Annotated in this window: 48 protein-coding genes, 1 tRNA gene and 2 pseudogenes (1 of these 51 only partly in view); 40 read left to right on the top strand and 11 right to left on the bottom strand. The window is 68.0% G+C overall.

Going from position 1 to position 56,992, the window contains the following annotated elements; translation table 11 throughout:
• The 3 genes from EZH22_RS24005 to EZH22_RS23995 all read right to left on the bottom strand — a co-directional run.
• Positions 1 to 1,111 carry the 5' portion of an acyl-CoA synthetase gene (locus EZH22_RS24005; RefSeq protein ID WP_203192896.1) on the bottom strand. 497 nt of this gene lie to the left of the window's left edge, so 1,111 of the gene's 1,608 nt are visible here — the first part of the coding sequence; it begins with the start codon at positions 1,109 to 1,111; its stop codon lies beyond the left edge, outside the window.
• Positions 1,112 to 1,317: 206 nt separating this feature from the next.
• Complete coding sequence (locus EZH22_RS24000) at positions 1,318 to 4,848, bottom strand: autotransporter outer membrane beta-barrel domain-containing protein (RefSeq protein ID WP_203192895.1); 3,531 nt, start codon at positions 4,846 to 4,848, stop codon at positions 1,318 to 1,320.
• 135 nt (positions 4,849 to 4,983) lie between these two features.
• Positions 4,984 to 5,649, bottom strand: coding sequence for a HisA/HisF-related TIM barrel protein (locus EZH22_RS23995; protein ID WP_333473624.1), 666 nt, complete (start codon positions 5,647 to 5,649; stop codon positions 4,984 to 4,986).
• A gap of 77 nt (positions 5,650 to 5,726) precedes the next feature.
• Between EZH22_RS23995 and EZH22_RS23990 the strand changes: the two genes are divergently transcribed.
• The 3 genes from EZH22_RS23990 to EZH22_RS23980 all read left to right on the top strand — a co-directional run bounded on the left by EZH22_RS23990 (position 5,727) and on the right by EZH22_RS23980 (position 8,300).
• The gene (locus EZH22_RS23990; RefSeq protein ID WP_203192893.1) at positions 5,727 to 6,692 is read left to right on the top strand and encodes an ATP-grasp domain-containing protein; all 966 of its coding nucleotides are present in this window, start codon (positions 5,727 to 5,729) and stop codon (positions 6,690 to 6,692) included.
• A gap of 81 nt (positions 6,693 to 6,773) precedes the next feature.
• Positions 6,774 to 7,211, top strand: coding sequence for a dihydroneopterin aldolase (gene folB / locus EZH22_RS23985; protein WP_203192892.1), 438 nt, complete (start codon positions 6,774 to 6,776; stop codon positions 7,209 to 7,211).
• Between the two features lie 99 nt (positions 7,212 to 7,310).
• Positions 7,311 to 8,300, top strand: a complete 990-nt coding sequence (locus EZH22_RS23980) for a class 1 fructose-bisphosphatase (protein ID WP_203192891.1) — start codon at positions 7,311 to 7,313, stop codon at positions 8,298 to 8,300.
• 17 nt (positions 8,301 to 8,317) lie between these two features.
• On the opposite strand, the gene EZH22_RS23975 is transcribed toward EZH22_RS23980, so the two are convergent.
• Positions 8,318 to 9,199, bottom strand: a complete 882-nt coding sequence (locus EZH22_RS23975) for a LysR substrate-binding domain-containing protein (protein WP_203192890.1) — start codon at positions 9,197 to 9,199, stop codon at positions 8,318 to 8,320.
• Positions 9,200 to 9,385: 186 nt separating this feature from the next.
• Here EZH22_RS23975 and EZH22_RS23970 point away from each other — a divergent pair, with 186 nt between their 5' ends.
• Positions 9,386 to 9,718: a DUF1127 domain-containing protein gene (locus EZH22_RS23970; RefSeq protein WP_231711124.1), complete on the top strand. Its 333-nt coding sequence runs from the start codon at positions 9,386 to 9,388 to the stop codon at positions 9,716 to 9,718.
• A gap of 228 nt (positions 9,719 to 9,946) precedes the next feature.
• Here EZH22_RS23970 and EZH22_RS23965 read toward each other — a convergent pair whose 3' ends face one another.
• From EZH22_RS23965 to EZH22_RS23955, 3 genes are all read right to left on the bottom strand, one after another.
• Positions 9,947 to 10,975 carry a DUF937 domain-containing protein gene (locus tag EZH22_RS23965; protein ID WP_203192889.1) on the bottom strand — a complete coding sequence of 343 codons (1,029 nt, stop codon included), beginning with the start codon at positions 10,973 to 10,975 and terminating at the stop codon, positions 9,947 to 9,949.
• 280 nt (positions 10,976 to 11,255) lie between these two features.
• Positions 11,256 to 13,106 carry a monovalent cation:proton antiporter-2 (CPA2) family protein gene (locus EZH22_RS23960; RefSeq protein WP_203192888.1) on the bottom strand — a complete coding sequence of 617 codons (1,851 nt, stop codon included), beginning with the start codon at positions 13,104 to 13,106 and terminating at the stop codon, positions 11,256 to 11,258.
• A gap of 85 nt (positions 13,107 to 13,191) precedes the next feature.
• A complete protein-coding gene (locus EZH22_RS23955; protein ID WP_203192887.1) occupies positions 13,192 to 13,791 on the bottom strand; it encodes an invasion associated locus B family protein in 600 nt (199 codons plus the stop codon).
• 578 nt (positions 13,792 to 14,369) lie between these two features.
• Here EZH22_RS23955 and coxB point away from each other — a divergent pair.
• The 9 genes and pseudogenes from coxB (at position 14,370) to EZH22_RS23910 (ending at position 22,294) form a co-directional block, all read left to right on the top strand.
• Positions 14,370 to 15,218 carry a cytochrome c oxidase subunit II gene (coxB, locus tag EZH22_RS23950; protein WP_203192886.1) on the top strand — a complete coding sequence of 283 codons (849 nt, stop codon included), beginning with the start codon at positions 14,370 to 14,372 and terminating at the stop codon, positions 15,216 to 15,218.
• 143 nt (positions 15,219 to 15,361) lie between these two features.
• Positions 15,362 to 16,975 carry a cytochrome c oxidase subunit I gene (gene ctaD, locus EZH22_RS23945; RefSeq protein ID WP_203192885.1) on the top strand — a complete coding sequence of 538 codons (1,614 nt, stop codon included), beginning with the start codon at positions 15,362 to 15,364 and terminating at the stop codon, positions 16,973 to 16,975.
• Between the two features lie 223 nt (positions 16,976 to 17,198).
• Positions 17,199 to 18,149 (top strand): heme o synthase, encoded by a 951-nt coding sequence (gene cyoE / locus EZH22_RS23940; protein WP_203192884.1) that lies wholly within the window; start codon positions 17,199 to 17,201, stop codon positions 18,147 to 18,149.
• Positions 18,146 to 18,331, top strand: a complete 186-nt coding sequence (locus EZH22_RS23935; RefSeq protein ID WP_203192883.1) for a hypothetical protein — start codon at positions 18,146 to 18,148, stop codon at positions 18,329 to 18,331. The genes cyoE and EZH22_RS23935 overlap by 4 nt, the downstream gene beginning before the upstream one ends.
• Positions 18,332 to 18,401: 70 nt before the next feature.
• Complete coding sequence (locus EZH22_RS23930) at positions 18,402 to 19,022, top strand: cytochrome c oxidase assembly protein (RefSeq protein WP_203192882.1); 621 nt, start codon at positions 18,402 to 18,404, stop codon at positions 19,020 to 19,022.
• 134 nt (positions 19,023 to 19,156) lie between these two features.
• Positions 19,157 to 19,993, top strand: a complete 837-nt coding sequence (locus EZH22_RS23925) for a cytochrome c oxidase subunit 3 (RefSeq protein ID WP_203192881.1) — start codon at positions 19,157 to 19,159, stop codon at positions 19,991 to 19,993.
• A gap of 104 nt (positions 19,994 to 20,097) precedes the next feature.
• Positions 20,098 to 20,478: a DUF983 domain-containing protein gene (locus EZH22_RS23920; protein ID WP_203192880.1), complete on the top strand. Its 381-nt coding sequence runs from the start codon at positions 20,098 to 20,100 to the stop codon at positions 20,476 to 20,478.
• Between the two features lie 47 nt (positions 20,479 to 20,525).
• Positions 20,526 to 21,274, top strand: a pseudogene (locus EZH22_RS23915) (SURF1 family protein).
• Between the two features lie 165 nt (positions 21,275 to 21,439).
• Entirely contained in the window at positions 21,440 to 22,294 is an 855-nt protein-coding gene (locus EZH22_RS23910) for a MipA/OmpV family protein (RefSeq protein WP_203192879.1), read from the top strand.
• Positions 22,295 to 22,490: 196 nt separating this feature from the next.
• On the opposite strand, the gene EZH22_RS23905 is transcribed toward EZH22_RS23910, so the two are convergent.
• Together EZH22_RS23905 and EZH22_RS23900 are read right to left on the bottom strand one after the other, a co-directional pair.
• Positions 22,491 to 22,865, bottom strand: a complete 375-nt coding sequence (locus EZH22_RS23905) for a hypothetical protein (RefSeq protein ID WP_203192878.1) — start codon at positions 22,863 to 22,865, stop codon at positions 22,491 to 22,493.
• A 15-nt stretch (positions 22,866 to 22,880) separates the two neighbouring features.
• Positions 22,881 to 23,726: an AAA family ATPase gene (locus EZH22_RS23900; protein ID WP_203192877.1), complete on the bottom strand. Its 846-nt coding sequence runs from the start codon at positions 23,724 to 23,726 to the stop codon at positions 22,881 to 22,883.
• Positions 23,727 to 24,053: 327 nt separating this feature from the next.
• Between EZH22_RS23900 and dksA the strand changes: the two genes are divergently transcribed.
• Positions 24,054 to 24,470, top strand: coding sequence for an RNA polymerase-binding protein DksA (dksA, locus tag EZH22_RS23895; protein ID WP_203192876.1), 417 nt, complete (start codon positions 24,054 to 24,056; stop codon positions 24,468 to 24,470).
• A gap of 198 nt (positions 24,471 to 24,668) precedes the next feature.
• Here the strand turns inward: dksA and EZH22_RS23890 are convergent, their stop codons facing one another.
• Entirely contained in the window at positions 24,669 to 26,189 is a 1,521-nt protein-coding gene (locus tag EZH22_RS23890) for a flagellar biosynthetic protein FliO (protein WP_203192875.1), read from the bottom strand.
• A gap of 311 nt (positions 26,190 to 26,500) precedes the next feature.
• Here EZH22_RS23890 and EZH22_RS23885 point away from each other — a divergent pair, with 311 nt between their 5' ends.
• The 21 genes and pseudogenes from EZH22_RS23885 (at position 26,501) to EZH22_RS23785 (ending at position 49,963) form a co-directional block, all read left to right on the top strand.
• Positions 26,501 to 29,038, top strand: coding sequence for a hybrid sensor histidine kinase/response regulator (locus EZH22_RS23885; protein ID WP_231711123.1), 2,538 nt, complete (start codon positions 26,501 to 26,503; stop codon positions 29,036 to 29,038).
• 115 nt (positions 29,039 to 29,153) lie between these two features.
• On the top strand, positions 29,154 to 30,779 hold the full coding sequence (locus EZH22_RS23880) for a DUF3300 domain-containing protein (RefSeq protein WP_203192874.1): 1,626 nt from the start codon (positions 29,154 to 29,156) through the stop codon (positions 30,777 to 30,779).
• Between the two features lie 469 nt (positions 30,780 to 31,248).
• Entirely contained in the window at positions 31,249 to 31,614 is a 366-nt protein-coding gene (locus EZH22_RS23875; protein ID WP_203192873.1) for an NADH-quinone oxidoreductase subunit A, read from the top strand.
• On the top strand, positions 31,605 to 32,189 hold the full coding sequence (locus EZH22_RS23870) for a NuoB/complex I 20 kDa subunit family protein (protein ID WP_203192872.1): 585 nt from the start codon (positions 31,605 to 31,607) through the stop codon (positions 32,187 to 32,189). The genes EZH22_RS23875 and EZH22_RS23870 overlap by 10 nt, the downstream gene beginning before the upstream one ends.
• A gap of 14 nt (positions 32,190 to 32,203) precedes the next feature.
• Positions 32,204 to 32,833, top strand: coding sequence for an NADH-quinone oxidoreductase subunit C (locus tag EZH22_RS23865; protein WP_203192871.1), 630 nt, complete (start codon positions 32,204 to 32,206; stop codon positions 32,831 to 32,833).
• 32 nt (positions 32,834 to 32,865) lie between these two features.
• Complete coding sequence (locus EZH22_RS23860) at positions 32,866 to 34,053, top strand: NADH-quinone oxidoreductase subunit D (protein WP_203196728.1); 1,188 nt, start codon at positions 32,866 to 32,868, stop codon at positions 34,051 to 34,053.
• A 74-nt stretch (positions 34,054 to 34,127) separates the two neighbouring features.
• On the top strand, positions 34,128 to 35,000 hold the full coding sequence (gene nuoE, locus EZH22_RS23855) for an NADH-quinone oxidoreductase subunit NuoE (protein WP_231711122.1): 873 nt from the start codon (positions 34,128 to 34,130) through the stop codon (positions 34,998 to 35,000).
• A gap of 5 nt (positions 35,001 to 35,005) precedes the next feature.
• Positions 35,006 to 36,307: an NADH-quinone oxidoreductase subunit NuoF gene (nuoF, locus tag EZH22_RS23850; RefSeq protein ID WP_203192870.1), complete on the top strand. Its 1,302-nt coding sequence runs from the start codon at positions 35,006 to 35,008 to the stop codon at positions 36,305 to 36,307.
• A gap of 3 nt (positions 36,308 to 36,310) precedes the next feature.
• Positions 36,311 to 36,604: a hypothetical protein gene (locus tag EZH22_RS23845; protein WP_203192869.1), complete on the top strand. Its 294-nt coding sequence runs from the start codon at positions 36,311 to 36,313 to the stop codon at positions 36,602 to 36,604.
• Positions 36,605 to 36,608: 4 nt separating this feature from the next.
• Positions 36,609 to 38,686: pseudogene (nuoG, locus tag EZH22_RS23840) on the top strand (NADH-quinone oxidoreductase subunit NuoG).
• Positions 38,687 to 38,737: 51 nt separating this feature from the next.
• Positions 38,738 to 39,757: an NADH-quinone oxidoreductase subunit NuoH gene (gene nuoH / locus EZH22_RS23835; protein WP_203192868.1), complete on the top strand. Its 1,020-nt coding sequence runs from the start codon at positions 38,738 to 38,740 to the stop codon at positions 39,755 to 39,757.
• Positions 39,758 to 39,800: 43 nt separating this feature from the next.
• Complete coding sequence (gene nuoI / locus EZH22_RS23830; RefSeq protein ID WP_203192867.1) at positions 39,801 to 40,289, top strand: NADH-quinone oxidoreductase subunit NuoI; 489 nt, start codon at positions 39,801 to 39,803, stop codon at positions 40,287 to 40,289.
• A 190-nt stretch (positions 40,290 to 40,479) separates the two neighbouring features.
• Positions 40,480 to 41,094 (top strand): NADH-quinone oxidoreductase subunit J, encoded by a 615-nt coding sequence (locus EZH22_RS23825; RefSeq protein WP_203192866.1) that lies wholly within the window; start codon positions 40,480 to 40,482, stop codon positions 41,092 to 41,094.
• Between the two features lie 11 nt (positions 41,095 to 41,105).
• Positions 41,106 to 41,414 carry an NADH-quinone oxidoreductase subunit NuoK gene (nuoK, locus tag EZH22_RS23820; protein WP_203192865.1) on the top strand — a complete coding sequence of 103 codons (309 nt, stop codon included), beginning with the start codon at positions 41,106 to 41,108 and terminating at the stop codon, positions 41,412 to 41,414.
• A gap of 4 nt (positions 41,415 to 41,418) precedes the next feature.
• Positions 41,419 to 43,344: an NADH-quinone oxidoreductase subunit L gene (gene nuoL / locus EZH22_RS23815; protein WP_203192864.1), complete on the top strand. Its 1,926-nt coding sequence runs from the start codon at positions 41,419 to 41,421 to the stop codon at positions 43,342 to 43,344.
• A 2-nt stretch (positions 43,345 to 43,346) separates the two neighbouring features.
• The gene (locus EZH22_RS23810) at positions 43,347 to 44,858 is read left to right on the top strand and encodes an NADH-quinone oxidoreductase subunit M (protein ID WP_203192863.1); all 1,512 of its coding nucleotides are present in this window, start codon (positions 43,347 to 43,349) and stop codon (positions 44,856 to 44,858) included.
• Between the two features lie 16 nt (positions 44,859 to 44,874).
• Entirely contained in the window at positions 44,875 to 46,305 is a 1,431-nt protein-coding gene (nuoN, locus tag EZH22_RS23805) for an NADH-quinone oxidoreductase subunit NuoN (RefSeq protein ID WP_203192862.1), read from the top strand.
• A 3-nt stretch (positions 46,306 to 46,308) separates the two neighbouring features.
• Complete coding sequence (locus tag EZH22_RS23800) at positions 46,309 to 47,076, top strand: biotin--[acetyl-CoA-carboxylase] ligase (RefSeq protein WP_203192861.1); 768 nt, start codon at positions 46,309 to 46,311, stop codon at positions 47,074 to 47,076.
• A gap of 170 nt (positions 47,077 to 47,246) precedes the next feature.
• Positions 47,247 to 48,917: a ribonuclease J gene (locus EZH22_RS23795; protein ID WP_203192860.1), complete on the top strand. Its 1,671-nt coding sequence runs from the start codon at positions 47,247 to 47,249 to the stop codon at positions 48,915 to 48,917.
• Positions 48,918 to 48,991: 74 nt separating this feature from the next.
• Entirely contained in the window at positions 48,992 to 49,396 is a 405-nt protein-coding gene (mce, locus tag EZH22_RS23790) for a methylmalonyl-CoA epimerase (RefSeq protein ID WP_203192859.1), read from the top strand.
• 294 nt (positions 49,397 to 49,690) lie between these two features.
• Positions 49,691 to 49,963, top strand: a complete 273-nt coding sequence (locus EZH22_RS23785) for a DUF1467 family protein (RefSeq protein ID WP_231711121.1) — start codon at positions 49,691 to 49,693, stop codon at positions 49,961 to 49,963.
• On the opposite strand, the gene EZH22_RS23780 is transcribed toward EZH22_RS23785, so the two are convergent.
• Positions 49,899 to 53,702, bottom strand: a complete 3,804-nt coding sequence (locus tag EZH22_RS23780) for a bifunctional diguanylate cyclase/phosphodiesterase (protein ID WP_203192857.1) — start codon at positions 53,700 to 53,702, stop codon at positions 49,899 to 49,901. The genes EZH22_RS23785 and EZH22_RS23780 overlap by 65 nt on opposite strands.
• Before the next feature lie 443 nt (positions 53,703 to 54,145).
• Here EZH22_RS23780 and EZH22_RS23775 point away from each other — a divergent pair, with 443 nt between their 5' ends.
• From EZH22_RS23775 to EZH22_RS23760, 5 genes are all read left to right on the top strand, one after another.
• Positions 54,146 to 54,544 (top strand): HesB/IscA family protein, encoded by a 399-nt coding sequence (locus EZH22_RS23775; protein WP_203192856.1) that lies wholly within the window; start codon positions 54,146 to 54,148, stop codon positions 54,542 to 54,544.
• 160 nt (positions 54,545 to 54,704) lie between these two features.
• Positions 54,705 to 55,130: a DoxX family protein gene (locus EZH22_RS23770; RefSeq protein WP_203192855.1), complete on the top strand. Its 426-nt coding sequence runs from the start codon at positions 54,705 to 54,707 to the stop codon at positions 55,128 to 55,130.
• Between the two features lie 357 nt (positions 55,131 to 55,487).
• On the top strand, positions 55,488 to 56,048 hold the full coding sequence (locus EZH22_RS32020) for a hypothetical protein (RefSeq protein ID WP_231711120.1): 561 nt from the start codon (positions 55,488 to 55,490) through the stop codon (positions 56,046 to 56,048).
• A 30-nt stretch (positions 56,049 to 56,078) separates the two neighbouring features.
• On the top strand, positions 56,079 to 56,666 hold the full coding sequence (locus EZH22_RS32015; RefSeq protein ID WP_231711119.1) for a site-specific integrase: 588 nt from the start codon (positions 56,079 to 56,081) through the stop codon (positions 56,664 to 56,666).
• A 68-nt stretch (positions 56,667 to 56,734) separates the two neighbouring features.
• Positions 56,735 to 56,819: transfer RNA gene (locus EZH22_RS23760), tRNA-Leu, on the top strand.
• The last annotated feature ends 173 nt before the right edge of the window (positions 56,820 to 56,992 follow it).

The raw sequence follows: 56,992 nt of genomic DNA, 5'->3' as shown, positions 1-56,992 counted from the left end.
GCTCGTCCACGATGCGCACGTCATGGCCGGGAATGGCCTTGCCCATGGCACCGGGGCGGATGGGGAAGAAGCTGGAATTGGACCCCACCACCAGGTTGCATTCGGTCTGGCCGTAGATCTCCCGCGCCTCGACCCCCAGCCGCTCTTGCACGAAGGCGCCGAGCTCGGCGCCCAGCGTCTCGCCGCCGGTGAGCAGCGAGCGCAGCTTCAGGCCGGAATGGCGCACGTCCGCCTGCCGCAGCAGCTTGAGCGCCGTGGGCGGCAGGAACACGTTGCGCACCTGGTGATCCGCCATCAGCGCCATGGCGGCGTCGGGATCGAACTTCTTCGCCCGGTGGGCGAGCACCGGCACGCCGAGATAAAGCGAGGGGAACAGCACGTCGAACAGGCCGCCGATCCAGGCCCAGTCGGCCGGCGTCCAGTGCAGGTCGCCCGGCTGCGGCATGTATTGATGGACGAACTGGATGCAGGGCAAATGCCCCGGCAGCACCCGGTGGCCGTGCAGCGCACCTTTCGGATTCCCGGTGGTGCCCGAGGTGAAGATGATGATGCCCGGATCGTCCGGTCCGGTATCCACCGGTGTGAAGCGGTCGGACGCCTTTTCGAGCACCGCGTCGAAGGACGCGGCGCCGCCGCTGTCCGCTCCGATGACGAAGACATGCGCCAGGTCCGGCAGCCGGTCGCGCACCCGTTCCAGCTTGGCGAGGCCGCCAAGGTCAGTGACCAAGGCCCGGGCGCCCGAGGCCTGGAGCCGGAATTCCAGCGCCTCGTCGCCGAACAGGGTGAACAGGGGCACCGAGATCATGCCCGCCTTGAAGGCGGCGATGTGGGCGATGGCGGTTTCCGGCGCCTGCGGCAGGAACACCGCAACCCGGTCGCCGGCACTGAGGCCGCGGGCAACAAGGGCATTGGCGAAGCGGTTGGTGAGCGCCTTCAGGTGGTCGAAGCTGTAGGTGCGGACCGCTCCGCTCTCCTCGACGAAGATGAGGGCGGGCTTGCCGGAGCCGTCCGCATGGGCGTCCGCGCAGGCGACCCCCATGTTGAAGCGCGCGGGGATCACCCAGGAAAAGGCGCGCACGAGCCCCGCATAATCGTCTGCCGGCACCAGCATCCTCGCCTCCCTCGCGGCCGCTCTCGGGCGGCTTCTGCGGCACCGCCACTGCCTGGCGGTCGCGCATTCAGGAAACGATCGAACGTTTTTTTCCTGGGAAGGTCAAGGGAGGGCAGGGGACGCGCGGGACGGCCTCGCTTCCGGCGCTCCGGTGATCCGTGGATGCGCATGGCCTCGGAAGCGCTCGGCGTTAGAAGCAAAGGGCCTCAGAAGCGCATGGCCAGGCTGGCCTTGCCGGCGTTGTAGCTGGTGCCGTCGCCGGTCATGCCCTCGTAGGAGAGGCCGACGGTGACGCCCCGGCCGAAAGCGAGGTCCAGCCCGGCCGCCACCACCAGGCTGTCCTCGGCGACGGCGAGGCCGTCGACGCCGAAGGCGGTGCCGGTATTCACGAAGGTGAGGACCGCTTCGGGCGTCACGTCGCCGAAGGCGTGGCGCCAGCCGGCGGAGGCGTGGGGCGTCGCGGTCACGCCGCCGCCGAGGGCGATGCTGGAGGCGAAGCGCATGCCGAGGGTCGAATAGAGCGTGTCGAACGACGTGCCGGTGGAGGCGAGCCCCGCGACCGGCGCGTTGGTCTCGAAGAAGCTGCCGAGATCGACGCTGGTCCAGCCGATGGCAGCGAACGGCTCCAGCGCGACGGGGCCGAACGTCCATCCGTAGCCTGCCTCGGCGAAGAGATTGCCGGCCGTGCCGCTATAGCTCGCGCGGGGGCTCTCCCCGGTGAGCGCCACGAAGCGGCTGGTGTCGATGCTGCTCCAGCCATAGGTGGCGCCGGCGCGCAGCCTCAGCGCATCGAAGCTCGTCGCGCCATAGGCGGCGATGCGCCAGGTCTCGCTGTTCGCCGAGGCCGGATCCGCGCTGGTGGAGGCGGAGGAATAGCCGGCCGCCAGGCCGAAGCTGTAGTTGGCCAGGGTCACGTCCGTGCCGATGAGCATGCCGGCGACGGTGGTCTCGGCGGGGGTGGCATTGCCGTCGCCGCCGGCATCGAGCCATTGGCCGAAGCTCTGCGCCCAGATCGCATAGACCGGCCCGGCGGCGGGCGCCTTGAGCCCCGTGAAGGCGCCCGAGGCCGGAGCGGCGGGATCTGCATAGGACAGGGCCGCCGGGCCGCCGAAGCCGAGCGCCGCCGAAGCCCCGCTCCTCTGGTAGCCGAGCTGGCGCAGGCGCGAGAGCAGGATGTCGTTCACCAGCATGTTCTCGCCGGCGATGACGCCCGGCAGCGTGGCGTGGACATCGCCCGAGAGCTGCGCGAGGGCCAGGGCGGGGCGATCCGCGACCGTCTGCGTGACGAAGGCGGCGTAGAGCGCGGAGGTGTCGGCCTTGCCGCCCGCGCCGATGCGCTCGAGCGCGCTGGCCACGGAGATCTGGTTGAGCGTGAAAGCGTAGGACGAGAAGGCGACGCCGTTCCGCCCGAGCCCGAGATACACGTTGTTCTCGTCCTGGGTGAGCATGGGCGCGACGAAGAGGAAACCGGCGTACTGGCCGGGATTGTCCACCGCCAGCCGGCTGAAGGAGCCGTCGATCCCGCCATCCGAGGAGAGGATGGTGAAGCGCTGGCCCCATGTGAACGGGCCTCCCCGCGCCTGGACAACGCTGTCCGCCGCGATGGTGGTGGTGCCACCCACGACGATGTGGTCGGACGCGCCGGTGGCGGTGTCGACATCCACCCGGTAGATGCCGCCGATATGGGCGTCGTTGACGACGGTGAATGTGCCGTAGGTGGTGTTCTGGCCGGGCGTCGGAGCATTCACGATGCCCGGGGAGAGGATGGTGCGCCCGGAGGTGTTGAGGGCGCCCATCGTGCCCGCGCCGGTGAGCAGGCCGGCGGTCGTGGCGCTTCCGGAAATGGACAGGGTGGCGTTGGTCAGCACGGCGTTGCGGAGCTCGAGATGCCCCTGGTCCATCACCACCTCGCCGCCGAAGGTCGAGGTGCCGAACAGGCTGAGGGACCGGGCTGCGGTCGTGATGCGCTCGAAGTTGCGGTAGGTGGCGGCGTCTCCGACCAAGCCCATCTCGAAGTTGGCGGGGGACGCATCCAGGGCGATCTGCAGTGTGTCGTATCCCCCCTCCGCATCCACGATGCCCTCGACCCGCCCTGCGGCGACGAATAGATCGCCGCCGTTGCCCATCTGGACGGCATAGGTGGTGCCGGAGATGACGCTACGATTGATGACGGTCAGGTTCTTCGTCGGATCGGCCCCGGAATTGACATAGCGAATGCCGACGCCGTCGAGCCCCCGGATGGCGCCCATGTTGCTGATGGAGAGCGCGGCATAGGCATCGCCACCCATGCCGTCGTCGCCCACGATGCCGTTGTTGGCGCCGCTGATCACCGCGCTTTGGCGGTTGACCACGCTGCCGCCGCCGATGTTGACGCCTTCGCTGGTGTTGCCGGTGGAACCGAGGCCCACTATGGAGCCGTAATTGTCGATCGTTCCCATCTGGAAGATCTTCACGCCGTCACCGTCGCCGGCCGCGGCGCCGGGATCGGTCCTGCCGGTGATGTTCGAGCGATTGGTGATGGTGGCGTTCCGCGCGCTCACGCCGGCATCGTTGTGTCCCTGGATGTTCTCGTAGTTCACCACGACCGCATTGCCGTTCGAGCGGATGCCCGCACCGTTGAGACCCCTGATCAGGCCGCGATTCTCGACGATGACCGTGTCGTCGGCGCCCAGCGCCCTGATGCCGTCATTGGCTCCGGAGATGATTGCGCTAATTTCGGGGATAGTGTCGCCGTCCTCACGGACATTGATGACCGTGATCGTGGCCGGCCTGCCGACGGTGCCGCCGTCGATCTCGATGGCCGCGACATCGTGGGTGTCCGGCGAGCCGGAGTTATAGTTCGCGTAGATCCGGCCATTGTTTGTAATGACCAGCCCGTCCACTCCCACGATCGCATCGTTGTCTCTTGCCCCGATGAGGCCGCTGTAGCCGTTGCGGATTGACGTGGAATAGCGATTGGGCGAGTGGAGTTCCCCGAGATCGATGGCGTTGCCGCCGCCGCTCGCAGAGATCACTCCGCCATTCACGATAGAAATGCCGTACACGGCGGTGCTGGTGGGAGCGTCGATGACCTTGAACGCGTCACCGGATGAATTGATCTGATTCCCGAACCCGTTATACACACTGGAGCCGCGGAAGAGATCGCCGGCGGGTGTGCCATCGATCAAGATGGCGCTCTTGCCATTCGCATACGCCTCGATGGTTCCCCGGTTCTGGATGATCGCGCCCTCGCCTGCGCGGATCGCGTCCGACTGCTGCGATGTTATGAGCCCGTAATTCTCGATAGTGACACCGAGCTCGTGGGCGCCTTCGGCATCGAAAGCCTGGCCGTTCACGGAGCTGATCGTGCCGCGGTTCTCGATGGTCACTCTGTCTTCGGCGCTGTTGAACGTGCCGTTTATGCGAATGGCATCGTCGGGCGAAGTGATGCGCCCGCCGTTTTCCACCCGGAATGTGCCGGTGGCAGCGCTCGTCGAGGCGATCGCGCTCTCATCGGACGTGATCGTCCCGAGATTGGAAATGAGCACGCCCGTCGCAGGACCGTTCCACTCGATGGCGGGGGAGGCGCCGCCATCGAGCGTCGAGCCGGAGGCGATCGTACCTTGGTCGGTGCCCGAAACCTGCTGGGGACCTGCGGCCGGCGGCGTGTTGAAGGATCCCGCCGACGCGGGAAATGCCAGGCCGCAGCAGCATAGGGTGAGGACGAACCGGCCGACCGAGCTGTGCAAGAATGTCATCGTTTCGCCCCCCGCCCAGGTAAGCGCTGTCGCGACTAAATTCCGCGTGTAACGGTAAGGTTCTGCATCCTATTCGTGTCTGTTGCGCTGCGGCAAGGGCTTCGCAGCGAATCGCGAAAATTATTCGGGACCGCGTCACGCCCACTGGCGTGCGGTCACGGCGTCGAGCCGACCGTCATGCAGGGCGCTTGCCACCAGAACCCCGGCGGCCCCCTCCTGCGCCAGCGCGGCAAGGTCCTGCGCCCCGCGGACGCCGCCGGCGGCGAACAGGGCTGGGGGCGTCACAAGGCATCGCGCGCGCTCCGCCACCGCGCGGAAGGTGGCGAGGTCGGGGCCTTCCCCGGACCCCACACGGGCGAGGGTCATGACGATGACGCGCTCCGGCCAGAGCCCGGCAACCTCATGCACGGTGCGCGGGCCACGCCGGCCGGCGGCATCGGAATCGAGGGAGAGGACCACGGGGCGCGCGGCGAGCGCGGCCCGGACGGCCGCGCCGTCCGGCAGCGATTCGGAGCCGATCACGCTGATGCCGCGTCCATCCCGCGCGCGCTGCCGGACCTGCTCGGCGCCGGACTCCCCGGCGTCCACCCAGAGCTCAAGCTGTGGAAATGCCCGGCGCAGCGCGTCCACCTGCATGGCGTGGTCCCCCACGCCGGTGATGGCGTCGAGGTCGGCCACGTAGAGGGTCCGAAACGGTGCGAGCGCAAGGAGCCCGGCCACCACGTCGAGGGGGGCCGAGGAGCCGGCGAGCGGTGTCTCGATGGGGCGGTAGGCCTCGCGCGCGCCGCGACGGGCGTGCACCACACACCCTCCCTTCAGATCGATGACCGGGATAAGCTGCATTTACCGTACCGTCACCGCTGCCCCCGAGGAGCCCCATGCGTGTCTTCATCTGCGAGTACGTGACATCCGGCGGGATGCGCGACAAGCCCCTGCCGGACGGGCCGCTGTCGGAGGGGACCTTGATCCGCGACGCCGTGATCGCCGACCTCGAGGAACTCCCGGGCATCAGCCTTGTCCTGGCCTACGACGACCGCCTGCCCGCTCCGAACCAGGATGCCGTACCGGTGCGCAAGGGCGAGGATCCCTGGATCTGCTGGTCGAGCCTCGCCCAGGACGCGGATGTGGTCTGGCCCATCGCCCCGGAGACGGGCGGCCTGCTCGGCCGCATGGTCCGGCTGATGAACGAGGGCAGCGCCCGGCTCATCGCCAGCACGCCGGCCGCCATCTCGGCGGTGGCGAACAAGCTGACGATGGTGCGTCGCCTCGCCGAGCATGGGATCCCGCATGTGCCGGCCTTTCCCATCGACGCGCTGCCCGCCGGCCTCGACGGCGACCTCGTGACCAAACCGGAGGACGGCTCCGGCTGGGGTGTCGCGCGGGCCTGGCCCGGCCGCGCCGCCCTGCCGCGCACCGCCGGGCTCGTGGTGCAGCCCTACGTTCACGGCACCCAGGCGAGCCTTTCCGTGCTGGCCCGGCCCGATGGCGCGACCCTGCTCTGCGTGAACCGCCTGCAGGTGACCCACATCGTGGGGGTCTTCGGCTTCGAGGGGGTGACGGTCGGCGGCCTTCCGGACGAGGACGGGCGCCTCGCCGCTCTGGCACGTCGCGTGGTGGAGGCGTTTCCCGGCCTCTCCGGCATCGTCTGCATCGACGTGATCCTGACGCCGCAGGGGCCGCTCGTGACCGAGATCAATCCGCGCGTCACGGTGTCCTATGCGGGGCTTCACGCATCCCTGGGCGTCAATCCCGCCGCCTTCATCCCAGAACTCATTCGCGAAGGCGTGCCGCCGAGCGTGCCGCATCTGCCGCGGCCGACGCCGGTGGACGTGAAGATACGTTGAAAGCTGCTGCCGAAACCAATAGGAAGCGGGCCATCCGGAGCGGGCGACCGGCATGCTGACCTGCTGCCGCGAGAGGACGAGATGACAGCCGACGATCCCACAGCCCTCGCCGAAGCGGGGGAGGAGAGCCGCGCCGCCGAGCGCGCACGCCCCCACGAAACCGATCGGCTCTTCCTGCGCGCCTTGCCGTTCTATGCCCGGCATGGCGTCTATGATGCCGAACGCGAGCTCGGCCAGCGCTTCATCGTGGACGTGGACTGCTGGTTCGACACCCGCCCCGCCGCCTGGGCGGACGACGAGGCGCTCACCGTCTCCTACCAGGGGATCTACGAGCAGGTGGCAGCGGTGGTCACCGACGACCCGGTCCATCTCATCGAGACCCTGGCCGAGCGCATCGCCACGCGCCTGCTCGATCATTTTGAGATCGTCGAGCGGGTGCGCGTGGTGGTGCACAAGCCGGGCGCGCCGGTGACCGGCGTGTTCGGCGACGTGGGCATCGAGATCATCCGCAGCCGCTGACCTCCCCTCTGCGACCCCGCGCGGCTTTACCCGGCCGGCCCCATTGCGCCATAAGGGCGGCCGGCGGGGGCGTCCGCCAGACGAGCACGGGAGCGCGCGGTGAGCGAGTTGGTGACCCTTCAGACCTACCTGGGGACCTGGGCCGGCAGCGATGCGGCCCGCAAGGCCGTCGCCGAGACCGTGACCGCCATCGCCGAGGCCGGCATCGGCATCGCCGAACTGGTCGCCCGCGGACCGCTGGAGGAGGGCCTCGCCCGTATCCGCGGCACCGATCCCAATGCCGGCGGCGACGCCCAGAAGGAGCTCGACGTGGTGGCCGAAGAGCGCATCCGCGCCGCCCTTCTGCCCACGCCGGCGGCTTTTCTCGCCTCCGAGGAAAGCGAGGAACTGATCCCGCTGAACCCGCGGGGACGCCTCGTGGTGGCGGTTGACCCGCTCGACGGCTCATCCAACATCGATACCAACGTTTCGGTAGGCACCATCTATTCCATCCTGCCCTACGACCCGGCGGTGCATGCGGATCCGGTTTCGGCGGTGATGCGGCCGGGCGTGAACCAGGTGGCGGCCGGCTTCCTCGCCTATGGGCCGGCGACCATCCTCGTCGCCACCTTCGGCGAGGGCACCCAGGTGTTCGTGCACGACCGGCGGAGCGGTGACTTTGTGCTCGCCCGCGCGGCGGTGGAGATCCCGGTCGAGACCAAGGAATACGGTGTCAACCAGTCCAACGCGCGCCAGTGGCACGCGCCCATGCGCCGCTACGTGGAGGACTGCCTCGCCGGCAAGGAGGGCCCGCGGGGCAAGGACTTCAACATGCGCTGGGTCGGCTCCATGGTGGCCGACGCCTTCCGCATCTTCACACGGGGCGGCGTCTACGTGTACCCGGGCGACAAGCGCAAGGGCTACGAGAACGGGCGCCTGCGGCTGATCTACGAGGCCAACCCCGTCGCCTTCCTGGTGGAGCAGGCGAACGGCGGCGCGACCGACGGCACCACACGCATCCTCGACATCACCCCGCACCACATCCACCAGCGCATCCCGCTGGTGTTCGGCTCGAAGGCCGAGGTGGAGAAGATCGCCTCCTATTACTGAAGGCGGCTCCGGCCGGGTTACTGCGCGGCGTCGAGTTCGGTGAGGTTGTCGAGGCCCTGCACGATGTGTTGGGCCAGCGCGTCGGCAAGCACCGAGGGCTCGTGCCGGTTGCGCAGGAGCCCGATGTCGCAGGGGGGCAAGGGCGGATAGCCATCCGAGGGCCCGAGCACGCGCATGCCGGGCCTGAGCGCCGATTCCGGAAGCACCGAAACCGCCAGGCCGGCGAGCACAGCGGCCGCGACCGCGCCCGAATTGGGGCTGGTATAGAGCACGCGATGGCCCCGGCCCGCCCCGGCGAGGCGCGTGACCGCCAGGTCGCGCCACTGGCAGGTGGGCCGGCCGAGGGCCAGCGGCACCGGTGTTTCCAGATGCACCGCATGGCGCGCCGAGGCCACCCACATCAGGCGTTCGCGCCGGATGACATGGGCGTTGCGCGAGGTGATCTCCGTTGCCGTGATGATGGCGAGGTCGATGGTGCCGGCGGCGATGTGCTGGACCAGTTCCGTCGACGGCTCGCAGATCACGGTGAGCTCCACCGATGGGTGGGTGCGTGAGAAGCGGGCCATGATGTCCGGCAGGTAGCGGTCGGCATAGTCGTCCGGCACGCCGAGGCAGACCCGCCCGGACAGGGCGGCCTCGACGAAGCTCGACACCGCCTCCATGTTCAGCTTCACGATGCGCCGGGCGAAATCCAGCAGCCGCTCGCCATCCTCGGTGAGGCGCGAGGCCCGTCCGTCACGCACGAAGACGGGCCGGCCGACGCGCTCCTCCAGCCGCTTCATCTGCATGGAAACGGCCGACTGTGTCTTGTGCACCACCTCGGCCGCACGGGTGAAACTGCCGGTCTCGGCAATGGCGACAAAGGTTCGCAATTGGTCCGGATCGAGCATGGCTGTCATGCGCAGGCCCCGCCTTATTCATCACACATTATGATACGAGAGATGAAAAACATTCGCTAGCGTGATTTATCCATCGCGCTCAAAAGAAGGACACCGAAGCGACGCACCGCGAAATCGGGTGGCTGGAGAAGCCCCCAGGACTCAGAAAGGAGACCGCGCGGAGCCGACCGGGTGATGGAGATGAACATGAGCGTCCATGGTGAAACCCGCAGGATCGTCGTCGCCCCCGTGGGCGAGATGGTGGCCAGCCTCTGCCTCGCTTTCGTCGGGGTGGTGGGCCGTGGCGTGAAAGCCGCGGGCGCCGTTGGGCGCGCGATCGAGCGTCGAAGCGTGCTGTCGCAACTCGCCTCCTGCGACGACCACATGCTGCGCGACATCGGCCTGACCCGCTCCGACCTGCGCGATGCTGCGGCCACGCCGCTGACCCGCGACCCCACCCGGATGCTGGTGCTGCGCGCCACCGAGCGTCGGACTGCTGCCCGTCTGGCGGCGTGGGACCGCACGCGCATCGGGGCCTGAGCCTCAACGCATTCTGATCCGGCGGAAGCGCCCCTCGACTCCGCCGTGCCTCGACCCGCGCCGTCCGCAACCGGCGCGGGTCGTTTTCCGTTCTGGACCGGTGGATGGCGTTCACGCGTGATCAGGTAGACGCGTGACAGGTGCGCGCGTGACAGGTGTCCGTGGGGAATCGGGTCCGCATCATCTCACCACCCGGACAGGCGGTGAGCCCGCGGTGGGGACCGCGTTCTAGCGCCCCTCGCGCCCGGAAGCGGGCGGCTTGCCGCTGCCGCGCGGGGCATCCTTTGTATCGCCCATGGGCTTGACCAGCCGCGGTTTTTCCGGCGGCAGCGTTTCCGCTTCCTGCACGTCCCGGGGCGTGCCCGCCTTCATCATGTCCATCCAGAATTCGGGCACGGAATAGGTGGGCCGTGCCCCTTCCGTCGCGACGCCGGGAAAGGCGGGCGGGAAGCCTTGCGCGAACAGCTGGGCGAAGAATTGCTGGAATGGCAGCAATGGCGGGGGCGGCGGCTCCGGCGGCGGCGCCTTGGTGGCGGGCATGCCGGCCTGCGTCATGGTGGTGGCCATGGCGTTCACCACATCCTGCCAGGCATTCGTCGGCGTGCGCGCCGGGGCGGGGGCAGGCGGCGGGGCGGCGCGCTGGAACATCATCTGCGCATAGGCGTCGGCCCAGGGATTGCCGGTGGACGGGGCGGGGCGGGGTGCCGTCTCCACCGCCGTGCTGGTGAAGGCGAGGAAGGCGTCGATCCAGGGATTGCCGCTGGAGATCGGCGCGACGCGCTGCTCGGTCTGGCCCGGCATCCGGCTCAGCATGGCGGCGAGCATGGTCTGGATGGCGCCGGAGGCGGCCAGCGACTTGGCGAGGCCGCCGACCACCAGGGTGGCGAGGGTCGGCATGGTCTGCCGCACCATGGCGATGCCGAGGCCGGTGGAGGCGGCGGCCTGGGCGGCTACCGCCCGGCTCACCTCGGACGAGCCGAACACGGTGTCGAGCGCGGCGGTGCCGGCCCGGCTCAGTTCGGCCGGCGCGGCCGCCTGACTGTAGAACGCGCCGTAGGGCCCGCTGGTCATGAGCGCCATGAGGGAGGCGAGGGCCTCGGGCGACTGGGACGCCTGCTTGAACGCCTCGGCAAAGGCGGGCATCACCGCTTCCGTCAGCATCTGGGCCTGCTGGCCGGAAAGGCCGTACATCCGGGCGATGTTCTCGATCGCCTGGCCGCCCTGCGCCGCCCGCAGCATTTCCACGAACTGATCCATCCACGCACCCCATCGGAGTCGCGTTCGATCAGATTACGCAATCTGGCCGCACGCCGCCACGTCCCGACCCCCCTCTCGTCGCGCACATGCGGAGAGCCATGCCGGGAATCTTACGCCATCGTCCCGCCGAAATCACAAAAATGGAAGCGGTTTAGAGCGCATGCCGACCCGTGGGCCCGGCAAACGGCAGGGCGCAGGCCCTGTTTTTGTGGCGGGATGCGGGTTCACCGCCATGGCCAGGGTCAAGTCGGGCAGATGAGGCCCGGACGGGGCGCGGGCGTCAGCCGGAGAATTCGGTCTCGTGCCGCAGGATGTCCTGTGCTTCCGGGTTGAGCGGGCGTGCGGGCTTCTCCGGGGTGGTCAGCGGTTCCGGCTCCACCTTGCGGCCACGCCAGGCGTCTTCGCCGGCGCCGGCGAAAATGCCTTCCTCCAGCTGGCGCTCCAGCCGTGCCCGGTCGCGCTGGCGCACGTCGGCCACCTGTTCGGCGGCGACGGCGGCCGATACGCCGAGCGCGGTCAGCGTCTGCTCGCCGAAAGCAAGGGCCGATTCCAGCGTCTCGCGCAGCTCGTAGTCGACGCCCAGCCGCAGGAGCTCCATGGAATGCACGCGATCGAAGCTGCGCACATAAAGCCGCGCGTGGGGCATGGCGGCGCGCACGATCTCCACGATGCGGTTGGCGTCCTCCTTGTTGTCCACGCAGACGCAGATGACCTCCACCGTCTCCGCCCCCGCCGCGCGGAGCACGTCAAGGCGCGTGCCGTCGCCATAATAGATGTGCACGCCGAAGCGGCCGGCGCTCTGGATCATCTCCACGTCCTTGTCGATGATCGTGACGCTCACATCCTGCGCGAGCAGGCACTGGGAGACGATCTGCCCGAAGCGGCCAAAGCCGATGACGAGCACCGAGCCGTCGGCATCGGTGAAGTCGTCGGCCGGCGGCTCGGCCCTGGCCGGCGTCAGGCGCGGCAGCAGCCGGGTGAGGCCTGCGAACAGCAGGGGGCCGAGAATCATGGTCAGCGCGGCGAGCGCGATGAGAAGGTCGGCCTGCTGGGTCTTGAGGATGCCGGTGTCGAGGCCGAGCGGGAACAGCACGAAGGCGAACTCGCCGGCCGACATCAGCGTCACCGATGCGCGCAGCGAATCGGTGGTTGCGATGTTGTCGGCGCGGAACACGAGATAGACGACCACGCTCTTCACAACCACCACCACCAGCGTGCCCACCAGCAGGCTGGGCACGTGGTCGAGCACCACCTGGATGTTGAGCGACATGCCGATGCTCATGAAGAACACGGCGAGCAGCAGGCCGCGGAAGGCATCCACATTGGCTTCGAGCTCGTGGCGGAAGGTGCTTTCCGACAGCAGCAGGCCGGCGAGGAAGGCGCCGAGCGCCGCCGACATGCCCGCCGCCTCCATGAGGCCGGCCGCCCCCAGCACCACCATGAGGGCCGCGGCCGTCATGGCCTCGCGGGCGCCGGAGCGGGCGAGCACCCGGAACAGGGGGTTGAGCAGATAGCGTCCCGACACCACGATCACCGCGATGGCCGCCACCGCGAGGCCCGCCTGCATCAGCGTCGCCTTGGGGTCGCGCGCCAGCTCCGCCTCGCCGCCGGGGGCGAGCAGCGGCACGAGCGCGAGCAGCGGCACCACCGCGATGTCCTGGAACAGGAGGATGGAGAAGGTACGCTGGCCGTAGGGCGTGGACAGCTCGCCGCGCTCGCCGAGGAGCTGAAGGGCGATCGCCGTGCCCGACACCGAAAGGGCGAGGCCGCTCACCACCGCCGCCGCGGCCCCGAAGCCGAGGCCGAAATAGGCCAAAAGCGCGAAGGCGAGCGCCGTGAGCGCCAGCTGCGCGGTCCCGAGCCCGAAGATGTAGTGGCTCATGGACAGGAGATGCGACGGCTTCAGCTCCAGCCCGATCAGGAACAGCAGCATCACCACGCCGAGTTCGGCGATGGTGGAGACGGTCCCCGGATTGGCGACGTTGAAGCCCACCGGACCGATGGCGATACCGACCAGAAGGTAGCCGACGACGGGTGAGAAGCCGAGGCGCTTGGCGACGGGTACGGAGATCACCGCGGCGCAGAGAAAGGCGAGGGCAGCACCGAAGAGCGCGTGTTCATCCCCGTGCATGCGCCTCTCCCTGCCCCCCTGTCGTGCTCACGCTTCGCCTTGTGCGTGCCAAGCATGTCCAAAGCATGCCGCCGGCGCGGCGGGATCAGCGCAGCGAATCGAAACCTGCGCCGAAGCCCTCGAGGCTGAGGGGCATGCCGATTCCCTCCTCCTCGGTTTCGAAGAAGATGAACACCGCGCTGCGCCCGGTCTTCAGGCGGTTCAGCATGGCGTCGCTGATCTCCTGCTCGGCGATGCAGCCGTTGGGCAGACAGCGCACGAAGGGCGCCGGCGCCGGCGTCACCTCCTGCCCGTCCACCACCAGGCGCACGCCCTTGGGCAGGATCACGCCGAGGGGGGCCAGGACGCGCAGCAGGCGGCTCTTCTGGTCGGCGGTCTTGAGGGCGAGGACGGTGAGGCCCACGTTCGGCCGGTCTTCCGCCTTCACCGACTGGAGCAGCACGCACTGCTCGTTCTGGGCGCCGGGAGGGGTATCGCAGCGGATCTGCCACTCGCCGTGGACCGACTTGACCACCCCCTGCGCGGCGGCAGGGGAGATCGCCGTGAACGCGGCGAGGAGCGCCGCGACGAGCACACCATAGGTGGTCCCGCGGGGGGGAGCGGCAGCTCGCGCCCGGCTGCGGACCAGGGCCGCGAGGGCGCGGCGGCGCAGGGACGAAAAGCCAGCAGGGAACGTCAAGAGCATCGGCAACTCCGGCATCCACCCGGCACGTCGGGTGGCTCCTGCCTTATCTGATTTAGTGAACCAATGCCTTAATGCCCAAGCCTTCCTGTCAACAATGCGGCGGCCGGCAAAAGCCGCGCGCCTTGACCATACGTCGCCCGGCGGGGCGAGTCTTCCACAGCCCCGGTCAGCCCGCCGCGATGCCCGGCACGCACGCGCCATTTTGTCCTGTGTGCCGTAGCGGGATACGCCCGGAGCGGGAGTGCGAGGGCCCCCAAATCCCGCCCGGAATCCAGGTGCGGTGCGGTCTCGCGTGGCATCGCCAAACGCCTGGCCGGGGGCCTCGCATGGGTCTTCGACTTAATGTCGCATCCGGGGCGAATGGCGGGCGATTGCAAGGCGCGACCAATTGTGTTTGATGAATTCTAGGGAAAAAGGCTGCCGGTATTTGCGGCGGACTCGCGTGCGTCAGCGGCACCGTTGCGGCTGCGCGTTCCGGTCCACCGCCGGCATGCCGGCCGGAACAGGCTTCGGCAGACGGTCTTCCGGTAGACGATCATCCGGCGGGCGATCAGCCGGATCAGGGAGAGTCCAAGACGATGAATTCGCTCCTTCGCGCCCTCGCTGTTTTCATCGGGACCGCCTTTGCGGCGGTGTTCGCGAGCGCTGCTTTTGCTGGAACGGGGGAGCCAAGCCCCTGGCAGATCAACCTCCAGGGCGCTGCGACGCCGGTGATGGAGAAGATCCACGATTTCAACTACCTGCTGCTCGGGATCATCACCGCAATCGTGCTGTTCGTGCTGGTGCTGCTTGTCATCGTGGCGGTGCGGTTCAACGAGCGCAGCAATCCGGTGCCCTCCAAGACCAGCCACAACACCATGATCGAGGTGGCGTGGACCGTGGTCCCGGTCATGATCCTGGTGCTCATTGCCATTCCGTCCTTCCGCCTGCTGCATCTCGAGCTGAACATTCCGAAGCCGGATATCACGGTGAAGGTGACGGGCCACCAGTGGTACTGGTCCTACGAGTACCCGGACAATGGTGGCTTCGGCTTCGATTCCTATCTCGTGGCGGAGAAGGACCTGAAGGCCGGCCAGCCGCGCCTCCTCGCCGTCGACAACGAGGTGGTGGTGCCGGTGAACAAGATCGTCCGCATCCAGGTGACTTCGGCGGATGTGATCCACTCGTTCGCGGTGCCGTCCTTCGGCGTGAAGATCGACGCGAACCCGGGACGACTCAACGAGAGCTGGTTCAAGATCACCCGCGAGGGCGTCTATTACGGCCAGTGCTCGGAGCTCTGCGGGCGCGACCATGCCTTCATGCCGATCGCGGTGCGCGCGGTGAGCGAGGCCGACTTCGCCGCCTGGGTCGCTCAGGCCAAGTCCAAGTTCTCCGCCATCGACGACGAGAGCGGGGTGAAGGTGGCGGACGCCGGCGCTGCGCGCTGACGTCGATCGCGCCCGCCGCCCGGCGGCGCGACGCCTGACGAGGAATCCAGTGCGGCGCGCCGGGCCAGCCGGTGCGACGCCGAAGACAAGAAGAAGACGGACAGGGCGGCTGCGGCCCCCGCCGGGAGCTAAGGATATCGGCCATGGCCAGCTACGCAGGCACCCATAGCGACGATCACGCCGACCCGCACATCCCCACAGGCTGGAAGAGGTGGGTCTTCTCGACCAACCACAAGGACATCGGGGTCATGTACCTGCTCTTCGCCATCGTGGCGGGGATCGTGGGCGGCGCGCTGTCCATCGCCATCCGCATGGAGCTGCAGGAACCCGGTCTCCAGATCTTCAAGGATCCGCAGGCCTTCAACGTGTTCACCACCGGCCACGGCCTCATCATGATCTTCTTCATGGTGATGCCCGCGCTCATCGGCGGCTACGGCAACTATTTCGCCCCGCTGATGATCGGCGCGCCGGACACGGCGTTCCCGCGCATCAACAACATCGCCTTCTGGCTGCTGCCCCCGGCCTTCATCCTCGCCATCTCCTCCCTGTTCGTGGAGGGCGCGCCGGGCACCAACGGATTCGGCGGCGGGTGGACCATCTATCCCCCGCTTTCGTCCAAGCTCGGCCATCCCGGCCCGGCCATGGACCTTTTGATCTTCTCGCTGCACATCGCCGGCGCGTCCTCGCTGCTCGGCGCCATCAACCTGATCACCACCATCTTCAACATGCGCGCCCCGGGCATGACGCTGCACAAGATGCCGCTGTTCGCCTGGTCGCAGCTGATCACCGGCTTCCTGCTGCTGTTGTCGCTGCCGGTTCTGGCCGGCGCCATCACCATGCTGCTCACCGACCGCAACTTCGGTACCACCTTCTTCGACCCGGCCGGCGGCGGCGACCCGATCCTGTTCCAGCATCTGTTCTGGTTCTTCGGCCACCCCGAGGTCTACATCCTCATCCTTCCCGGGTTCGGCCTCATCTCCCACATCGTGTCCACCTTCTCCCGCAAGCCGGTGTTCGGCTATCTGGGCATGGCCTACGCCATGGTCGCCATCGGCGTGGTGGGTTTCGTGGTGTGGGCGCATCACATGTACACGGTGGGCCTGTCGTCCGGCACGCAGTCCTACTTCGTGGCCGCGACCATGATCATCGCCGTGCCCACGGGGGTGAAGATCTTCTCCTGGATCGCCACCATGTGGGGCGGCTCCATCCAGTTCCGCACGCCCATGCTGTGGGCCATCGGCTTCATCTTCCTGTTCACCGTGGGCGGCGTGACGGGCGTGGTGCTGTCGAACGCCGGCATCGACCGTTCGCTGCACGACACCTACTACGTGGTGGCGCACTTCCACTACGTGCTCTCGCTCGGCGCCGTGTTCGCCATCTTCGCGGGCTGGTACTACTGGTTCCCGAAGATGTTCGGCTACATGATCCCGGAATTCTGGGGCAAGCTGCATTTCTGGGTCACCTTCATCGGCGTGAACCTGATCTTCTTCCCGCAGCATTTCCTCGGCCTCGCCGGCATGCCGCGCCGCTATGCGGACTATCCGGATGCTTTCGCCGGCTGGAACTTCGTCTCCTCCATCGGCTCGTACATCTCGGGCGTGGCGGTGCTGATCTTCCTCACCGGCACGGCCCTCGCCTTCATCCGCAAGGAGAAGGCCGGCGACAATCCCTGGGGTCCCGGCGCGACCACGCTGGAATGGACGTTGCCCTCGCCGCCGCCCTACCACCAGTTCGAGGTGCTGCCGCGCATCAAGTGAGGTGCGGCGGGTGTCGCGGATGGGTCCCAGTCGGCTCCCCTGCGGCACCTCCGGTGTGGTGAATTCGCGTGCCGCCCCGCGGGGCCGTGCGGCAGGGGAGGGCACAAAGCCTCCTTTGGTGCCGCAGGGTTCCCGAGGCCTGGAGTTTCTCCCCGCGCGCCATGTCCGCGCGGCACGTCCGGGCCTTCGGCCCAACGGTGCCTAGGGGAAAGGGAGCAGTGGAATGCGTGACGAGCAGGCGAGCCTGAGCAATTGCGAGCCCTTCGCCCTCGCGGCGACGGCGGGCGAAGGGCTGGCGTCGCCCCGGGACTATTTCGAGCTGCTGAAGCCGCGCGTCATGTCGCTGGTGATCTTCACCGCGCTGGTGGGGCTGGTGCGCGCGCCCGGCGACATCCACCCCATTCTTGCGTTCACCGCCCTCCTGTGCATCGCCGTGGGGGCAGGCGCGGCCGGCGCCCTCAACATGTGGTGGGACGCGGACATCGACGCGATCATGTCGCGCACCCGCAACCGCCCGGTGCCCTCGGGACGTGTCTCGGCCCAGGAGGCGCTCGCCTTCGGCCTCACCCTTTCCGCCTTCTCGGTGGTGGTGCTGGGCCTGCTGGTGAACGTGCTCGCGGGCGCGCTGCTCGCCTTCACCATCGTTTTCTACGTGGTGATCTACACCATGTGGCTGAAGCGCTCGACGCCGCAGAACATCGTCATCGGCGGCGCCGCGGGCGCCTTCCCGCCGCTGGTGGCCTGGGCCGCCGCCTCGGGACAGGTGTCCCTCGAGCCGGTGCTCCTGGTCGCCATCATCTTCTTCTGGACGCCGCCGCATTTCTGGGCGCTGGCCCTCTACCGCGCTGATGATTATGCGCGGGCGGGGGTGCCCATGCTGCCGGTGACCGCCGGCCCCGACGAGACGCGGCTGCAGATCCTGCTCTACACGCTGTTCCTGGTGCCCCTGGCGGCGAGCCCGACGTTCCTTGGCTATGCGGGTCCCGCTTATGGCGCGGTGGCGCTGATCGCCGGTGCCGGCATGCTGGCGCTCGCCGTGCGCGTCTATCGCCGGCGCGAGGGCGAGGCGGCGGTAAAGGCGGCGAAGGGCTTGTTCGGCTTTTCCATCCTTTACCTGTTTGCGTTGTTTGCGACGCTCCTCGGCGAGGCCCTGATCGGCGGCCTCTTCCGATGAGCGCGAAGGAGACGAAGCCGCGTCCTCCGGAGGAGGAGGGCGTGGTGCTCACGCCGGAACAGTTGCGGCGGCGGCGGGCGCGGAACATCGCGATCGCCTCCGTTCTCGGTTTTCTGGCGCTGTTGTTCTACGTGGTGACCATCGTCAAGCTTGGTCCGAACGTGCTCAACCGCCCGCTCTAGGGCGGGATGCCGGGCAGGGTGGCGAGGGACAAAACGGGGACGGGGCAGGAAGAGTGTCGAGGACTGGGCCATGACGGACGCGAAAGAGGAGCGGGTGCCGCAGCGCGCCACCGGACGCCGCCATCTGGCGGTGGCGTGGGCGTGCGTCGCGTTCATCGCCGCCATGGCCGGCGTCACCTACGCCTCGGTGCCGCTCTACGCCATGTTCTGCTCGCTCACCGGCTTCGGCGGATCCACCCGCGTGGGCCAGGCGGCGCCGGCGAGCTCCATCGAGCGTGAGATGACCATCAGCTTCGATGCCAACGTGGCACCCGGCCTGCCGTGGGCCTTCGCGCCGTCGCAGCGCGAGATGACGGTGAAGGTCGGCGCGACCAGCCTTGCCCACTTCACGGCGAAGAACCGCGCGTCCGCCGAGACCCACGGCAATGCCACCTACAATGTCTCCCCGCCTCAGGCTGGGGCCTATTTCGTGAAGATGCAGTGTTTCTGCTTCGACGAGCAGGTGCTGGCCCCGGGCGAGACCATGGACATGCCCGTGGTGTTCTACGTGGATCCGGCCATCGAGAAGGATCCGGACCTGAAGACGCTGTCCACCATCACGCTGTCCTACACCTTCTTCCCGGCCAAGGCGCCCTCCGAGCGGGCGGCGCTGGAGAAGGCGGCGGACAAGCCGGTGGTGCGGGCCAACTGACGCCCCCGGCACCGGCCGGAGCGCGTTTGATCTTGAAGCGGCGTTCGCGCCGCGCAACGTGAACCGGGACCCCATCGCCCCGCATGGCGGGGCGGCAGGGTCCCTGACGAGACTGGGAAGGGGAGGCCGTCCAGATGGCCGAGGCACACGTCAAGCAGCACGATTACCACGTCGTCGATCCGAGCCCCTGGCCGATCATCGGCTCCGTCGCCGCGCTCATCCTCACCTCCGGTGCGGTGGTGTGGATGCACGGCGGCACCTCGCTCATCATGTTGTTGGGCTTCCTCGGCGTGCTCTACACCATGTTCGGCTGGTGGCGGGACGTGATCCGCGAGAGCCGCGCCGGCTTTCATACCCGGGTGGTGGTGCTGGGCCTGCGCTACGGTGTCATTCTGTTCATCGCCTCGGAGGTGATGTTCTTCGTCGCCTGGTTCTGGGCCTTCTTCGACGCGTCGCTGTTCACCGGCGAGGCCATCAACTATGCCCGCCTCGACTTCACCGGCGGCATGTGGCCGCCCAAGGGGATCGAGCCGCTCGACCCGTGGCACCTGCCGCTGCTGAACACGCTCATCCTGCTCACCTCCGGCACCACGGTGACCTGGGCGCACCACGCCCTCGTGCACGGCGACCGGGAGGGGCTGAAGTGGGGCCTGTGGTGCACGGTGATCCTCGGCGTGCTGTTCTCCATGTGCCAGGCCTATGAGTACCTGCACGCGCACTTCGCCTTCGCCGGCAACATCTACGGCGCCACCTTCTTCATGGCCACCGGCTTCCACGGCTTCCATGTGATCGTGGGCACCATCTTCCTCGCCGTGTGCCTGCTGCGCACGTATCTGGGCGACTTCACCCCGCAGAAGCATTTCGGCTTCGAGGCGGCGGCCTGGTACTGGCACTTCGTGGACGTGGTGTGGCTGTTCCTGTTCACCTTCGTCTATGTATGGGCGGCGGCGGGCCACGGCGGCGGCCACTGAGGACATCACGGAACGGGCGGGGCGGGGAACCGTCCCGCCCGTTCCCTTTTCAGGGCGGCCTCATTTCCCTTCCCGGGGCGGCGGCGCCTGAAGGAGCCAGTTGAATGGAACCCTATCACGCGCCCATCTCCCCCTGGTCGGCGGGTCTTGCCTGCCGCTGCCCGCGCTGCGGGCGGGGACCGCTGTTCAAGGGGTTCCTGGATCTTGCCCCCGCGTGCACGTCCTGCGGCCTCGATTACGGCTTCGCGGATTCGGGCGACGGGCCTGCCGTGTTCGTCATTCTTCTCGCCGGCTTCATCGTGGTGGCGCTCGCCTTCTGGGTGGAGGTGACGTTCGAGCCGCCATTGTGGGTGCACGCGCTCCTCTGGATCCCGGCCGTGCTCGTCGTCACCCTCGGCCTGCTGCGGCCGTTCAAGGGCGTGATGGTGGCGCTGCAATATCGCAACAGGGCCTCCGAAGGGCGGCTCGACACCCCCGCCCCGTGACCAGCGGCGCGGGTGCAAACGGCGCAGCGGCGGGGCGACGCGGTCTTCTGCTGCCCGCCGTGGCCGCCGTCGCGGCCTTTGCCGTCCTCCTCGGCCTCGGCACCTGGCAGCTCGAGCGTCTCGCCTGGAAGGAGGCGCTGCTCGCCCGCGTCGAGGCGCGCATCCATGCGCCGCCCATGCCCGTGCCGCCGCCTGCGACCTGGCCGGCCCTTTCGTCCGAGGCGGACGAATACCGGCGCATCACCGCTCGTGGCGTCTTCGACCATGCGCGCGAGACCCTGGTGTTCACCGTGCGCGGCGAGGATGCGACCGGCCCGCTGAAGGGGCAGGGCTTCCTGGTGGTGACGCCGCTGATCCGCTCCGATGGCCCGCCCATTCTCGTCAATCGCGGCTTCGTGCCCCTCGACCGCAAGGACCCGGCAACGCGGGTCGCCGGACAGGTGGGTGGCGAGGTGGTGGTGACGGGGCTCCTGCGGCTGCCGGAGGACGCGAGCTGGTTCGTGCCGGCCAACGATCCGGCCCGCAATGCCTTCTACCGGATGGATCCGGCCGGCATCGCAGCGGCGCGCGGCGTTGCGGGGCCGCGCCGCTCATCCTCGATGCCGACGCCACCCCGGTGCCGGGCGGCCTGCCGGAAGGCGGCGGCACGCGGATCGCCTTCCCCAATAGGCACCTCGAATATGCCCTAACCTGGTACGGCCTCGCCGGCGCCCTGATCGGCGTCTGCGCGGCGCTGCTGTGGTCGCGGTACCGCCGGGGCCGGCGGGATGCGCCGGCGTCGCCGCAAGAGCCGTGATGGTTTTGCAACGGTCCGCCGGTAATCGTCCGCAAGGCCTTGACCGGACAAGGCGTTAACCCTCTCCTTGGTCTGTTGGAGCGGATGCGGCATGCCGGCTCGTCCGTTCAAGAATTGCAAACGGCTCGGCTCCAGGATGGCCGCGGTTCGTTCAGGGGTTGGCTCATGGTCCGGTCGGGTAAGTTGCGTCACGTTCTGCTCGCTGCGGCGTTCACCGCCGGTGGCCTTGTTTCGGCGCAGGCGGCCGAGCTGTTCTCGCCGCCTCCGGCCCAGCCTGTGGCGCCTTCGGCGAACGAGGACTGGTACCTGACCCTCGGCGCTTCCGGCCAGGCGGAGCCCAGCTATCCGGGCGCGGACAATTACTCGTTCCGCCCGGGGCTCATCTTCTCCATCCGCAAGGCGAGCCAGCTCAATGTCTTCCGGAGCGTGGACGACAATCCGTCCATCGCCCTCTTCGATACCGGCACGTTTCGCATCGGCGCCGTGGGCCGGCTCGACTGGGGCCGCAGCGAGGACGACGCCTTCCGTCTCACCGGGCTCGGCGATGTAGGCGTCGCGGTGGAGGCGGGCGGCTTTGCCGAGTGGTACATCACCGACTGGTTCCGCACCCGGGCCGAGCTGCGCTATGGGGTGGGCGGCTTCGAGGGCATCCGGGGCCTGATCGGCGCCGACGTGATCGTGCCCTACGGCCAGTGGCGCTTCGCCGTCGGCCCGCGCCTCACCTATGGCGGCTCGGGCTATATGGAGACCTATTTCGGCATCACCCCGCAACAGGCGTTCGTGGCCAATGCCTGGGGCAATCCGCTGCCCGTCTACAATGCCGGCGCGGGCTTCGACCTCGTCGGCGCCACCGCGCAGCTCACCTACAATTTCCGCAACGGCTTCGAGGCCGGCGTCTACGGCACCTATGGTCGCTTGCTGGGCGATGCGGCCTCCTCGCCGCTCACGTCGGACGCCAACCAGTTCATGGCCGGTGTCTCGCTCAGCTACACCTTCAACATCGGCAAGGCATGGTGGTGATCCATCGCGGGCGGCGCAGGGGCCCTGCCGCCGCCCGCCGATAGAAACCCCGCCGATGGGAACATGGTGCCCCGCGGGCGGCCGGGAACCGTCTGCCGAGCAGAGCCCCGCCGCGAAAGTCCCTTGGTCGCAGTTCCTTGGCAGTCCCTTGGTCGCCCCGCCGTGCGCGCCGGTTCCGCCGCCGCGCGACAAGACCCTAGAGGTCGCCGTCGCCTTCCCCGCCGCCGTGCGCGCCGCCGCCGCCGTCCGGGCCATCGGCTTCCGCCTGCGGTGACTCCCGGCCACCTTCCGATGCGTGATGCCGCGCCCCCGCGGCGAGGATGAACGCACCGCCTGCTGCTGCCGCCGCCGCGCCGGATGCAACGGCGGAAGAGGTGGCATCGCCTTCGGTCCGTGCCGGCGCGGGCTCCGAGGCTTCCCGCGCCATGCCGAAATCGCCGGGCGGCGTGCGCTCACGCGGCTTGGGCTGCGACGCCTTCGGCGGGAGGGCGGGGTGCCGGCGCATGGCGAAGAACAGCGCCAAAGGCGCCCCCACCACCAGCAGCGTGACGAGGAGCGCGGTGCCGTCCATGGCCAACCCCGCCGCTCACCGCTGCTCGCGCCGGGCGAGGAAGGCGAGGCGCTCGAACAGATGCACGTCCTGCTCGTTCTTGAGCAGGGCCCCGGCCAGAGGCGGAATCGCCTTGCGCACGTCCTTCTCGCGCAGCATCTCGGCGTCCATGTCCTCGGCCAGCAGCAGCTTCAGCCAGTCGATGAGCTCGGAGGTGGAGGGCTTCTTCTTGAGGCCGGGGATCTCGCGCAGGTCGTAGAAGAGGCGCAGCGCCTCCGAGACGAGGCGGGGCTTGATGCCGGGGAAGTGCACCTCGACGATGGCGCGCATGGTGTCGGCGTCGGGGAAGCGGATGTAGTGGAAGAAGCAGCGGCGCAGGAAGGCGTCGGGCAGCTCCTTCTCGTTGTTGGAGGTGATGATCACCACGGGCCGCTGCTGCGCCTTCACCTGCTCGCCGGTCTCGTAGACGTGGAACTCCATGCGGTCGAGTTCCTGCAGGAGATCATTGGGGAATTCGATATCCGCCTTGTCGACCTCGTCGATGAGCAGCACCGGGCGCACGTCCGACTGGAACGCCGCCCACAGCTTGCCGCGACGGATATAATTGGCAATGTCGTGCACCTTGGGGTCGCCGAGCTGGCTGTCACGCAGCCGGGCCACGGCGTCGTACTCGTAGAGGCCCTGCTGCGCCTTGGTGGTGGACTTCACGTGCCATTCGAGCAGCGGGGCGCCGAGCGCGCCCGCCACCTCCTGTGCCAGCACGGTCTTGCCGGTGCCCGGCTCGCCTTTTATCAGCAGCGGGCGCTCGAGGACGATGGCGGCATTGACCGCGACCTTGAGGTCGTCCGTGGCGACATAGCTCTTCGTACCCTCGAACCGCATCGATTTCGCCTTCCCGCAGCGCACCCTCGCGCCGCCTTTACCGCATTGCGGCAGGGTCGGCACCCGCGCCCTGCGCGTCAAGCCCCGGATCGAAGCGGAGGGAGCGCTCGATGCGGCGCCAGCGAAGCGGTTGTCGAGAACCTGCGGCGCCGATATAAGCGCGGCGACGTGGGAGTGTCTTCCTGGCCGGGGTTCGGCTCCGCCGGTCGGATCGGCGGGGGAATGCTCCAGTTCGTTGACGGGGCAGGGCGCAGCGGACGGCATCGCGAGATGCGGCCCGGTCGCCTCGCGCCAGAGGTTCAGCGACGCATATTGAGGACCTTGCTGATGTCGATCCATATCGACGAGGACTATCGGCCCCGCGAGGACGAGCCCTTCATGAACGACAGGCAGCGCGAATATTTCCGCGTGAAGCTGTTGCGCTGGAAGGAGGACATCCTGAAGGAGGCCCGCGAGACGCTGCAGCACCTTCAGGACGAGAACCAGAACCACCCCGATCTCGCCGATCGGGCATCGTCCGAGACCGACCGCTCCATCGAGCTGCGGGCCCGTGACCGCCAGCGCAAGCTCATCGCCAAGATCGACGCCGCACTGCTGCGGATCGAGGATGGCACCTACGGCTACTGCGAGGATACGGGCGAGCCGATCTCCTTGAAGCGCCTGGAGGCCCGCCCGATCGCCACCCTTTCGGTGGAAGCGCAGGAGCGGCACGAGCGGCGCGAGCGCGTCTATCGCGACGATTGACCCGCGCACCGGGCTTCCGCTTGGGAATGCAAACGCAGAAGGGGCCGGCGACGGGAAACGTCGCCGGCCCCTTCTGCGTCGGGTCTCACCCCTTGCGGTCCTGCTCCCGCCGCCTCGCGTGAGGAAAACGCGTTCTCTTTCCAAGAGTTAGAGGGCGATGTCCCGAGCAGGTGGGTTTGACTCTGCCCGGATCGCTCCCTAGCGGTTGCGGGCGGTGCTGCGGCCGAGCAGGTTCGCCATTTCCGCATCGAAGTCGTCGAGCGGGTCCACCGCCGCTTGCGGCGCGGGTGCCGCCGGCTGGACGGCCGGTGCATCGTCCGCCCGCATCGCCGGGGCGCGCGGCTCGGGCGCCGGAAGCTCGACCGTCGGACGCTGGGTCACATCGAAGGTCTTGCGGAGATCGGCTGCGCTGTCCGCCGCCTTGGGCGAGGGGTCGCGCAGGACCGGTTCGCGGGCGACCGGCTCCCGCGATTGCGGCTCGACGGGACGCGGCGCCGGATCCCGGGGGGCCGAATCGCGCGGGGCGGGAAGCTCGCGCCTTCCCTCATCCTCGCGCTTTTCGGCCTCGGGATTGGGGCGGAAGGCGAATTCGCGGGGCCGCATGGGGGTTTCGGGGCGGCCGGCAACCGCCGGGCGCTCGAAGCGGGGCAGGGAATCGCTGCGCCCGCGCGCCGTCTCGACTCCCATGCGCGGTTCCGCGCGGGGGCGCATGGTGAACCGGCCAGGTCGATCCTGATCGGGCCCCGCAGTCCCCTCCGACGCCTCCACAGCCGGCCCCTCGGGCGCGTCGCCGAGCAGGTCGGCGAGGCTGAGCTGCGGCGACGCTGGTTCCTTCAGCGCGGCGTCGAGCCGCTGCACCATCACGTCGAGGCGGTTGCCGGCCGCCGACACATCAAGGGACACGCCCTCGGCGGCCGGGGCCACGCCCGGGGCCGCTTCCGGGGGCCGCTCGATGCGGGCGTCGGGGCGGGCATCCGCACGGGTGTCCGGCCTCGGTTCGATCGCGGGGGCGCGTCGCGCCGGCTCGGCATCGCGGACCATGGGAGCGATAACCGGTGCGACGACCTGCGGCCCGGCCAAAGCCTGGGCGGCAACGCCCGGCGTGGCGGCGGCCTCGGCTTCACCGGCCGGCTTGCCTGGAATGGCGACGCGCTGCGGTGCGCGGGCGACCGACATGGTGCCGTCGCCCCGCAGCAGCGGCTTGCGCCCGATGGGAAGTCGGCGTGGCGGCTCGGCGGGGGTGGGCTCCGCGGCCGGGGGGCTTGCGGCGGTTTCCGTCGCTTCGGGAGCTTCTGCGGGCGCGGCAAGGGCCGACGGGGCCGATGCGGGCAGGCGCTGGCGCGGGACGGCTCGCTGCAGCGGGGTGGGGGCTTCCCGCGCGGGCGCCATGGCGGCGGGGGTGAAGCCGGCACTGGCCTCCACGGGGCGCGCACCGATCTGCGGCTCGATCACGAGGTCGCTGCCGCCGCCGATGAGAAGGAGGTGTTCCACATCGTCGCGCCGGACCAGGACCAGCTTGCGGCGCTGGTCCAGCGTGACGGTGTCGATCACCGCGATACGGGGGCCGGGCCGGCCGCTGCGGCCTCCGCCTGCCCGGCTGCGGGCCGCGAGGCGTCGCATCACCACCACCGTCACGCCGAGCAGGGCGGCTATGACGCCGAGCGCCACGGCGACCCGGATCGGGAATGCGAGCTCGGTACCGAACAACTGCTGTAGCATCCTGCCTCCGCTTTCCTGCCTGGGGGCTGATTCAAGGGGCGCTGCAAAAGCCGCACAGGCGAGGACAGAACATCCACACTTTACCCGAAAACCTCCAGGGTCCCACATGCCGGCTCGACACACGTCGAGCTGACCTTGCGTCACCCATTCCCGTTCGCCGCAGCGGACGGGCCACAGGACCCAACCATCCTAATCCTCAGGGCCTAAGGTTTTGTTGATAATCATGGCAGGATTTAAGTCGCAGGCGAATCTGCCGGGACCAGCGTGCGCGATTGGCGCGGGCGCGGCCGGCGATGCGAGGCAGGGATCTCATGAGTGAAGCCAAGGGTGGACGCGAGCCGGGCGGACGCGGGCCCGGCGGACGCGGTCCTCAGGGCCGGGTGAAACGGCGCGCTGGCCGGCTGCTGCCCGCCGGGCGCGCGGCGGTGCTGCTCGCGGCGCTCGCCGGCGGCTTTGCCGCTGCATTCGTGTTCGCCGACAGCTCCTCGATGATTCTCTCGGCCCTGGTGGCGGCCCTGGCCGTTGCGGGCGGGTTCGAGCTCGTGCTCGCCATGCGCCGCAGCCTCGGGGGCGCGGAGCCGGAGGATGTGTTGGGACCGGCCGCGCTGGCGGCCTCCGGAGACGCCATGGCCGTGGTCGAGGACGGCGAGCGCGTGGCGGAGGCGAATACCGCCTATCTGCGTATGTGCCGCGCCGGTACCCAGGATGCGCCGACACCCGAGCGCTTCCTCGCCCGCATTCCCGGCAGCCAGGGCCTGGTGGCCGAGATGCTGGAAGCGGTGGCGCGCAACGCCGTCCATGCGCGCGCCATTTCGTTCGCCACCGGGCAGCGCGGACGTCAGCTCGAGGTTTCCGTCCATCCCCTCGGCTCGCCGCGGCGTGTGCTGTGGACCGTCCGGCTGTCCGAGGATGCGGTTCTCGAGGGTCCCGTCGCCGCTCCTCCGGTCGCTGCTGGCCCTGCTGCTGCGGAAGCCGAGCCCCTGCCCGGGGCGGAACTGATCGCGGCATGGGAGAACGCGCCCGCAGGCATCGCGCGGCTCGCCGGCGACCGCCTGGTATCGCCGAACCTCACCTTGTGCCGCCTTCTCGGCTACCCGCTGGCGGAGCTGGGGCCGGACGGGCTCGACCTGCGGCAGGTGGTGGCGCCGGAGCATCTGGGCCGGCTGAGGGCGGTGTTGGGCGACCGCAAGGGAAACGGCCTTCTCACCCTTGATCTCACCCGGAGGGACGGGACGGCGCTGCCGGCGCTGATGCGGCTTGCCCCGGGCCCGTCCGGCGCGGCCGCCGGCGCGACGGCCGTGGTTCTCCCCCTCGATGCGGTACACGCTGCGCTGCCCGCCGGAGAGCCGGCCGCCAGCATCGATGCCGACGGCGACCTCTTCTTCCAGCGGGCGCCCCTCGCCATGGCGCTGGTGAATGGCACAGGACGCGTGCGGGCGGCCAATGCCGCCTTTGCGCGGCTGTTCGGCGATGCGGCGGGCCAGCCCCTGGCCGCACTGGTGACGGATGCCGCCGGTGCCGACCAGCTGCTCGCCAGCGCCCGTGCCGGGACGGAACCGCCGCCGCCGTGCGACGTCATCCTCTCCGCCGGCAGCGGGCGCTCGGCCCGCCTCTACGCCGCCGCGCTCGGATCGGCCGGGGGTGGCGAGATCGCCCTGTGCGCCATCGACACCACCGAGCAGAAGCAGCTGGAGACCCAGTTCGCCGAATCGCAGAAGCTCCAGGCGGTGGGCCATCTGGCGGGCGGGGTGGCGCACGACTTCAACAACATGCTGACCGCCATCATCGGCTATTGCGACCTGCTGCTTCTCAAGCACCGGCAGAGCGACCCGTCCTTCCCGGACATCATGCAGATCAAGCAGAACGCGAACCGCGCCGCCGGCCTGGTGCGGCAGCTGCTCGCCTTCTCGCGGCGCCAGACCCTGCGTCCGCAGGTGATCGAGCTCACCGACGTGATCTCCGACGTGACGCAGCTCCTGCGCCGCCTCATCGGCGAGCGCATCACGCTGGAGGTGCAGCACGCACGGGAATTGTGGCCGGTGAAGGTGGACGTCAACCAGTTCGAGCAGGTCATCATCAACCTGGTGGTGAACGCGCGGGACGCCATGCCGGACGGCGGCATCCTCACGCTGCGCACGGCCAACGTCCCCGCGGCCGAGTGCGCCGGCTTCGGCCAGCGCCTCCCGGAGGCGGATTACGTACTGGTGGAGGTGGCCGACACCGGCACCGGCATCCCGCCGGAGATCAAGGACAAGATCTTCGAGCCGTTTTTCTCCACCAAGGAAGTGGGCAAGGGCACCGGCCTCGGCCTCTCCACCGTCTACGGCATCGTCGAGCAGACGGGCGGCACCATCCTGGTGGAGAGCGAGCAGGGCCGTGGCACGATCTTCCGTGTGTTCCTGCCCCGGCATGAAGGCGTGATCGAGGAGGCGGAGACGCCGCGCCCGGCGGATCCGGCGGAGGCGAAGGGCGCCGACCTGACCGGGCACGGGCGCGTGCTGCTGGTGGAGGACGAGGATGCGGTGCGCGCCTTCGCCAGCCGCGCGCTGGCCAACCGGGGCTACGAGGTCCTCTCCGCCGCGAGCGGCGTGGAAGCACTGGAGGTGATGGAGCGCGCCGGCAAGGTGGACCTCGTCATCTCCGACGTGGTGATGCCGGAGATGGACGGCCCGACCCTGCTGCGGGCGCTCAGGGCGCGCGACCCGGCGCTCAAGGTCATCTTCATCTCGGGCTATGCCGAGGAGGCGTTCGCCCGCAACCTGCCGCCGAGCGAGCACTTCTCCTTCCTGCCCAAGCCGTTTTCGCTCAAGCAGCTGGTGGCGGCGGTGAGCGAGACGCTGCGTGGATGACCCGTATGGACGGACGTTTTCCGATTGCGCATTGTCGCGCCGAGGCGGGTGCCGCCGGGGGCATCTCGGGGCCACCGGGTGCGGGTACGGCAGAGCGGGAACTGCGGAGAGGCGCATGACGTTGCACGGGCGTCGCCAGGAGTTCGCGGGGTGGTCGCGCCTCGCCGTGGCTCTGGTTTTCGGGTGGACCACGAGCCTCTATCCGGCATTGGCGCAGACGCCGCCGGCATCCGGGGCGGCGCAGGAATCCCAAGCGGTCCCGCCGCTTCCCCCCGCCGGTCCAGCACCGGCCGTCGCCCCATCGGCTCCGCCGGCTGCGGGCACGAATGCGGCGGTTCCGCCACCGCCCGCCCCGCCGACGGCGGGGGCGGAGGCTGCACCGTCCTCCGCTCCTCCGCCCGGCGCGACCGCGCCGGCGCCCTATGCCGGCGCCCCTCCGGCCCCGCCCGCGCCTTCTGCGATCGGCCAACCCTCCGGCCCGCCCGGCTTCACGGTGGCCCAGCTGGAGCAGATGCTCGCGCCCTACGCGCTCTATCCCGATACGCTGCTGGCGCAGATGCTGCCGTCGACCGCCTATCCGCTGGAGCTGGTGCAGGCGCAGCGCTGGATCGAGCGCAACAGGACGGCCGTGCGCAAGGGCAATTTCGCCGGTGCCGACGCCCAGAAGTGGGATCCGTCGGTGAAGGCCATGGCGCGCTTCCCCACCGTCGTCGCCAAGCTGAACGAGGATCTCGACGCCACGGCCAATATCGGCATCGCGTTCGTGAATCAGCCCGAGGACGTCTCCGTTGCCATCCAGACCCTGCGCGCCAAGGCGGAGGCGGCCGGCGCGCTGAAGAGCAACGACAAGCAGGTGGTCACCACTCGGGAGGAGAGCGGGCGCAGCGTGGTCTACATCACGCCCGCCGATCCGGACGTGGTCTATGTGCCGCAATACGACCCCTACAGCATCTACACCGCAGCCGGCGTCGGCTTGCTGGGCTTCGGCGCCGGCGTGCTGGTGGGCAGCGCCTGGGACAATTCCTGGAACTGGGGTCCGGGGTGGGTCTATCCGCCGGTGTGGCCGGGTTATCCCGGCTGGCGCCCGCCGCCCCGCCCGCCGTGGCCCGGCCCCGGCCCGCGGCCTCCGGGGCCCGGTCCCTGGCCGGGACCGCACCCCTGGCCCGGCCCCGGTCCCCATCCAGGTCCCGGTCCCCATCCAGGTCCCGGTCCCGGCCCTGGGCCTCACCCTGGTCCCGGTCCTGGTCCTCATCCCGGTCCCGGTCCTGGTCCTCATCCCGGTCCCGGTCCTGGTCCTGGTCCTCATCCGGGTCCTGGTCCTGGCGGGATGCAGCCGTGGAAGCCGGCGCCCGGCAAGTTCAATCCGGCCGGACCGGGCAAGTTCGGGCCGGGCACTCCGGGTGGCCGCCCGTCGGGTCCGGGTCTCCCCGGAGGCGCGAAGCCGATTCCCCGTTTCCAGCCGAAGCCGGGCAACGGCTTCCTGCCGGGCGTCAATCCAGCCTTCAGGCCGAAGCCGGGCGGCCAGATCTACCGCCCCGGCGGCGCGCAGCAGTTCAAGAAGCCACCGCGCGCCTATGGCGGGGTGAAGCCCGGCCTCCCGCGCACCTATGGCGGGTATGGCGGGGGCATGAAGCCCGTTGTGCGGCCGCAGCAATTCCGGCCCGGTGGCGCGCAGTTCCGCAGCGCGCAGCCGCGCACGTTCGCCCCTCGGGCGATGCCGATGCGCGGTCGCGGCCGCTGAGCGATCCGCGTCCACGACTCGCCCGTCGTGGACGCGGCCTGCCGGCTCTGCGGGTGCGCCGCCTTCACGTCTGCGGCATTCTTCCGGCGGCGCATGTCATTGTGTCGCATGGGGGCCGGAAACGCAGGCGGGAAGCGGACTGGCGCCAACCGGACCGGTGTCACAGCCCTGAAGGATGCGGCTCCTTCACGCCTCCCGCCATAGCCGGATCCAACCTCCGGCTTGGCGGTTACCGCAGCGGAGCGGACCGGGCCGGTGAGCGGTGGTGCGGGGCGGGGCCGTGCCGGGATGTGGCCTACGCCGAACCGCGCACTTGCCTCCTATCTGGCGCTGCGATAAGGCTGCGGCGTCGTTTCGAATTCCTCTAGCCGGACGGCGCGGTCACGCTTCAAGCGCGTCGCCCGATTCTCGCGCTTTGACCGTTTGCGCCGCTTATGGCCCCGATCCAGCGCCCCGAGGTGCGAGCAGAATGAACGCGTTGCTCATGGATTATCTGCCGGTGGTGATTTTCATCGGCGTGTCGCTGGTGATCGGGCTCGCGCTGCTCGTATCACCCTTCCTCGTGGCCTATCAGAATCCCGATCCGGAGAAGCTGTCGGCCTACGAATGCGGCTTCAATGCGTTCGATGACGCGCGCATGACCTTCGACGTGCGCTTCTATCTCGTGTCCATCCTCTTCATCATCTTCGACCTGGAAGTGGCCTTCCTGTTCCCCTGGGCGGTGACGTTCGGCAGCCTCGGCGACCTGGGCTTCTGGTCGATGATGATCTTCCTCGGCGTGCTGACCGTCGGCTTCATCTACGAATGGCGCAAGGGAGCTCTGGAATGGGACTGACCCCTTCGGCTACCAAGCCCGAGATCGCACAGGCCCCCACGGGCATCGTCGATCCCTCCACCGGCCGCCCCGTGGGCGCGGATGATCCCTTCTTCAAGGAGGTCAATGCCGAGCTCGCGGACAAGGGCTTCATCCTCACCACCGCGGACGACCTCATCACCTGGGCGCGCACCGGCTCGCTCATGTGGATGACATTCGGCCTCGCGTGCTGCGCCGTGGAGATGATGCAGGTTTCCATGCCGCGCTACGACGTGGAGCGCTTCGGCTTCGCACCGCGCGCCTCGCCGCGCCAGTCGGACGTGATGATCGTCGCCGGCACGCTCACCAACAAGATGGCGCCGGCCCTGCGCAAGGTCTACGACCAGATGCCGGAGCCGCGCTACGTCATCTCCATGGGTTCCTGCGCCAACGGCGGTGGCTACTACCACTTCTCCTACGCGGTGGTGCGCGGCTGCGACCGCATCGTGCCGGTGGACATCTACGTGCCGGGCTGCCCGCCCACGGCGGAAGCGCTGCTCTACGGCGTGCTGCTGCTGCAGAAGAAGATCCGCCGCATCGGCACCATCGAGCGCTGAGCCGGGAGCATCCGATGGACGAGACCCTGAACGACCTCGCGGCGCACATATCGGCGGCTTTGGCCGGCGCGGTGCTCGGCTCGACGATCGCCCATGGCGAGCTGACGCTGGCCATCGAGCCGACGCAGATCGTGAAGGTCGCCACCTTCCTGCGCGACGATCCGGCCTGCCTGTTCCATTGCATCGTCGACGTATGCGGCGTGGACTATCCGGCGCGCGAGAAGCGCTTCGACGTGGTCTACCACCTGCTGTCGCTCAAGCAGAACATCCGCATCCGGCTGAAGGTGGAGACGGACGAGGACACGCCGGTGCCCTCCATCTGCTCGGTCTTCCCCGGCGCCAACTGGTTCGAGCGGGAAGCCTACGACATGTACGGCATCCTGTTCACCGGGCATCCGGAGCTGCGCCGCCTGCTCACCGACTACGGCTTCGACGGGCACCCCCTGCGCAAGGACTTCCCGACCACCGGCTTCGTCGAAGTGCGCTACGACGACGAGCTGAAGCGCGTGGTCTACGAGCCGGTGCGCCTGCCGCAGGAATTCCGCAACTTCGACTTCCTCTCCCCGTGGGAGGGCGTGGAATACGTCCTTCCCGGTGACGAGAAGGCCTCGGGCCAGCCGCCCGTGCCCCCCAAGGCCGGCTGAGGGAGCGCCTTATGGTTGATATCGCCGACGAGATGAAGCCGGACGAGAAAGTCCGCAACTTCCAGATCAATTTCGGCCCCCAGCATCCGGCGGCGCATGGCGTGCTGCGCCTGGTGCTGGAGCTGAACGGCGAGGTCGTGGAGCGGGTCGACCCGCACATCGGCCTCCTGCACCGCGGCACCGAGAAGCTGATCGAGGCCAAGACCTATCTTCAGGCGGTGCCGTATTTCGACCGGCTCGACTATTGCGCGCCCATGAACCAGGAGCACGCCTTCTGCCTCTCGGTGGAGAAGCTCCTGGGCATCGAGGTGCCCCGGCGCGGCCAGCTCATCCGCGTGCTCTATTCCGAGATCGGGCGCCTGCTGTCGCACCTGCTCAACGTGACCACCTTCGCCATGGACGTGGGCGCGCTCACCCCGCCGCTTTGGGGGTTCGAGGAGCGCGAGAAGCTCATGATCTTCTATGAGCGCGCCTCCGGCAGCCGCATGCACGCGGCCTATTTCCGTCCCGGTGGCGTGCATCAGGACCTGCCGCGGGCGCTGGTGGAGGACATCGGCGCCTTCTGCGATCCGTTCCTGAAGCTGCTGGACGACCTCGACGGCCTCGTCACCGAGAACCGCATCTTCAAGCAGCGCACCGTCGACATCGGCGTGGTGTCGCTGGAGGACGCGCTGGCCTGGGGCTTCTCGGGCGTGATGGTGCGCGGTTCCGGCGCCGCGTGGGACCTGCGCCGCGCCCAGCCTTACGAGTGCTATTCCGAGCTCGATTTCGACATCCCGATCGGCAAGCACGGCGACTGCTACGACCGCTACGTGGTGCGCATGGAAGAGATGCGCCAGTCCACCAAGATCATGAAGCAGTGCGTGGAGCGTCTGCTGAAAGAGGCGGGGCCGGTCTCCACCACGGACAACAAGATCGTGCCGCCCAAGCGGGGCGAGATGAAGCGCTCCATGGAAGCGCTCATCCACCACTTCAAGCTTTATACCGAGGGCTTCCACGTGCCGGCCGGCGACGTGTATGCGGCCGTCGAGGCGCCCAAGGGCGAGTTCGGCGTCTATCTCGTCTCCGACGGCACCAACAGGCCGTATCGCTGCAAGATCCGCGCGCCGGGCTTCGCCCATCTTCAGGCCATGGATTTCCTCTGCCGCGGCCACATGCTCGCCGACGTGTCGGCGGTGCTGGGCTCGCTCGACATCGTGTTCGGGGAGGTGGATCGTTGATGGTCCGCCTTCTCCTCTCCCTTCGCCCGATGCCGGCGTGCGCTCCGCGCGCGGCTCGTTCCGGGATCTGACCCATGTCCGTCCGCCGCCTTGCCGTAGAGCAGCCCGAGAGCTTCGGCTTCACGCCGGAGCTGGAAGCCATCGCGCAGAAGCTGATCGCGAAATATCCGGAAGGCCGCCAGGCCTCAGCCGTGGTGCCGCTGCTCTGGGAAGCCCAGAAGGCGGCTGGCGGCTGGCTTCCCGAACCCGCCATCCGCGCGGTGGCGGACCGGCTCGGCATGGCGCACATCCGCGTGCTGGAGGTCGCCACCTTCTACACCATGTTCAATCTTGAGCCGGTGGGGAAGTATTTCGTCCAGCTCTGCGGCACGACGCCCTGCATGCTGCGTGGCGCGGAGGAGATCCGCGACGTTTGCAAGAAGAAGATCGGCCACGAGCGCCATGTAAGCGCGGATGGCCAGCTGTCCTGGCTGGAGGTGGAGTGCCTCGGCGCCTGCACCAACGCGCCCATGGTGCAGATCAACGACGATTATTACGAAGACCTGACGCCCGAGAATTTCGAGAAGCTGCTCGATGACCTCGTGGCCGGCCGCCCGGTGAAGGTCGGCCCGCAGAACACGCGCCATGGCTCGGAGCCCGAGGGCGGCGCGCGCGTGCTGACCGACCCGGCGCTGTACGCCTTCACCACCAGCATTCCCGCCGCCGGCGGAGGTGGCACCGAAACCCCGGACCTTCTCTCCGCCGGCCGCCCGCGTGCGGCGGAGGAAAGCCCGGCCGACCCCACCGGCGCCGCCGCGGCCAAGCAGGAGAAGGCCGCCGACGGCGCCGATACCCGCGAGAAGCGCGAGGCGGTGGCGGCCGAGGCCCAGGCGTCCAGCCCGTCCGTCACCGGTTCGGAGCGCGAGCCGCTCAAGACCGGCACCGGCGTCCGCGATCCGGAGGAGTGAGAGACATGCTCGCCGACAAGGACCGCATCTTCACCAACCTCTATGGCCTCCAGGACTTCGGCCTCAAGGGCGCCCTCCGGCGCGGCAACTGGGACGGCACCAAGGCCATCCTGGAGAAGGGCCGCGACTGGATCATCAACGAGATGAAGGCCTCCGGCCTGCGCGGCCGCGGCGGCGCCGGCTTCTCCACCGGCATGAAGTGGTCCTTCATGCCCAAGCAGTCCGATGGCCGCCCCCATTATCTGGTGGTGAACGCCGACGAATCCGAGCCCGGCACCTGCAAGGACCGGGAGATCATGCGCAACGATCCGCACACGCTGATCGAGGGCTGCCTGATCGCCTCCTTCGCCATGGGCGCACATGCGGCCTACATCTATGTGCGCGGTGAGTACATCTTCGAGCGCGAGCGCCTGCAGGCGGCGGTCGATCAGGCCTATGAGGCCCGCCTCATCGGCAAGGACAACATCCACGACTACCCCTTCGACCTCTACGTGCACCACGGCGCCGGCGCCTATATCTGCGGCGAGGAGACGGCGCTGCTGGAGAGCCTGGAAGGCAAGAAGGGCATGCCGCGGCTGAAGCCGCCCTTCCCGGCGAACATGGGCCTCTACGGCTGTCCCACCACGGTGAACAACGTGGAGAGCATCGCGGTCGCCCCATCCATCCTGCGGCGCGGGGCGGCGTGGTTCTCCGCCATCGGCCGGCCGAACAACGTGGGCACCAAGCTGTTCTCCCTCGCCGGCCACGTGAACACGCCGTGCGTGGTGGAAGAGGCCATGAGCATTCCCTTCCGGGAGCTCGTGGACAAGCATGGCGGCGGCGTGCGCGGCGGCTGGGACAATTTGCTCGGCATCATTCCCGGCGGCGCCTCCTGCCCGGTGATCCCGGCGGAGCAGTGCGAAGACCTCATCATGGACTTCGACGGCACCCGCGCGGTGAAGTCGAGCTTCGGCACGGCCGGCGTGCTGGTGATGGACAAGTCCACCGACATCATCAAGGCCATCGCCCGCATCTCCGCCTTCTTCAAGCATGAGAGCTGCGGCCAGTGCACGCCGTGCCGCGAGGGCACCGGCTGGATGTGGCGCGTGGTCAACCGCATGGCCGAGGGCCGCGCCCAGAAGCGCGAGATCGACATGCTGCTGGAGGTGACGACCCAGATCGAGGGCCACACCATCTGCGCGCTCGGCGATGCCGCGGCGTGGCCGGTGCAGGGGCTGATCCGGCACTATCGCCACGTGATCGAAGCGCGCATCGACCAGTATGCCGCCAACCCGCATCCGGACCCGGTTGCGGTGGCGGCGGAGTAGGAAATGGAGCCTTATGTGCCTCCACCTCCGGCACCGACGCCGGAACAGTGGGAGCGGATGGGGCTGTGGGTGACCTTAGGCGGCATTGTTTTCGCTGCCGGGGGCTTCGCCTGGCTGGTTCAAGACGGGATGGCGGTCCGGACGGCGATGTTCGTCATGGCGCCTTTCGCTCTGCTGGCGCTGGCCTTCGGGTGGATCTTCCACTCCAAGAAGGGGCGGTCGCTGGTGTGGGTCCGAAGCATCTGGGCTGTGGCGCTTCTCGCCGTGGTCCTGGTCGAAAGTTGTTCGGGGAAGTAAGCGGATGGCTAAGATCGTCGTCGACGGCACAGAAGTCGATGTCCCGGCCGAATACACGCTGCTCCAGGCGTGCGAGGCGGCGGGCGTCGAGATTCCGCGCTTCTGCTTCCATGAGCGGCTGTCCATCGCCGGCAACTGCCGCATGTGCCTGGTGGAAGTGAAGGGCGGCCCGCCCAAGCCCACTGCCTCCTGCGCCATGGCGGTGAAGGACCTGCGCCCCGGCCCCAATGGCGAGCCGCCCGTGGTGCTCACCAAGAGCCCCATGGTGAAGAAGGCGCGCGAAGGGGTGATGGAGTTCCTGCTCATCAACCACCCGCTCGACTGCCCCATCTGCGACCAGGGCGGCGAGTGCGACCTGCAGGACCAGGCCATGGCCTATGGCGCGGACACCTCGCGCTTCGCCGAGAACAAGCGGGCGGTGGAAGACAAATATATCGGCCCGCTGGTCAAGACCTCCATGAATCGGTGCATCCAGTGCACCCGCTGCGTGCGCTTCTCCACGGAAGTGGCCGGCGTGCCGGACCTGGGCGCCATCGGCCGCGGCGAGGACATGGAGATCACCACCTATCTCGAGCACGCCATGCGCTCGGAGATGCAGGGCAACGTGGCGGACCTGTGCCCTGTAGGCGCGCTCACCCACAAGCCCTACCAGTTCCATGCCCGGCCGTGGGAGCTGATCAAGACCGAGTCCATCGATGTCATGGATGCGGTGGGCTCCAATATTCGCATCGACACCCGCGGCCGCGAGGTCATGCGCATCCTGCCGCGCAACAACGACCTGGTGAACGAGGAGTGGATCTCCGACAAGTCCCGCTATGTGTGGGACGGCCTGAAGACCCAGCGCCTCGACCGGCCCTATGTGCGCAAGGACGGTCGCCTCGTGCCCGCCTCCTGGACCGAGGCATTTTCCGCCATCGCCGCCAAGGTGAAGGGGGCCGCGCCGAACAAGGTGGGCGCCATCATCGGCGACCTGGCCAGCGTCGAGGAGGTGTTCGCGGTCAAGGCGCTCCTCGGCAAGATCGGCTCGGCCAACATCGACTGCCGTCAGGACGGGGCGGCCCTCGCCCCCTCGCTGGGCCGCGCGACCTACGTGTTCAATCCCACCATCGCCGGCATTGATCAGGCGGACGCCGTCCTCTTCGTGGGCACCGATCCGCGGCACGAGGCGTCCGTTCTCAATGCGCGCATCCGCAAGCGCTGGCGGCAGGGCGGGCTGAAGATCGGCCTGATCGGCGCCAAGGTGGACCTCACCTATCCCTATGAGTATCTCGGCGCGGGTCCGGACAGCCTGTCCGACCTCGCCGGTTCCTCCGCCTTTGGCGAGGTGCTGCGCAAGGCCGAGCGGCCGGTCATCATCGTCGGCCAGGGCGCGCTGACGCGCGCGGACGGCGCGGCTGTGCTCTCCCTCGCCGCGCGGGTCGCGGTGGCGGTGGGCGCGGTGAAGGACGGCTGGAACGGCTTCGCGGTGCTCCACACCGCAGCCGCCCGCGTCGGCGCGCTGGACGTGGGCGCGGTGCCGGGCGAGGGCGGGCTGGGCGTGGCGGCCATGGTGGCCCCGGTGGCCTCGACGTGGCCTTCCTGCTCGGCGCCGACGAGGTGGAAGTCGCCCCCGGCGCCTTCGTGGTCTATCTCGGCACCCATGGCGACAAGGGCGCCCACCGGGCGGACGTGATCCTGCCCGGCGCGGCGTATCCGGAGAAGTCCGGCCTCTACGTGAACACCGAAGGCCGGGTGCAGTTCGCCAACCGCGCCGCTTTCCCGCCCGGCGAGGCGCGCGAGGACTGGGCGATCCTGCGGGCCCTCTCGGACGTGCTGGGCCAGACCCTGCCTTTCGACAACGTGCTGGCCCTGCGCGCCCAGCTCGTCGCTGCCTATCCCCATCTCGGCCATGTGGACGAGGTGGCGGCAGCCGACCCGGCGGCGGTGGCGACGCTGGCGCAGAAGGGCGGCGCCGTGGACAAGGCGGCGTTCGTGCCGCCGATCGAGGACTTCTTCTTCACCAACCCCATCGCCCGCGCCTCCGCGGTGATGGCCGAATGCTCCGCGCTGCGCCTCGCGGCGGCGGCGGAAGCGGCGGAGTAGGGCGATGGCGTGGGTGAACGGAATGGCTGAAGCCGGCACGGGATCAAGGACATGAACTGGCAGGATACCCTTATCCACGTGCTGATCATCCTCGGGCAGAGCCTTGCGCTGCTGGTGGCGCTGCTGGTCTTCATCGCCTTCATCCTGCTGGCCGACCGCAAGATCTGGGCGGCGGTGCAGCTGCGGCGCGGCCCGAACGTGGTTGGTCCCTTCGGCCTGTTCCAGTCGTTCGCCGATCTGCTGAAGTTCGTGCTGAAGGAGCCCACCATCCCGGCGGGGGCCAACAAGGCGATCTTCCTCCTGGCGCCGCTGGTCACCTGCGTGCTTGCCCTCGCCGCGTGGGCGGTGGTGCCCATCGCCGACGGGTGGGTGATCGCCGACCTCAACATGGGCGGCCTCTACATCTTCGCCATCTCGTCGCTGGGCGTGTACGGCATCATCATGGGCGGGTGGGCCTCGAACTCGAAATACCCGTTCCTCGCCTCCCTGCGCTCGGCGGCGCAGATGGTGTCCTACGAGGTCTCCATCGGCTTCGTCATCATCACCGTGCTGATGTGCGCCGGCTCGCTGAACCTCAGCGCCATCGTCGAGGCGCAGAACGGCCGGTTCGGCCTGCTGAACTGGTACTTCCTGCCGCTCCTGCCCATGTTCGTCATCTTCTTCATCTCGGCCCTGGCCGAGACGAACCGCCCGCCCTTCGACCTCGTGGAGGCCGAATCGGAGCTGGTGGCGGGGTTCATGACCGAATATGGCTCGACCCCCTATTTGCTGTTCATGCTGGGCGAGTACGTGGCCATCATGACCATGTGCGCCATGGGGACCATCCTGTTCCTCGGCGGCTGGCTCTCGCCGCTGCCGTTCCCGCCCTTCACCTGGGTGCCGGGGCTGGTGTGGTTCGTCATCAAGCTGTGCTTCATGTTCTTCCTCTTCGCCATGGCCAAGGCCATGGTGCCGCGCTATCGCTACGACCAGCTCATGCGGCTCGGCTGGAAGGTGTTCCTGCCGATCTCGCTGTTTGCCGTGGTGGTGGTGGCGGCGTTCCTGCACTTCACCGGGCTGGCGCCGAAATGACCGCCTTCGCCCACATTCCGCACCGCCTTCCGGGAGAGCGCACATGAAGCTCGATCAGGCCGCGCGCGCCCTGTTCCTCACGGAGCTCGTCTCGGGCTTCTTCCTCGCCATGCGCTATTTCTTCAAGCCCAAGGCGACCCTGAACTATCCCTTCGAGAAGGGGCCGCTCTCCCCGCGCTTCCGCGGCGAGCACGCCCTGCGCCGCTATCCCAATGGCGAAGAGCGCTGCATCGCCTGCAAGCTGTGCGAGGCCATCTGCCCGGCGCAGGCCATCACCATCGAGGCCGGCCCGCGGCGCAACGACGGCACCCGCCGCACCACGCGCTACGATATCGACATGGTGAAGTGCATCTATTGCGGCTTCTGCCAGGAGGCCTGCCCGGTGGATGCCATCGTCGAGGGGCCGAACTTCGAGTTCGCCACCGAGACGCGTGAGGAACTCTACTACGACAAGGAAAAGCTGCTCGCGAACGGCGACCGGTGGGAGCGCGAGATCGCGCGCTCCATCGCGCTCGACGCTCCGTACCGCTGAGCGCGCTTTAGGGGTTGCCGGCGCAGGCCGGCGTGAGGGATCGGCAGGACGCCGCGCCGGGGCAGGTCGCCCGAGGCGCGGCGTCGGGACAGTGGACTTTTGGCATGCGTCAAGGCATTCGATCGACCGGCCGCCATAAGGGGCCGGACATGACCGGCGCGGGCGCGCCGCGGGGAGGGGGGCTTCGCGCATGAGCGTCGCGGCAGCGTTTTTCTATCTCTTCGCCTTCGTGCTGGTGGCGTCCGCCTTCATGGTGATCTCGTCGCGCAATCCGGTGCAGTCGGTGCTGTTCCTCATCCTCGCCTTCGTGAACGCGGCGGGCCTCTTCATCCTGATCGGCGCGGAGTTCCTCGCCCTGATCCTGGTGGTGGTCTATGTGGGCGCGGTGGCGGTGCTCTTCCTCTTCGTCGTGATGATGCTCGACGTGGATTTCGTCGAGCTGCGCCAGGGCTTCCTGCAATACCTGCCGGTGGGCATCGTGGTGGGCCTCATCTTCCTCGCCGAGCTGGTGCTGGTGGTGGGAGCCTGGGCGACCGGGCCGGGCGTCGCCTCGGCGGTCAAGGCCGTGCCGCCCTCGGTCGCGGGCGTGACGAACATCACCGCCATCGGGCGGGTGCTCTACACGGATTACATCTACTTCTTCCAGGCGGCGGGCTTCGTGCTGCTCGTCGCCATGATCGGCGCCATCGTGCTCACGCTCCGCCACAAGGTGAACGTGAAGCGCCAGAACATCTCCGCCCAGGTGGCGCGCACCGCCAAGACCGCGATGGACGTGGTCAAGGTGCGCCCCGGCCAGGGCCTTTGAGGGGGGCGGACATGGAAATCGGTCTCTCCCACTATCTCACCGTCGCGGCGATCCTGTTCACGCTCGGGACGCTCGGCATCTTCCTCAACCGGAAGAACGTGATCGTCATCCTCATGTCGGTGGAGCTGATCCTGCTCGCCGTGAACATCAACCTCGTCTCGTTCTCCGCCTTCCTCGGGAACCTGACAGGCCAGGTGTTCGCGCTGCTCGTCCTCACCGTCGCGGCGGCCGAGGCGGCCATCGGCCTCGCCATCCTCGTGGTGTTCTACCGCAACCGCGGTTCGATCGCCGTCGAGGACATCAACGCCATGAAGGGCTGAGGCCATGTATCAGGCGATCGTCTTCCTCCCCCTTCTCGGCTTCCTCGTCGCCGGCCTGTTCGGCCGCACCATCGGCACGCGGGCAAGCGAGGTGGTGACCACCTCGCTGCTCTTCATCGCGTGCCTGCTGTCCTGGATCGCCTTCATCGACGTGGGCTTCTCCGGCCACGACGCGCGCGTGCAGGTGATGCAGTGGATCTATGTGGGCGACCTCAAGATCGACTGGGCGCTGCGCATCGACACCATGACCGCGATCATGCTGATCGTGGTCACCACCGTGTCCTCGCTCGTGCATCTTTATTCCATCGGCTACATGCACGAGGATCCGTGCCGGCCGCGCTTCTTCGCCTACCTGTCCCTGTTCACCTTCGCCATGCTGATGCTGGTGACGGCGGACAACCTGCTCCAGCTGTTCTTCGGCTGGGAAGGCGTGGGCCTCGCCTCCTACCTGCTCATCGGCTTCTGGTACGAGAAGCCCTCGGCGAACGCCGCGGCCATGAAGGCCTTCGTGGTGAACCGCGTGGGTGACTTCGGCTTCATGCTGGGCATCTTCGCCGTGTTCGTGATGACCAATTCGGTCGCCTTCGAGCAGGTGTTCGCGGCGGCGCCCTCGCTCGCCGGCAAGACCATTCCGTTCCTCGGCCACCACTGGGATGCGCCCACGGTCATCGCGCTCCTGCTGTTCATCGGCGCCATGGGCAAGTCGGCGCAGTTCCTGCTGCACACCTGGCTGCCGGACGCCATGGAGGGGCCGACCCCGGTGTCCGCCCTCATCCACGCCGCGACCATGGTCACCGCCGGCGTGTTCATGGTGGCGCGCATGTCGCCCATCTTCGAGCTGTCGCAGACCGCGCTCAACGTGGTGATGCTCATCGGCGCCACCACGGCCATGTTCGCCGCGACCATCGCGCTGGTGCAGAACGACATCAAGAAGGTGATCGCCTATTCCACCTGCTCCCAACTCGGCTACATGTTCGTCGCCATGGGGGCGGGAGCCTATTCCATCGGCGTGTTCCACCTCGTGACGCATGCCTGCTTCAAGGCTCTTTTGTTCCTGTGCGCCGGCTCGGTCATCAACGCGATGCACCACGAGCAGGACATGCGGCACATGGGGGGGCTCTGGAAGAAGATCCCCTTCACCTACGGGATGATGCTGATCGGCACGCTGGCGATCACCGGCTTCCCCTTCCTGGCGGGCTATTATTCCAAGGACGCCATCATCGAGTCGGCCTGGGCCGCGCACAATTATTTCGCGCTCTACGGGTGGGTGATGACGGTCGGTGCGGCGGCGCTCACCTCCTTCTATTCGTGGCGCCTGATCTTCCTCACCTTCCACGGCCATCCGCACGATCATCACCATTACGAGGCGGCGCATGAATCGCCGAAGGTGATGACGATCCCGCTGGGCGTGCTGGCGGTGGGCTCGGTGATCGCCGGCTTCGCGCTCTACAACGTGTTCGTGGGCGAGGGCGTGCACCACTTCTTCCGCAACTCCATCTTCATGGGGGCGGAGAACCACATCCTGCACGAGATGCATGAGATCCCGCTCTGGGCGAAATACATGCCGACCCTGATGATGGTGATCGGCGCGCTCTTCGCCTACTGGTTCTACATCGTGGACCGCACCGTGCCCGCGGCGCTGGCCAAGTCGCAGGACGCGCTCTACCAGTTCCTGCTGAACAAGTGGTACTTCGACGAGCTGTACAACTTCATCTTCGTCAAGCCCGCTTTGTGGATCGGCCGGGTCCTGTGGAAGCGCGGTGACGGCACCATCATCGACGGCTTCGGTCCGGACGGCGTGTCCGCCCGCGTGCTCGACGTGACGCGCGGGGTGGTGCGGCTGCAGACCGGCTACCTCTACCACTATGCATTCGTGATGCTCATCGGCGTCGCGGCCCTCATCACCTGGTTCATGTTCGCCGGAGTGTGACGATGACCGACTGGCCCATCCTCTCCGTCGTCACCTTCCTGCCGCTCATCGGCGCGCTGTTCATCCTTGTGGTGCGGGGCGACGACGAGGTCTCGGCCCGCAACGCCCGCTGGGTGGCGCTGTGGACGACGCTCGTCACCTTCGTGGTGTCGCTGCTGCTGCTGCCGGGCTTCGATGCGGCCGCCAAGGGCTTCCAGTTCGTGGAGAAGAAGCCCTGGCTCGGCGAGATCGCCGCCTACCACATGGGCGTCGACGGCATCTCGCTGCCGTTCGTGATCCTCACCACCTTCCTCATGCCCTTCTGCATCCTCGCCTCCTGGGAGAGCGTGCATAAGCGGGTGAAGGAGTACATGATCGCGTTCCTGGTGCTCGAGACCATGATGCTCGGCACCTTCACCGCGCTCGATCTCGTCCTCTTCTACTTCTTCTTCGAGGGCGGCCTCATCCCGATGTTCCTCATCATCGGCGTGTGGGGCGGGCCGCGGCGCATCTACGCGGCCTTCAAGTTCTTCCTCTACACCCTCGCCGGCTCCGTGCTGATGATGCTCGCCATCATGGCTATGTACTGGCAGTCCGGCACCACCGACATTCCGGTCCTGCTGACCCACGGCTTCCCGTCCGGCATGCAGTTCTGGCTGTGGCTGGCCTTCTTCGCCTCGTTCGCGGTGAAGATGCCCATGTGGCCGGTGCACACCTGGCTGCCCGATGCCCACGTGGAGGCGCCCACCGCCGGCTCCGTCATCCTCGCCGGCGTGCTGCTGAAGATGGGCGGTTACGGCTTCCTGCGCTTCTCGCTGCCCATGTTCCCGGAGGCGAGCCACTATTTCGCGCCGATGGTGTTCACCCTGTCCGTCATCGCCATCATCTACACCTCGCTGGTGGCGCTGGTGCAGGAGGACATCAAGAAGCTCATCGCCTATTCGTCCATTGCCCACATGGGCTTCGTGACCATGGGCATCTTCGCCATGAACGAGCAGGGCCTGCAGGGGGCCATGTTCCTCATGATCTCCCACGGCTTTGTCTCCGGCGCGCTGTTCCTGTGCGTGGGCGTGATCTATGATCGCCTGCACACCCGCGAGATCGCGGCCTATGGCGGCCTTGTGCACCGCATGCCGCTCTACGCCACCGTGCTCATGGTGTTCACCATGGCCAACGTAGGCCTGCCGGGCACCTCGGGCTTCGTCGGCGAGTTCCTGACCATGCTCGCCGCCTTCGAGCGCAACACCTGGATCGCCTTCTTCGCGGCGACCGGAGTGATCCTCTCGGCCGGCTATGCGCTGTGGCTCTACCTGCGGGTCATCTTCGGCCCGCTGGAGAAGGAAAAGCTGAAGACCATGATGGACCTCTCGCCGCGGGAGGTGGTGATCATGGTGCCGCTGGTGGTCATCACCATCCTGTTCGGCGTCTGGCCCGCGCCCATCCTCAACATGACTTCCCATGCGGTGAACGCGGTCGTCGCGCGCACCGACCAGGTGGCCGGAGCGGTGAAGACCGCCCTGCTGCTGAGCTTTTAGATTTCGAGGTCGCCTCATGTCGCAGCTCCTGCCTCCCATCGGCGCGGTCCTGCCGGAACTGGTGCTCGCCGTCTCGGCGATCGTGCTGATCCTCATCGGCGCGTTCCGCGGCGAGGGGGCGGCGAACTTCGTCACCGGCCTCGCCATCGCGGTGCTGGCCGCCACCGGCGTGCTGGTGCTGCTTGCGCCTTCGGTGGAGGTCACGGCCTTCAACGGATCCCTCGTCATCGACAGCTTCGGCCGGTACATGAAGCTGCTGGCGGTGCTCGGCGCCGTGGTGTCGCTCATCATGTCGGTGGACTGGCAGGCCCGGGAGAAGCAGGCCAAGTTCGAGTATGCCGTGCTCCTCGTCATCGCCACCCTCGGCATGTTCATGCTGGTGTCGGCGGGTGACCTGATCGCGCTCTATCTCGGCCTCGAGCTGATGAGCCTGCCGCTCTACGTCGTCGCCGCCATCAACCGCGACTCGGTGCGGTCCACGGAAGCTGGCCTGAAATACTTCGTGCTGGGCTCGCTCTCGTCCGGCATGCTGCTCTACGGCGCCTCGCTGATCTACGGCTTCACCGGCTCGGTAAATTTCCTCACCATCGCCTCGGTGGTGAAGGAGCCCTCCATCGGGCTGGTGTTCGGCCTCGTGTTCCTGCTGGCTGGCATGTGCTTCAAGGTGTCGGCGGTGCCGTTCCACATGTGGACGCCGGACGTCTACGAGGGCTCGCCCACGCCGGTCACCGCCTTCTTCGCCACGGCGCCGAAGGTGGCGGCCATGGCCATCTTCGTCCGCGTGGTGATCGAGGCCTTCCCGCACGTGACGCACCAGTGGCAGCAGATCGTCGCCTTCGTCTCGCTCGCCTCCATGGTGCTCGGCGCCTTCGCCGCCATCGGCCAGCGCAACATCAAGCGGCTGCTCGCCTATTCCTCCATCGGCCACATGGGCTTTGCCCTGGTGGGCCTTGCCGCCGGGACGAGCGAAGGGGTGCGCGGCGTGCTGGTCTACATGGCCATCTACGTGATGATGACCCTTGGCACCTTCGCCTGCGTGCTCACCATGCGCCGCAAGGGCCAGGCGGTGGAGACCATCGAGGACCTCGCGGGCCTCGCCAGCCGCAATCCGCTGATGGCGCTGATGCTGGGCGCGCTCATGTTCTCCCTCGCCGGCATTCCGCCGCTCGCCGGCTTCCTCGCCAAATACTACGTGTTCGTGGCGGCGATCCAGGCCGGCCTCTACGGCCTCGCCGTGGTGGGCGTGCTCGCGTCGGTGGTAGGCGCCTTCTACTACCTGCGCGTCGTCAAGATCATGTATTTCGACGAGCCGGCGGATGCCTTCGATCCCATGCCGACGGAGCTGAAGGCGGTCCTCGCGGTCAGCGGGCTTTTCACCATCTTCTATTTCGTCTATCCCGCTCCTCTCATCGAGGCGGCGGGTGCCGCTGCCAGGTCGCTCTTCTGAACGATGGCTCATTACGAATTCCAGGGTTCCACGGTTCCCATCATCCGTTTCACGCAGATCGGCTCCACCAACGCCGAGGGGCTTGCGCGCCTGCAGCGTGGCGAGACGCTGCCGGTCTGGCTCGTCGCCGACATCCAGACGGCCGGGCGGGGGCGGCGGGGGCGGCCGTGGACGTCGGAGCTCGGCAACCTGTTCGCGACCCTGGTGCTGCCCAATCCGGCGCCGGTGGCACACCTCGCCCAGCTCTGCTTCGTGGCCGGGCTCGCCCTGCGCGACGCCGTGCTGTCGGCGGCGCCGCAGATCTCCGGCGACATGCTGAAGCTGAAATGGCCCAACGACCTGCTGCTCGACGGCGGCAAGCTGGCGGGCATATTGGTGGAGGGCGGATCGGACGCCTCCGGCAAGCCGGCCGTTGTCATCGGCTTCGGCGTGAACTGCCTGCACCATCCGGACGAGCTCCCCTACAAGGCCACCAGCCTGGAGGCCAACGGCGCGCCCACCGCGCCGGACCGGCTGCTGGAGGCCCTCGACCTCGCCATGGCGGTGCGCCTGAACCAGTGGAATGCCGGTGCCGGCTTCCCCGCCATCCGCTCCGACTGGATGCGCCATGCCCTGGGCATGGGTGACCAGGTGAGCGTGAAGATCGGCACGCGCGAGGTGGTGGGGCGGTTCGAGAACATCGACGCCCGCGGTGCCATGATGCTGCGCCGCCGCGACGGGGTTGCGGAAATCATCACCGCCGGCGACGTGTCCCTCTCCCTCCCGGACTGAGGCCGGTTCGAGGGTTGCAAAGCCGTGCCCGGACCGCATGATGCGGATGCCCGTGCTTTTCCCCCGCGGCCGGCCATGACTGCCGGCCGGCGGGATTGCCCATATTTCCTTTGCCGGCCCGCTGCCGTCTTTCGCGTGGGCCCGGCGCCGTTCCTGGAAGTGATCGATTGATGGCTGCAAGCGACGAACTGGTCTTCGCACCCCTGGGCGGGGTGGGCGAGATCGGCATGAATCTCGGCCTTTACGGCTTCGGACCGAGGAAGGCCCGCACCTGGCTCATCGTGGACCTCGGCATGAGCTTCGCCGGCGAGGAGGCGCCCGGTGTCGACCTTGTGCTGCCCGACATCCGCTTCCTAGAGGCCGAGCGCAAGCACATCGCCGGCCTCGTGCTGACGCATGGTCATGAGGATCATATCGGCGCGGTGCTGGACCTGTGGCCCCGCCTCAAATGCCCCATCTACACGACCCGCTTCACCGCCGGCCTGCTGGAAGCCAAGCGGGCCGGCGAGCCCGGCGCGCCCTCCGAGCTTCCCGTGACGGTGGTGCGCTCTCGACAGCCCCTGAATATCGGGCCGTTCTCGGTGGAGTTCATTCCGGTTGCCCATTCGATCCCGGACAGTCACGCCATCGCCATCCGCACGTCGGCCGGGCTGGTGCTGCACACCGGCGACTGGAAGCTCGATCCGACCCCGCTCGTGGGCGAGCCCACGGACGTCGCCCGCCTCGCGGCGCTGGGCGACGAGGGCGTGCGGGCCATGATCTGCGATTCCACCAACGCGATCCGCGACGGCGTCTCCCCCTCCGAGGCGGACGTCTGCGCCTCGCTGACGGAGATCATCGGCAAGACAAAGCACCGCGTCGCCTTCACCACCTTCTCGTCCAACGTGGCGCGGATCCGCGGCATTGCCGAGGCCGCCTACGCCAATGGCCGCGAGGTGGTGGTGGTGGGGCGCGCCCTGGAGCGGGTGATCGGGGTCGCCCGCGAGCAGGGGCTGCTGGACGGCATCCGCGCCTTTCGCACGGCGGAGGCCTATGGCTTCCTGCCCCGGGACAAGGTCGTGGCGATCCTCACCGGCAGCCAGGGCGAGCCGCGCGCGGCCCTGCGCCGCATCGCCGACGACGACCATCCGGAGATCGCGCTCTCGCCCGGCGACCTCGTGGTCTTCTCCTCGCGCACCATTCCCGGCAACGAGAAGGTGGTGAACCACATCGTCAACGCCCTCATCAAGCGAGGCGTGGAGGTGCTGACCGACCGCTCTGCCCTCGTCCATGTGTCCGGCCATCCCCGGCGGGGCGAGATGGAACAGATGTATCGCCTGGTGCGGCCGCAGGTGGCGGTTCCCGTGCACGGCGAGGCGCTGCACCTGCATGAGCATGCCAAGCTGGCGCGCAGCCTGGGGGTGCCGGAGGTGGTCACCTGCTATGACGGCAACGTCATTCGCCTCGCGCCCGGGCCGGCCGAGCGGGTGGACGACGTGCCGTTCGGGCGTCTCTTCAAGGATGGGCGTCTGCTGCTGCCGGATGGCGGGCGCGCCATTCCCGAGCGGCGCAAGCTCAGCTTCGTGGGCGCGATCTCGGTGGCGGTGGCCGTGGACCGGCAGGGCGGCCTCGCCGGCGACCCGTCGGTGGAGATCACCGGTGTTCCCGAGCGCGGGGAGGGCGGCATCGACATGCTCGACCATGTGCTCGACACGGTGGTGGCGACTCTCGACCACCTGCCGAAGGCCCGCCGCCGCGATCCCGACGCCCTCGCGGAATCGCTGGAGCGGGCGGTGCGGAGCGCGGTGAATGCCGTCTGGGGGAAGAAGCCGGTCTGCCACGTCCACATCCTGGAGGTGTGAGCGGCCTGCGACCTCCGGCGTGTTCCGCACCGGTGTCGCTTGCGCTATGGATCGGGTGACGAGCGGAGGAAGACATGATCGGACGGCTGAACCACGTGGCCATTGCGGTGCGGGACATCTCCGCCGCTGCCGCTCTCTATCGTGATACCCTTGGGGCGGATGTCTCGGCCGCCGTGCCGCAGCACGAGCATGGGGTGACCACGGTGTTCGTCACCCTTCCCAACACCAAGATCGAGTTCCTGGAACCGCTCGGTGCCGACTCGCCCATCGCCAAATTCCTGGAGCGCAATCCGGACGGCGGCATCCATCACATCTGCTACGAGGTGGACGACATCATCGTCGCCCGCGACCAACTGAAGGCCGCCGGTGCGCGTGTGCTGGGCAGCGGCGAGCCGAAGACGGGCGCCCACGGCAAGCCGGTCCTGTTCCTGCACCCCAAGGACTTCAACGGCACCCTGGTGGAACTGGAGCAGGCCTGAGGGCCGCCGCGGCGATTTCCGGCAAGCCCCCAAGAAGCGGAGCGGCCGCGCCGTCGCCGCGCGCGGGCGCCCCGCGCTCACGCCCGGGGCGCCATCCTGGAGCCATTCCTGGAGCGTTGTCTCCCGGAGCATCGTCTTGGGACGGGCATCGTCTTGGGACGGGCGTGGCCGAAAGGCTGAGTGGGTCTTCGGACTTGCGAGCTGCGACGAATTCAGCTTTTCGACGGAAAAGCCAGGCCGCTCCGGCGAGATGCTTCGGCCTCTTGCGGCGCGATGTTGAGTGAGGAACGCCCGGTGTCCATCGGTGCCATCATCGCCATCTATTTCATCGTCTGGTGGACCAGCCTGTTCGCGGTGTTGCCCTGGGGCGTGCGCTCCCAGGCGGAAAGCGCGGACGTGACGCCGGGCACCGATCCGGGCGCGCCGGTGCGGCCGCTGCTGCTGCGGAAGGTGATCGCCACGAGCGTCATCGCCGCCATCATCACTGGCGGAATCATCTACCTCATGACGAGCGGCATCGTGTCCCTGGAAGACCTGCCGATGCCGTTCGACACCAAGAACGACTGATCCGGGCACGCCTCGTCGAGGCCCGCCCCGCCGGCGTCAGTGCAGAACGGCGGAGGGCCGCGGGAGGGGCGTGGGGGAGGGGGCCCTGCAGCACCAGGCGCAGGAAGCGCTCGCCGGTCACCGGCCGGCTGAACAGGTGTCCCTGGCCGAAATCGCAGCCGCGCGCCCGCAGGAACTCGCACTGCTCGGGGCTCTCGATGCCCTCCGCCACCACCTCGATGCCCAGCGCCCGCGCGATGGAGATGATGGCGGTGGCGATCTCACCATCTGCTGCGCGCGGCAGGTCGCGCACGAAGCTCCGGTCGATCTTGAGCTTGGTGATGGGGAAACGCTTCAGGTAGGCGAGGGATGAATAGCCGGTCCCGAAATCATCGAGCGCCACACGCACGCCGAGATCCTTGAGCTGGCGAAGCTTGCGTTCCGCGGGGGCGCGGACCTCGAACAGCACGTTCTCGGTGATCTCCACCTCGAGCCGAGCCGCCGGCAGGCCGGTGCGCCGCAGAATATCCTCCACCTGCTCGCTCAGGGATTCCCGCCGGAACTGGCGCGGAGAGAGGTTCACGGCAATGAAGTCGAGATCGGCCCCCTTCGCCAGCCAGTCGGCCATCTGCCGGCACGCCTCCTCCATGACCCAGGCGCCGAGCGAATCGATGAGCCCCGTCTCCTCGGCCAACGGGATGAAGCGGTTGGGCGTCACCAGGCCGTGCACCGGGCTGTGCCAGCGCACCAGCGCTTCCGAACCATGGATGCGGCCGGTGGCCAGGCTCACCACCGGCTGGAAATTGAGGCGGAACTCGTCGCGCGCAAGGCCGCGCCGGAGATCGGCCTCCATCTCCATGCGGATGCGGGCACTGCGGGTGAGGGCCTTTGTGTAGAAGGCATAGCTCCCACGCCCGTGGGACTTTGCCTCGGCCAGGGCGGAATCGGCGTGCTGCAGCAGCCTCTGGGCGCTGTCCGCGTCCTCCGGATAGAGGCTGATGCCCGCGCTGGCGCCGAGATAGACCTCGCGGCCGTCGGCGAGCACGAAGGGGGTGGAAAGCTCGTAGATGAGGCGGATGGCGACGGAGGAGGCATCGTCCGGGCCGTCCACCTCCTCCAGGATCACGACGAACTCGTCGGCGCCGTAGCGTCCGGCCGTGGCGCTGCTGTCCAGGGCCGCCTTGACCCGTGCGGCGGCCATCTGCAGCACCTGGTCCCCGACCAGATGGCCGAGGCTGTCATTGACGGTCTTGAACCGGTCGAGGTCGATGAAGATCACCGCGCACGCCTTGTCCGGCCGGTTGACCGCGAGGTCCAGAAGGGAGGCGAGCAGGGTGCGGTTCGGCAGGTCGGTGAGCGGATCGTAGTGGGCGATGCGATCGAGCTGGAACTCCGAGTGCTTGATCTGGGTGATGTCCTGAAAGGCACCGACATAGCTCTGCGGAACGCCGGCCTGATCGTAGACGGTGTTGATGGTCAGCTGCTGGAGAAAGATCTCGCCGTTCTTGCGGCGGTTCCAGATCTCGCCCTGCCAGGATCCGGTGGCGTTCAGGGCGTCCCACATCCTGCGGTAGAATTCGCGATCATGCCGCCCCGAATGCATGATGCGCATGGTCTTGCCGATGATCTCCTCCGGCGCATAGCCGGTGATGCGTGTGAAGGCCGGATTGACGGCGGAGACAATCGCATCGAGATCGGTCACCACGAGCCCCTCCATCGAGGAGGCGAAGACCGCCGCGGACAGCCGCAGCCGACGCTCGGTCTGCTTGCGCTCGCTGATGTCGGCGATCATCCCCACGAGCCGGGTCACCCCGCCGTGGTCGTCGCGGGCGGCGAGGCCGTGGGAGAGGAAGTCGTTGTAGCTGCCGTCAGGCAGGAGCAGCCGTACCTCGCATTCGAAGCTCTGCTCCTCGCCGCGAATGAGGCGCGCCCAGGCCGTGACCAGCTTGCGGCGGTCGGCGCGATGCAGGAGCTTGTTCCACACATGCTTCATGTCGTCGGGGGTCTGCGGGCCGATGCCGAGAAGTTCTCGTGCGCGCGGCGAGAGGTACAGCCGGCCGGAGCGCACGTCGAAATCCCAGACACCCTGGTCCGAGCCCTTCACGGCAAGGTCGAAGCGCTCCTCGCTTTCCCGCAGCGCCGCCTCCGCCGCCCTGCGGGCGGTGACGTCCTGCATCACGAGGAGGATGTGGTCGGGGGTTCCGCCGTGGTCACGCACGAGGGAAAAGGTGCAGGCCAGCCAGACGGCGCCGCCGTTCCTGCGCAGGTACCGCTCCTCGGTATGGACCAGCGGCGCCTCGCCGACCACCAGGGCATGCACCGGATCCTCCCGCGCCCCGGTGTCGGCCGCATCGCGCAGGCTCTCCACGCTGCGGCCGACGAGTTCCTCCGCCATGCGGCCCAGCAAGGCACAGGCGGTGCCGTTGGCCCGGACGATGATGCCCTCGGGAGAAAGGTTCATCATGCCGGACGCGGCTTGGTCGAACGCTGCGCGGAAGCGCGCCTCCGCGGCATTGACGGCGCGGGTCGCCTTCAACTCGCGCGCGGCCTCCCGCAGGCGGTTCTTTTGCCACAGGCCCCGGCCGACGGCGAGGGCGAGCAGCAGCAGCACCAAGGCGAGAGCCGCCGACAGGAAGGCCGACGTGCGGGCCCCGGTCAGGATTTCGTCCTTGTCGATCTTGACCACCAGCGACGATGAGCTGCCCGGAATCTCGGCCCGCACGGCGAGCACGCTCTGGCCGCCGTGGTCGGTACCGAGCCCGCTCGTGCCCGGACGCTCGCGGGTCGCGGCAAAGGCATAAGGGTCGGCGGGCAGGCTGCGGGCCGTGTCCGCCCGCGTTGCGCCCAGCGCGGCGGTGACGATTGATCCGCCACGCTCGTCCGGGCGCACCAGCAGGGCCTCCGCCGTGCGGGTGTTGTAGAGGATGGTCGCCAGCAGCGGATGCGCCTCGGGCCGGCCGGACGCTTCCAGGAACAGGACGCAGCAGGCCTCGGCGCCGGTGGAGGTCGCGACCGGCATGTTCACCAGGAAGCCGGCGATGGCGCCCTGGGAGGCGTCTCGCGGCGGCGGCACGGCGGTGAGCTGGCCGGTGGCCGCGACGCGCCCGAGCCGTTCCCGCAGGTCCGGGCGCTGTGGCGTGCCCAGGGTTCCCACGATGAAGGTCCCGTTGGATGTCCACAGCTCGGCCGTCTGGAAGCCGAAGGCCCGTGCGGCTTCGGCGAGGAGAAGGCGGAGCCGGTCGCGGCTGGCGTCGGAGCCGCTGGCCCGCCACTGCTCGACATCTTCTGAAATGAGGCGGCTCGAGGCAAAGGCGAGGGCTCCCGCTTCGAGGCGCGTGCGATCCTGCGCGATGCTGCGCGCCTGTACCTCCGCGAGGGTGGAGAGCATCCGGCGCGTGCTGGAGACCGTGCTCCGCACACTCGCCTGATAGACAACCACCGTCACCACCAACAGCAGCCCGGCCAGCAAGAGAAGGGCACCTACGGCGGCGCGCATGGGCGTCCGGGCCGCAGGCATGTTGCCGGTCTTTGCGCGGCGATGGGAGATGAGACGAGCGGCGAGATAGACGATGCCGCCGACCACGGTGGCCGCGACGAGGGCAACGGCGGTCGCCCAAAGGGTGGGCGCCCCGCCAAGCACCCTTTGGCCGAACGCGGATGACACCTCGGCCTGAACCGGCGCCGCCGCGGCGAGCGTCGTCGAGGCAAACGCCGCGACGGCGAAGCAGATTGGCGGTAAGCGAAGGGGGGCGTGGCTCATGGCTTGCGGGTCTCGGGTCCTTTATCCGGCCGGAAGGACGGGGTTCCCGCCCGACTCCCGTACCTGCTCCACGACGCTGCGCTTTGACAGAAGATTGTCACTGCTTGCGAAAAGACAAAAGCGGGGAAATCCCCTTAGACGTGGATCCGCGCGGGATTACCGGCGCCTGAGCGGTGCATGCGACGCCTCGACGGGAAAGGGGGCATTCTCCCGTCGCTTGCGGTGCAACCAGGCCGCTGTGTCCTCAGGCCGACCCTTCAAGCGGGGCAGCGCGGGACACGCAGTCATGGCGAATCATGCCGCCGAACGCCTTTATTCCGTGTGCTTCCGCTGCGCCTTCTCTCCCGCATGGGGGTGTAAAGGCTTGAAGCAGGCCGGGTCATCCTCCATTTATGGGAGATGCCGCCCGCCGTCCTTGAAACGGCGCGGTTGGGAGATGCGTCATGAGCCTGATTTCCGACCCCGTGTCCAAGCCCGCGCCGAAGCGCAGCCTACCTCCTGTGATCCGTATCACCGACGCCGCCGCCGAGCGGTTGCGGGAGATTCTCTCCGGCTCGCCCGAGCCGGGAACCGCGGTGCGGGTCGGCGTGGAGAACGGCGGCTGCGCCGGCATGTCCTACAAGCTGGATACCACCACTGAAGTCGGCCCCCTCGACGCCATCGTCGAGGACAAGGGCGTACGGGTCGTGGTGGATGCAAAGGCGGTGCTGTTCCTTCTGGGCACCGAAATGGACTTCAGGACCGACAAGGTGTCGTCCCAGTTCGTTTTCAACAATCCGAACCAGACCTCGTCCTGCGGCTGCGGCGAGTCGGTTTCCATTACGCCCGCGACCGCCGGCTGAACGCAGCGGCGCGTGCAGGGGTTCAGGTGCTGTTCATCTGAGGGCGGACATGAGGGGAGGGTGACGGCGGATGTCCGTTGGCGCCGGCCCCCGACCTCCGGGCAATTGCGCCATGCGGCTTCGCCGTCGCACCCGTGCAATCCAGCTCAAAGGTGCCAACTTGATTCCTGCTTTTCTCGCCGCGCTCCTGGCGAGCCCCGCGTTCGGCGTTTTCGCGCGTCTCGTCCTGACCTTCATTTTCTGGGGCGCGGCCCTCGGCAAGATCGCCGATTACTCCGGCACGCTAGCTGAAATGTCCCATTTCGGGCTTGAGCCGGCAGCGCTGTTCGCCCCGGCTACCATCGCCCTGCTGCTCGTGGGCTCCGTCCTGATCATCGTGAACCGGGTGGCATGGCTGGGCTTCGGAATGCTGGCGGTCTTCACCGCGCTGACCATCCCCATCGCCCACCCCTTCTGGAAAATGGAAGGTCCGATGCAGATCTTCGAGTTCCACATGGTGGTGGAGCATATCAGCCTGATCGGGGCGCTGATGGTCGGGGCGATCCTGTGCCGCCGGCTGGAACTGGAGCGTAGCGCGCCGCGCTGATGCAGGCGGCTGCCGCCGCGTGTCGGCCTTGGCGGACGCGGCGGCGCTGCCATGCTGGTCCGCGCGGATGTCTCGGCCTGCGAAGATGTGGGTGGAGCCCGCATTCCCTTCAGGCATGGTTGTGAGGGCCACGCATGGCGTGCCAAGCTGACCCGCGCTCGGGTGCGGCGACATGCGCGTGCCCGGGGGCTGCGTGGGCGTGGCGAAACTGGTAGACGCAAGGGACTTAAAAGCTCTTCTTTCGGCTCCTTTGTCTGACTAAAATCGTTAAATTATAATGGCTTGACTTAATTCCCGCTTGGGGAATAGTGTTACACATGGCTTACACAAATTGCACATTCCCTGGCGGGTGGCGCTATGGCTGAGCAGCACGAGCTGATGGGCGGCAGGCTCTACGTCTACAAACGTGGGGACGGCCGCTATTGGCAGTGCTCGACCTTCCTAGGAGGCCGGAACCACCGCGTCAGCACCAAGGAAGAGAGCCTGGGGCGTGCGAAGGACTTTGCCGAGGATTGGTATCTGGAGCTGAAGGGCAAGCACCGGCGCGGAGAGGTCCGGAACGAGAAGACGTTCAAGCAGGCCGCTGACCAGTTCCTGCGGGAATATGAGATCATCACGGAAGGGCAGCGGAACCCGGACTACGTGAAAAGCCACGGGATCAAGTTGCGCGTGCACCTGCTGCCGTTCTTCGGCGAAAAGGGGCTCTCCGAGATCACGCCCGGCCTGGTTCAGGAACACCGTATCCACCGCCATACGACATCCAAGTCGGGCAAGCCGCCCTCGCGCAGCACGATGCACAAGGAGATCGTGACCCTGCGTCAGGTTCTGAAGACCGCGACGCGGCACGGATGGCTCCAGTATCTTCCCGACCTATCGCCGCCCTACAAGACCTCCGGCAAAATCGTCCATCGTGCCTGATTCTCCCCGCAGGAGTACCGGCAGCTCTATATGGCGACGCGCCGCAGGGCGCAGGAGCCCCTCAAGCAGCGCTGGAAATATGCCTGCGAACAGATGCACGACTATGTGTTGTTTATGGGCAACACCGGGTTGCGGCCCGACGAGGCCTCGCGGCTGGAATATCGGGACGTCAAGGTTGTGAAGGACCGGGATAGCGGCCAGACCATCCTGGAGATCGAGGTGCGCGGGAAACGCGGTGTGGGCTATTGTAAGAGCACGCCCGGGGCTCTCCGGCCGTTTCTCCGCTTGCGCACCCGTAACAAGCCCAAGCCGGAGGACCGGCTGTTCCCAGGTGGTACGCAGCACGAGTTGTTCAACAAGATCCTCAAGGAGGAGGGGCTCAAGTTCGATCGGGACGGCAACCGCCGGACAGCTTATAGCCTGCGGCACACCTACATCTGCATTCGGTTGATGGAAGGTGCCGACATCTATCAGATTGCGAAAAACTGCCGGACGAGCGTCGAGATGATCGAGCAGTACTATGCCTCGCATATCAAGACCACCCTCGATGCTTCTGCAATTAACGTTCGGAAATCAAAGCAGAGGCAGGAGGCAGCGAAGGTGTCTCGTGATGAGTAAAGGCTCAGGAATCCGGTATTGAAATTGATTGGCAAATTGCTTTCGACGGAGTAAGGGTTTTCAACAATGCGGACGTGGCGAAACTGGTATACGCAAGGCACTTAAAATGCCTCACCTTCGGGTATGCGGGTTCGATCCCCGCCGTCCGCACCAGCTTTTTCCATATCCTCTCTTAACCGGATGGCACCTTGGGAGGGTATGGCAGTTTTACCTTCCCATCTGCGAGGCTGAGCTTTTCTTCGACACTGAGGGGATCCGCTTCGTAAGCGTCGTCCTCCGGCCACGTCACTGAGGACGGGCTTGGCGGGATAGGCCCATGGCATGAG

Source organism: Xanthobacter dioxanivorans, from assembly GCF_016807805.1.
Classification (GTDB): domain Bacteria; phylum Pseudomonadota; class Alphaproteobacteria; order Rhizobiales; family Xanthobacteraceae; genus Xanthobacter; species Xanthobacter dioxanivorans.
This window is presented reverse-complemented; position numbering and strand designations above follow the sequence as displayed.

Coding starts and splice junctions, on each gene's coding strand:
- EZH22_RS24000 (WP_203192895.1), bottom strand. CDS start 4,848: ATGACATTCTTGCACAGCTCGGTCGGCCGGTTCGTCCTCACCCTATGC.
- EZH22_RS23990 (WP_203192893.1), top strand. CDS start 5,727: ATGCGTGTCTTCATCTGCGAGTACGTGACATCCGGCGGGATGCGCGAC.
- folB (WP_203192892.1), top strand. CDS start 6,774: ATGACAGCCGACGATCCCACAGCCCTCGCCGAAGCGGGGGAGGAGAGC.
- EZH22_RS23975 (WP_203192890.1), bottom strand. CDS start 9,199: ATGACAGCCATGCTCGATCCGGACCAATTGCGAACCTTTGTCGCCATT.
- EZH22_RS23970 (WP_231711124.1), top strand. CDS start 9,386: ATGAGCGTCCATGGTGAAACCCGCAGGATCGTCGTCGCCCCCGTGGGC.
- EZH22_RS23965 (WP_203192889.1), bottom strand. CDS start 10,975: ATGGATCAGTTCGTGGAAATGCTGCGGGCGGCGCAGGGCGGCCAGGCG.
- EZH22_RS23960 (WP_203192888.1), bottom strand. CDS start 13,106: ATGCACGGGGATGAACACGCGCTCTTCGGTGCTGCCCTCGCCTTTCTC.
- EZH22_RS23955 (WP_203192887.1), bottom strand. CDS start 13,791: ATGCTCTTGACGTTCCCTGCTGGCTTTTCGTCCCTGCGCCGCCGCGCC.
- coxB (WP_203192886.1), top strand. CDS start 14,370: ATGAATTCGCTCCTTCGCGCCCTCGCTGTTTTCATCGGGACCGCCTTT.
- ctaD (WP_203192885.1), top strand. CDS start 15,362: ATGGCCAGCTACGCAGGCACCCATAGCGACGATCACGCCGACCCGCAC.
- cyoE (WP_203192884.1), top strand. CDS start 17,199: ATGCGTGACGAGCAGGCGAGCCTGAGCAATTGCGAGCCCTTCGCCCTC.
- EZH22_RS23935 (WP_203192883.1), top strand. CDS start 18,146: ATGAGCGCGAAGGAGACGAAGCCGCGTCCTCCGGAGGAGGAGGGCGTG.
- EZH22_RS23930 (WP_203192882.1), top strand. CDS start 18,402: ATGACGGACGCGAAAGAGGAGCGGGTGCCGCAGCGCGCCACCGGACGC.
- EZH22_RS23925 (WP_203192881.1), top strand. CDS start 19,157: ATGGCCGAGGCACACGTCAAGCAGCACGATTACCACGTCGTCGATCCG.
- EZH22_RS23920 (WP_203192880.1), top strand. CDS start 20,098: ATGGAACCCTATCACGCGCCCATCTCCCCCTGGTCGGCGGGTCTTGCC.
- EZH22_RS23910 (WP_203192879.1), top strand. CDS start 21,440: ATGGTCCGGTCGGGTAAGTTGCGTCACGTTCTGCTCGCTGCGGCGTTC.
- EZH22_RS23905 (WP_203192878.1), bottom strand. CDS start 22,865: ATGGACGGCACCGCGCTCCTCGTCACGCTGCTGGTGGTGGGGGCGCCT.
- EZH22_RS23900 (WP_203192877.1), bottom strand. CDS start 23,726: ATGCGGTTCGAGGGTACGAAGAGCTATGTCGCCACGGACGACCTCAAG.
- dksA (WP_203192876.1), top strand. CDS start 24,054: ATGTCGATCCATATCGACGAGGACTATCGGCCCCGCGAGGACGAGCCC.
- EZH22_RS23890 (WP_203192875.1), bottom strand. CDS start 26,189: ATGCTACAGCAGTTGTTCGGTACCGAGCTCGCATTCCCGATCCGGGTC.
- EZH22_RS23885 (WP_231711123.1), top strand. CDS start 26,501: ATGAGTGAAGCCAAGGGTGGACGCGAGCCGGGCGGACGCGGGCCCGGC.
- EZH22_RS23880 (WP_203192874.1), top strand. CDS start 29,154: ATGACGTTGCACGGGCGTCGCCAGGAGTTCGCGGGGTGGTCGCGCCTC.
- EZH22_RS23875 (WP_203192873.1), top strand. CDS start 31,249: ATGAACGCGTTGCTCATGGATTATCTGCCGGTGGTGATTTTCATCGGC.
- EZH22_RS23870 (WP_203192872.1), top strand. CDS start 31,605: ATGGGACTGACCCCTTCGGCTACCAAGCCCGAGATCGCACAGGCCCCC.
- EZH22_RS23865 (WP_203192871.1), top strand. CDS start 32,204: ATGGACGAGACCCTGAACGACCTCGCGGCGCACATATCGGCGGCTTTG.
- EZH22_RS23860 (WP_203196728.1), top strand. CDS start 32,866: ATGAAGCCGGACGAGAAAGTCCGCAACTTCCAGATCAATTTCGGCCCC.
- nuoE (WP_231711122.1), top strand. CDS start 34,128: ATGTCCGTCCGCCGCCTTGCCGTAGAGCAGCCCGAGAGCTTCGGCTTC.
- nuoF (WP_203192870.1), top strand. CDS start 35,006: ATGCTCGCCGACAAGGACCGCATCTTCACCAACCTCTATGGCCTCCAG.
- EZH22_RS23845 (WP_203192869.1), top strand. CDS start 36,311: ATGGAGCCTTATGTGCCTCCACCTCCGGCACCGACGCCGGAACAGTGG.
- nuoH (WP_203192868.1), top strand. CDS start 38,738: ATGAACTGGCAGGATACCCTTATCCACGTGCTGATCATCCTCGGGCAG.
- nuoI (WP_203192867.1), top strand. CDS start 39,801: ATGAAGCTCGATCAGGCCGCGCGCGCCCTGTTCCTCACGGAGCTCGTC.
- EZH22_RS23825 (WP_203192866.1), top strand. CDS start 40,480: ATGAGCGTCGCGGCAGCGTTTTTCTATCTCTTCGCCTTCGTGCTGGTG.
- nuoK (WP_203192865.1), top strand. CDS start 41,106: ATGGAAATCGGTCTCTCCCACTATCTCACCGTCGCGGCGATCCTGTTC.
- nuoL (WP_203192864.1), top strand. CDS start 41,419: ATGTATCAGGCGATCGTCTTCCTCCCCCTTCTCGGCTTCCTCGTCGCC.
- EZH22_RS23810 (WP_203192863.1), top strand. CDS start 43,347: ATGACCGACTGGCCCATCCTCTCCGTCGTCACCTTCCTGCCGCTCATC.
- nuoN (WP_203192862.1), top strand. CDS start 44,875: ATGTCGCAGCTCCTGCCTCCCATCGGCGCGGTCCTGCCGGAACTGGTG.
- EZH22_RS23800 (WP_203192861.1), top strand. CDS start 46,309: ATGGCTCATTACGAATTCCAGGGTTCCACGGTTCCCATCATCCGTTTC.
- EZH22_RS23795 (WP_203192860.1), top strand. CDS start 47,247: ATGGCTGCAAGCGACGAACTGGTCTTCGCACCCCTGGGCGGGGTGGGC.
- mce (WP_203192859.1), top strand. CDS start 48,992: ATGATCGGACGGCTGAACCACGTGGCCATTGCGGTGCGGGACATCTCC.
- EZH22_RS23780 (WP_203192857.1), bottom strand. CDS start 53,702: ATGAGCCACGCCCCCCTTCGCTTACCGCCAATCTGCTTCGCCGTCGCG.
- EZH22_RS23775 (WP_203192856.1), top strand. CDS start 54,146: ATGAGCCTGATTTCCGACCCCGTGTCCAAGCCCGCGCCGAAGCGCAGC.
- EZH22_RS32020 (WP_231711120.1), top strand. CDS start 55,488: ATGGCTGAGCAGCACGAGCTGATGGGCGGCAGGCTCTACGTCTACAAA.
- EZH22_RS32015 (WP_231711119.1), top strand. CDS start 56,079: ATGGCGACGCGCCGCAGGGCGCAGGAGCCCCTCAAGCAGCGCTGGAAA.